Source organism: Pseudomonas sp. SG-MS2, from assembly GCF_009933855.1.
Lineage (GTDB): Bacteria > Pseudomonadota > Gammaproteobacteria > Pseudomonadales > Pseudomonadaceae > Aquipseudomonas > Aquipseudomonas putida_E.
Genome location: NZ_MOMO01000166.1, coordinates 1 through 52131, shown reverse-complemented (window position 1 = coordinate 52131; position 52131 = coordinate 1). Strand labels below are relative to the sequence as shown.

Here is a 52131-nt window from a genome sequence, read left to right as displayed (position 1 = left end):
CGGCTCCCGCAACCAGATTCGAGAAAAGGCCACTGTTAACGCAGTGGCCTTTTTCTTTTGCCCTCGAAAAGCGGGCAACGCGTTAATTACTGGTCAATCAAAAGTAATGCTTGACCACCCTATTCAAAGCTGTAGAATGCGCACCTCTGACGCGGGATGGAGCAGTCTGGTAGCTCGTCGGGCTCATAACCCGAAGGTCGTCGGTTCAAATCCGGCTCCCGCAACCATATTCGTCAGAACAAACCCCGCCTGTGTAACAGCAGCGCGGGGTTTGTTGTTTTTCCCCGCCTGAAAACCTGGATTCATTCAGCCAAGCCCCGGCCTTGTGAGGCCGCTTTCTGGATGAACTATCTTTAACCCTGCCAAAGGACTGAAAGTCACGTTGCCCGGAGTAATATCTGGATACGTTTCCATAGGGACTTTCACTTGGCCGCCCCCTCCCCCTACCTCGCGCTGCTTGCCCGGGGTAACTCATGACCGACCGTAACCCAGAACACCAGGCACCCATAGCCTCAACCCTGCCCACAGCTGCCCAGCGCTTGCCGTGGCTGGAGCGGGTGAGCCGCTATCGCCAGCCCATCACCCTGGCAGTTACCTTGGCACTGTTCGCAATGGCACTGATAGCCTGCCGCCACTTGCTCAGTGAACTGGATATCCATGCTCTGCACGATGCGATGCTCAGCGTGCCCACCCGCTCGTTGGCCGGCGCGCTAATCGCTGCGGTTATCGGGTTCGTGATCCTGCTGGGATATGAATGGTCGGCCTGCCGTTATGCCGCCGTGAAGTTGCCTGGGCGTACGCTTCTGTTAGGCGGTTTCAGCGCATTTGCCATTGGCAACGCCATTGGCTTGTCGATGCTCTCGGGCGGTTCGGTGCGCTATCGCCTGTATGCTCGAGAAGGCCTGGGCGCTGCCGAAGTCGCACGCATGACAGTGTTCGCCAGCCTTTCTTTGGGCTGCGCACTGCCCCCTCTGGCGGCACTGGCCACGTTGAGCAACTTGCCAGCTGCGGCTACCGCCCTGCACCTGTCCACCCCTGTACTGGCCACAGTCGCTATCGGCGTGCTTGCACTGACCGCCGTCCTGGTGACTGGCCTGTATCGCCGACGCCTGGCAGAGCAGCCGCTACCAGACAGCCTGCTGGTGCAACTGGGGCGCCGGACGCTGCGCCTGCCCGGTGCACGGCTGGCTGCACTGCAACTGGCAATCACCGCGCTGGATATAGCCGCCGCCGCGACCGTCCTTTACCTGCTGCTCCCGCAAGCCCCTCCGTTTGGCACGTTCGTCCTGGTCTACCTGCTGGCACTTGCAGCCGGTGTACTTAGCCATGTGCCTGGCGGCGTCGGGGTGTTCGAGGCGATTCTGCTCGCAGCCTTCGCCAATCAGCTCGGCGCCGCGCCACTGGCCGCCGCACTGCTGCTGTACCGTTTGATCTATGTGGTACTGCCATTGCTGCTGGCCTGTGTGCTGCTGCTGGCCAATGAAGCCAGGCGCCTGCTGTTTGCGCAGCAGGCGCTCAAGGCCGCCTCCGGGCTGGCCGCACCGGTCCTGGCGATCCTCGTGTTTCTCTCCGGTGTGGTGCTGTTGTTCTCCGGCGCAACACCGGAAATCGACACCCGCCTGGAACACATGGGCTTTCTGGTACCGCACCGCCTCATCGATGCCTCGCATTTCGGTGCCAGCCTGATTGGCGTGCTGTGCCTGTTGCTGGCCCAGGGCTTGCGCCGACGCCTGTCTGCAGCCTGGCTACTGACTACCGTACTGCTCCTGGTTGGCGCGCTGCTGTCGCTGCTCAAAGGCTTCGACTGGGAAGAGGCCTGCCTGCTGACCTTCACCGCTGCCCTGCTCGCGTTGTTCCGCCGTTCGTTCTACCGCCCAAGCAGGCTGCTGGAGCTGCCGTTTTCCCCGGTGTACCTGGCAGCGAGTGCCTGCGTGGTCGGTGCTTCAGTGTGGTTACTGCTGTTTGCCTACCAGGACGTGCCCTACAGCCATCAGCTGTGGTGGCAATTCACCCTTGACGCCGATGCCCCACGCGGCCTGCGCGCCGCCATGGGCAGCGCAGTACTGTTGCTAGTCGTGGCCCTGACCTGGCTGCTGCGCACTGCCCGGCCAGTCATCCACCTGCCAGACGACGAGGAGATACAGCGCGCCAACCGTATCCTGCAGGTTTCCGACCAACCTGACGGCGGCCTGGCGTTGACCGGTGACAAAGCCCTGCTGTTCCACCCCAATGGCAACGCTTTCTTGATGTACGCGCGCCGGGGCCGCAGCCTGGTGGCCCTGTACGACCCGATCGGCCCGGCCCAGGAACGTGCCGAGATGATCTGGCAATTCCGTGATCTGTGCGACCTGCACCACGCCCGCCCGGTGTTCTACCAGGTGCGTGCGGAGAATCTGCCGTTCTACATGGACATCGGCCTGACCGCACTAAAGCTCGGCGAAGAAGCCCGAGTCGACTTGCGCCGCTTCGACATCGAAGCCAAAGGCAAGGAAATGAAAGACCTGCGCTACACCTGGAACCGCGGCGGCCGCGATGGCCTGAGCCTGGAGATCCATGAACCGAGCCAGGCCCCCATGGTTGAGCTCAAGGAAATTTCGGATGCCTGGCTCGGCGGCAAGAACGTGCGCGAAAAAGGCTTCTCGCTCGGGCGCTTCAGCCCTGAGTACCTGCAGCATTTTCGTATCGCCCTGATTCGCTACCAGGGCCGGCCAGTGGCGTTTGCCAACCTGCTTGAAACTCACAGCAACGAACTGGCCAGCCTCGATCTGATGCGTGCCCACCCCCAGGCGCCGAAGCTGACCATGGAATTCATGATGATCGGCCTGATCCTGCACTACAAAAGCCATGGTCACAGCCGTTTCAGCCTGGGCATGGTACCGCTTTCCGGCTTGCAGCCACGGCGCGGCGCCCCGTTGGCCCAGCGCCTGGGCTCGATGGTGTTCCGTCGCGGCGAACAGCTTTACAACTTCCAGGGGCTACGCCGCTTCAAGGACAAGTTCCAACCGGACTGGGAACCCCGCTATATGGCCGTGCCGGCCGGGCTCGACCCGCTGGTGGCACTGGCCGACACTGCCGCCCTGATTGCGGGCGGCCTGACTGGATTGGTGAAACGTTGATGATCCGACGCTACTGGCTGTACCTACTGATACCCCTGCTCTTGGCCGCATTGGCTGGGGCCACTGCCTTCTGGTTGGGGGCCCGACCGGCCCCAGAAGCACGCCTTGAGCAACTGACCGTCAATGACACCCGCATCACCCGCGTCATCCCGGGCGTGCATGCCAAAGCCTGGGTGGCCATCGGCGTGCCCCAGGACCAGGCGCTGACCGATAAACAGTTGCTTGACTTGAGCCAGGCCGGTGAGGCTCAGCTGGTGCAAGTCATCCTGCCGCCGGGGGCCTGCAGTAACCAGCAGCAATCGATGGATAAGGCCATGACCCTACTGGCCGAAAAACCGACCCTGGTAGCCGGTATCGGCCCTGGTGCAAGCCAGGCCTGGCGTTGGCTGGCCACACAGAATGACGACAAGGCCCGCGCCATCTCCGTGAATTTCAACATGGAGCAGCCTAGCTGCGCTGCAGCCTTGCCCAAGTCCGCCCCTCATGGTCACTGGAGCGTCGCCTGGAACGACAACCCGGATGACGCCAGCGCCGCCTTCGTGCGCGAACAGCGCAATGCCGACACCAGCATCAGCGACTACGACATCCACCTGCCACAACTACTCAAGGCGCAACTGACCCAGGCCTTGGTCGGCCACGATGGCAACGCGCTGGCAATCCCGGTAGTGGAAGTGCCTGCCGGGCAAGCCACCGACACCGTTACCCTGTTCCTCTCAGGCGATGGTGGCTGGCGCGACCTGGACCGCGATGTGGCCGGTGAAATGGCCAAGCTTGGTTACCCGGTGGTCGGCATAGACACCCTGCGTTACTACTGGCAGCACAAGACACCCGAGCAAAGCGCTGCCGACCTGTCGGCACTGATGCAGCACTATCGTCAGAAATGGGGTACCAAGCGTTTTGTGCTGACCGGCTATTCGTTCGGTGCCGACGTGCTGCCGGCGATCTACAACCGCCTGCCTGCCGAGGACCAGCAACGTATCGATGCGGTGATGCTGCTGGCCTTCGCCCGCAGTGGCAGCTTTGAGATCGAGGTCGAGGGCTGGTTGGGCAAGGAAGGTCAGGAGGCGCCTACCGGGCCGGAGATGGCCAAACTGCCGGCGCCCAAAGTGGTATGCATATATGGTGTGGAAGAGGCCGATGAAAGCGGTTGCACCGACAAGACTGCAGTGGGCGAGCGCATTAAGCTGCCCGGTGGGCATCACTTCGACGAGAACTATCCGGCGCTGGCCAAGCGCTTGATCGATGAAATTGAAATACGCCAGGGCAAGTCCAGCGTGGCAGAACAGAACTGAGGCGTAGCGAGGGGCCGCGTTGCGGCCCCTCGCCTTGATCAGATCTCGACCTGTGTACCCAACTCGATCACCCGGTTGAGCGGCAGGTTGAAGAAACGCAGGTTACCGTTGGCGTTCTTGAGCAGAAACGCAAACAGGTTGCCCCGCCAGCGCGACATCCCCTCAAGACGCGACGCGATCACCGTTTCGCGGCTTAGGAAATAAGTCGTACGCATGGGGCTGAAGTCCAGGCCGTCCAGGTGGCATAGCTTCAGTGCCGCCGGCACATCCGGCTCATCCATGAAACCGAAGTGCAACAGCACCCGGTAGAAGCCATCACCATAGGCCTCCACTTCAAAGCGCTCCTGCTCGGGCACCCGTGGCCGGTCTTCACTCACAACCGTCAGCAGTACCACCTGGCTGTGCAGCACCTGGTTATGCAACATGTTGTGCAACAGCGCATGCGGGACGGCATCGGGCCGCGCAGTGAGGAACACGGCAGTACCTTCGACGCGGTGCGGTGGCTGTACGCGAATGCTGCTGATGAATACCGGCAACGGCAGCCCACCCTCATCAATTCGCTCGACCAGAATCTGCTTGCCGCGCTTCCAGGTGCTCATCAGCAGGAACAGCACACCCCCGGCCAGTAACGGGAAGGCGCCGCCCTGGACAATCTTCGGCACGTTGGCGGCGAAGAACAGCCCGTCGACCAGCAGGAAACCAATCAGAATCGGTACCGCCAGCACCGGCGGCCACTTCCACAACAACAGCATCACCGCCGACACCAGGATGGTGGTCATCAGCATCGTGCCGGTCACCGCCACGCCGTAAGCGGCCGCCAGCGCACCGGATGATTCGAAGCCGATCACCAGCAGCACAACGCCTGCCATCAGCGTCCAGTTCACCGCTGCGATGTAGATCTGCCCCTGCTCGTCGCTGGAGGTGTGCTGGATATGCATACGCGGGATATAACCCAGCTGGATAGCCTGGCGGGTCAGGGAGAAAGCACCCGAAATCACCGCCTGCGAAGCAATTACCGTGGCCATGGTCGCCAGCCCCACCAGCGGCAGCAACGCCCACGCCGGCGCCAGCAGGTAGAACGGGTTGCGCGCAGCGTCAGGGTTTTGCAGCAGCATCGCGCCCTGGCCGAAATAGTTGAGCACCAATGCTGGCAGCACCAGGGCGAACCAGGCACGGGCAATCGGCTTGCGACCGAAATGGCCCATGTCGGCGTACAGCGCCTCGGCACCGGTCAGGGCCAGCACCACAGCACCGAGAATGGCCACACCCATGCCCGGGTGCACGATGAAGAAGTTCACCGCCCAGCCCGGGTTGAACGCCTTGAGCACCTCGGGGCTCTGCGAGATGCCATGCACCCCCAGCGCCGCCAGCACCACGAACCAGGTGACCATGATCGGGCCGAACAGCTTGCCGATCTTCTCGGTGCCATGCTTTTGCACCAGGAACAGCGCCACCAGCACCACCAGCGAAATCGGCACCACCCAATGGTCGATACCGTCGAATGCCAGGCCCATGCCCTCTACTGCCGACAGCACCGACACCGCCGGGGTGATCATGCTGTCGCCGTAGAACAGCGAGGCGCCGATCAGGCCACAGATGACCATCAGCGTGCGCAGGCGCGGGTAGGCCGCCGTGGCCCGCCGCGCCAGCGCGGTCAGGGCCATGGTACCGCCCTCACCCTGGTTGTCGGCGCGCAGGATGAACATCACGTACTTGAACGACACCACCCACAGCAGCGACCAGAGGATCAGCGACAGGATCCCCAGCACACCATCATGATTGACCGGCACCCCGTAACCGCCGGTGAAGACTTCCTTGAGGGTATACAACGGGCTGGTACCGATATCGCCGTAGACCACCCCAACAGCTGCCACCAACAGGCTCAGCGACCGCGTCGCCCCCTGCCCGCCCTCGGCGTGACTGCTTGCCTGAACCATCGACCACTCCCGCAAACGGCCATCTAGACCGGTAGAATTCTGCCTCGCGCCAGGGGATTGCACATGCCCCGACGCAACGGCGCGAAGCATAGCGCAGCGTTCGTCGCATTTGTGCTGGTCAAGCGACCTTGCGCTCGCTAGAATTGCGCACTTTTTGATCAGAGGCGCCCAGAAGCGCCCGTCAGGATCGCCGCCGTTTCCGGCCGGGCGACCTGTATTCAATACCGAGGTTAGTCATGTCCACCACTCCCGCCACCCCCAAGGTAGGGTTCGTCAGCCTGGGTTGCCCAAAAGCCCTGGTAGATTCCGAGCGCATTCTGACCCAGTTGCGTATGGAAGGTTATGAAGTCGTGCCCACCTACGAGGATGCCGACGTAGTGGTGGTCAACACCTGCGGCTTCATCGACAGCGCCAAGGCCGAGTCGCTGGAAGTGATCGGCGAAGCGATCAAGGAAAACGGCAAGGTCATCGTCACCGGCTGCATGGGTGTCGAGGAAGGCAGCATCCGTGACGTGCACCCGAGCGTGCTGTCGGTCACTGGCCCGCAGCAGTACGAGCAGGTAGTCAATGCCGTGCACGAAGTGGTACCGCCACGCCAGGACCACAACCCGCTGATCGACCTGGTACCGCCGCAGGGCGTCAAGCTGACCCCGCGCCACTACGCATACCTGAAGATCTCCGAAGGCTGCAACCATAGCTGCAGCTTCTGCATCATCCCGTCGATGCGCGGCAAGCTGGTCAGCCGCCCGGTCGGCGAAGTGCTGAGCGAAGCCGAACGCCTGGTCAAGGCCGGCGTCAAGGAGATCCTGGTGATTTCCCAGGACACCAGCGCCTACGGCGTGGACGTCAAGTACAAGACCGATTTCTGGAACGGCCGCCCGGTCAAGACCCGCATGCTCGAGCTGTGCGAAGCGCTGAGCAGCCTGGGCGCCTGGGTGCGGCTGCACTACGTCTACCCGTACCCGAACGTCGACGACGTGATCCCGCTGATGGCCGCCGGCAAGATCCTGCCGTACCTGGACATCCCGTTCCAGCACGCCAGCCCGAAAGTGCTCAAGTCGATGAAGCGCCCTGCCTTCGAAGACCGCACCCTGGCGCGCATCAAGAACTGGCGCGAGCAGTGCCCGGAACTGGTGATCCGCTCGACCTTCATCGTCGGCTTCCCGGGCGAGACCGAAGAAGACTTCCAGTACCTGCTGGATTGGCTGACCGAAGCCCAGCTCGACCGCGTCGGCTGCTTCCAGTACTCGCCGGTCGAAGGTGCGCCTGCCAACGACCTGGGCCTGGAAGAAGTGCCGGATGACGTCAAGCAAGAGCGCTGGGATCGCTTCATGGCCCACCAGCAGGCCATCAGCAGCGCACGCCTGCAATTGCGCATCGGCAAGGAAATCGAAGTGCTGATCGACGAAGTCGAAGAGCAAGGCTCGGTCGGCCGCAGCTTCTTCGATGCACCTGAGATCGATGGCAGCGTGTTCATCGATGGCGACCATGGCTTCAAGCCGGGCGACAAGGTCCGTTGCCGGGTGGTCGATGCCGACGAGTACGACATGTGGGCCGAGCCTGTTTGAGGCTGCGCACGTAGAAGGAGCCCCGCCCTCGCGACTTCTACCCTAATGATACATAGTACCTAGGAGGACTCCGCAAAGCCCAGTGGCTAAAGGCTTTGCGTATTGTGGCGTTGCTATGCACGAATACATCGCAATGCATCGCAATGCCTGAGCGCCGGTGACAAAGCCGGCGCTTTTCTTATTGGGCGAATCGTGCAGGAACGCCGCCTCAATACCTCAATCTCGATACCTTCATTATGTCCTGCAACAGTCCAGGATTACTCATAGTCCACCCCTAGCTGAATCAATTTTTAGGACTGGAAGCATTAATATAACTTTTTGTTATCGACCTGTTTAGTTGCTTCATTAGTTTTTGCCGTTGATTCCAGTGTTTACGAACCTCTAAACTTTCGGTTAATGGGGTGTAAGCGCCCTGCAAAAACGTCTGGAGCTCATATACTTGTGAGACCAACTGCCCTGCTGGCCTGCATTCGGAACCCGTAATAGTGTCAAACTCGACTTTCGCGTTCTCATCGTCCAATCTCGAAACATGGTCTTTGAACTGACGATAAATTTTTCCCACCCCGGGTTGCATTCCCTGCTTTGTACTCGCGAGCAGGTATGGGTCGACAGCTGGATTGCCGCCTAAAAAAGTAATGCTTTGGTCTATCTCACTTATGACGCTCTGCATTATGGGTTGGAAAAGTAATACCGAGGGTTTGTGAAGCTTAAAGTTAAATATAGGTGATTTAATTTTTCCGGTAGATTTAAAATTATCAACCTGCAAATGGCCTGAACTCTCACCATCTAGATGCAGTTGCATGCTGACGGGATACGGAAAACCACAACGTCCTGAAAAAATATAATCGCTTGAGCAATTTATTAAGAAGATATTATTAATTCTTAAGCCGAAAGCTGATGGAGCGCCGTGAAATGACAGCGTTTCTACACCATGTGCGTTTAAGCCAATATTTTTCTCTTGAGTAGGGTAAATTGCGACAAAACGATCTTTTTTACGTAGGCGGGAATTAATGTAGAAAGAAGGCTTGATACCAGTCGGGTTACCCATCAAAAGATGGTAGTTTAACCACAAGCCTACTCGAACTTTATCAAGCCAATCCAATAGCGTGCTGTAGTTGTCGACTGTTAGGGGGGCACGCTCAAGAAGTGCTTCTACAATTGGACGCACTTCACCTTCTAGACACGAATATTCGGTGTTGCATTCCTCACAGGCTGGAGTCACCAATGATTTCCAACTAAAAGAGATATCTGTTTTCCTTTTGTGGTTATACCCCATGCTAACAACCCTATTAGGGTCACCGGTTAACTTTAATAACCATTGAGGCAAAATATGCTCTTTGTTTTTCGATTGAGGCGGCTTGCCACAAAATACACAAAATTTTATATCTACCATTCTCGAGCCTTTAAAGACTATGATAATATAATACGTATGATCGAATATCTAGTGGCTCAGTCCGCGATAATAACAATATTTTCGGGACGCCCTAGTTGGGCCATGAGCATTGTCTCGACGAATTGGAAATTCTGTAAAAATAACTCATTGACTGCTTGCATGTCTATTCTCAGCTCTTCACCAATTAAGAGCTTGAACTTATCGAACCACCCTCTGTCTTCAAGTGAATTTACCAGTATATTTGTCTTTATATGTATTGCGGCATATTGATTCTGGCTTAATAGCTTTTTTTCGTCACGCAGGTATGTCAAAACATCTCTGGTGTAGGACATTTTAAAAAGGCCGGATATTATCTCGCGCCAAGTGTATGGCCGTGATTTCAATGCTATGGGTAAATATACAGCTATTCGAGTTAACAGTCGTATCACAAATGTCGCAGCGTGATCTGAGTTAATAGGTGCGAATGTACTTAGAACGCTGCATGCCCCTGACTCCAGAAAACCATTTGCTACCGACGCGTGCGAGCCATCTACTGGATGCGTGCTACAAGCAGCTAATACGACTATTGGTGGAACTCTAGTGGATTGGTATAGGTGCCAAACATCTACTTTCTCATCCCCAATATGTAGCCAGGCTGAGTCCTTTTCCCCACCATGCCCTCCATGGCAATCAAAGACTACCATAATCCCCTTGAATGATCTCAATACTTCGATTATTTCCTCTTTTGATGCTACATCTACCAGCTGAACTCTAAGGCCTTGGAGCCGCCCTTCATTTTGCCCCCATTCTACAACTCTTGATAAGTGGTCTCTTATTTTGTCATTTTCATCAAAAGAGCGGATTATGAGGATGTCACACAGTGCGCTAAATCCATAAGCACGCTTGGGGACGGATAACAGAACATTACTTGTAACGTTTCCTGGTGTGGTGGGGATGCGAGATAGCTCATGCCTGAACATAACTGGTAATAGATCAATTGAGATCCATTCAATAGGGAAATCACAAACTGCTAAAATTTTTTCTCGGTTATTGAATATTCCGGAAAGTAGTAATTCACCGATGTCCGTTTTGATTAGTTCGCTGTACTCGAAGAATTTCCCACTTAATTTTTCGTGCCACTGCCTCGAATTAGAATTAATAGTCTGCCCTATTTGTTTCAACTTATCGTGGTGCAGCATGACTGAGTTTGGAAGTCTTAATGCGGGTACAAACTGATTAGATGCGACTATGGAGATAGTGGTAGTGAATATCGCCAATTCGATTTGACGATCTCGTAATAGCGGGCTAAGTATCTTGTCGTCGTAGGGGTTGAAGACATCCTCTTTAGAAATGGCTAGTGAAGAATTCCCATATCCTTTGCCCCGAATCAAGGTCGCTTTGAGGAAATTTCGCTTTGGGTTGGTTAAATGCCTATTTAAGTCGCGCCACTGTTTTCCCTCCGCACGGTAAAGATAAGTGTAGACAGATGGGCAATGAACAATTGCATCATTTTTTCGAAATGGAGACTCTACAACCTCATCTGAGCGAAGAGAATCTATTTCACTCATCAAGTGCAACATTCCGGAGATGTGTTCTGTAGTGCTGCCAGACGGCTTTATCCCTGTGACTTTGATTTGTGCGCCATAATTTACAAGCACCTCAATGAGTGCCTCGGTGCAGTTGTGTCCTTTGGCGTCTAGGTGCGGGCCGGCATTCGCTCGTTTCTTAATTCCTTTTGACTCCAAAAATGACCTGAACTTTTTAAGATCTGAATCAGCAGATGCCGCACGTAGAAAAAGACCGTCAATTAATTTATTAACAATCTCTTCGCTTAACTCACTTATTGATATTACTCCTTCTTTATTGGCGGCAGTAATATGTAGCGGCTTTGATGGAAGTTTTGAAAGAGCATCTTCAACACAATCGACTGTCTCATCGGTACTCCATAAAACAGTCAATGGACTGTAGCTAAAATCTAAGTATTTTTTTAGTAAATCCCCCCTAAGGAAATCCACCTGTAAGCAAGCTCCAATAGATCTTGCTTTGACAAAATTTTCGCCAGAGAGGTATATGTCAGACGCATCATGCGGAAAAAAAACCAAACACCTTAGAATTTTAATGAAATCTGGATACCAAAATTCCGAATAGCCTTGAAAAAATGTCGTCCTTCTTTCATTGGAATTACTGGGAACGACAACTAGGTGGCTGATCGCGCTTGTGCTCATATTGCTTTCCTTGGCTGTATTTCCATTTTGATGTTAGGCGATGGGTGAGTCTGATGTCGATACGTGAAATCAATTACCCTGACAAGATGAAATGCAAATGGATGGTCAGTCCGTGCAACTACTTGTACGGTATCAGTCGCCTAGTATCTTACGAATCGCACGCGCAAATCCTACCTCGAATATTGCCCGGCCACGCTCGTTCACGATTTCGCCATGGCTTCCCTCCTTCAACCCACGCTCCTCCAAGTAGTCGAGCGATATTGCTTTTTGTAAGGCTTCGCGCTCAGATTGGGTCAGTTGTGCGGACAGGGCGAGCACCGCGACTGGCGGCGTTCCAGGAGCAGCCGCAATAGTTGCACCAAGTGGTCGCCGATCCACAGTCACTTGTGTGTTGGCCTTCAAAAGGTTGAGCTGCGCTTTGAGCTTGTCCCGCTCGGCAATGATGGCTTGCATGATGGAGCGAATGGCCGGATCCTCAATGCGTAGGAGATACTCGTGACTGGCCATGGTTTTCGTAGTTTTGGGAGCCGCAGGTCCGGTGTAGGTAGCCCAGGCTCCGATAAGAGACCGATAGTCGGCAGAGGGTGCGTTGTAGAGTGCGCGCCCTTTCATAATGCCTGCGGCTTCAACCAAGCGACCAATGGCCGACAGGGAGAAGTCTTGTGAACCGGATTCACGCTGCTTTCGACACAACTCATGTATTTTTGCCAGGTTTTCCCGACGGTTCGAGCGTCCACCCTTGGCTAGCAAAGCTTCCAACACCAAATCGGGATTAATGTCAGTCATACCGTTCCTCATCTCGCAGTTGGGTATACGGACTAACGGGAAGCGTGTGCACGTTTTCGTTCTGAGGCAACCATGAGAACAGATCCTTACCGAAATACTGGCTCAAGCGTTCTCCCGCATCTATCAGTCGAATCACCTCGCGGCGGCCCAGTGCAGGATTTTCTGGGTTCATTTGCTGGGCAAGGTGTCTCATGAAAACGTTGCCTGTTAACAATTGCTCCTGCTCTGTCATCAGCATAAATACGGGCGGTTGATCGTCACCGTACAGCACAGCATCCAGCAACTGGCTGCGACGAAATACCGCCTTGCCTGGCTGCAAGTCAGGATAGATCTCGACGTTTTCACAAACGCCGGCCAATTGGAGCAACTCCGATTCCGTTTCCTCGAAGGCTATTTGCACGTCTCCCATCGTGCCTGTAGCAATTAGCTGCTTGCCATTGGCATGCGACGCATTGAGGACTGCTTTGCAGCGTTCGATGAGTCGCCAGCAGGCCACCAAGTCTTCTGCCAGGTCGCTGAAGCGTTTCATTGAGGCTTCCCAGACTCGCTCGGCTTGCCGATATGTGTTTAGCCGGGTGAATGGCTGACCAGTCTCCTCCGCATCCACCCTATGCTTCTTCATATCCTGCAAATCTTTTTCGCGTTGAAGGCAATCATTGCGCGCTTCGTCGAAGTGATAGGCGAGATTGTTGAAGTGGGCGACCAGCGCGGGAAGGTAGTGCGGCTCCGTGACGAACCAGCGACAGCGCACGCAATTGCGACTGCCACCAGGCACGGGACCGTTTCTCTGACTTGACCATGAACTCTTAATGATTATCGAACCGCCGTTGTAGCACCCCCCCACTGCATTGTTGCCCTCAACATCACTGGTATTGCCGCCAACCAGACACAACCCGTGGTGCATAGGCATCCAACCTGTTGGGTTCCGCGCAGCTGGATGCAAAGGGATAGCTGCGGCGAGGCTAGCCGGGCTGTTGCAGATGGCGCTTTGCAACAACTCCTCATGCTCGGTGTCCAGCAGGAAGTTCTGGATGCTGGACACCTTGTTTACCTCCAGCCGCTCCGCCGCCCCTAGGAGCACATCGCGAATGTGCGTTGCGCCCGGCTTGGTGTAATAAAGCGTCATTAACAGGCGGCTGTGGCCGACGAGTTTTTGTAGAACAGGGAACGGTACTTGGCCTTCGAGCGCCAAGGCAGTGATGAGGGAGACGCGCAAGCTATGCAGAGGAAACAGGGTAGTCGCGCGGTATGGCTGTCCCTCCGAAATTGGAAGGAAACGAATCGGTGCGCCGTTGCTATGGGTTTCTCCTCGGTCCGCGAGTCGCAGTTCAAGTGCTGTAAGCAGGCGAGACCAAGCCGTGATCATAGTTTTCTCCGTAAGGGGTAGATGGCGATCACCCTCAACGGCCTCCGGCATTCGGAACAAGAAGCAAGCGTCCGGAAAACTCGCAAGTTGCAAGTCACTCTTCGCGTCAATGTGACGACCATCCAGCTCCGACCACCGCGTGCGCTGCGAGATGGGGTTGTATTTCTCCTGCCAATTGCGCAGTTTCTCCAGCCAGTAAAAGACATCCTGATAAACTGGCCCACCGGAGAGCCAGGGCAGGACGTAACCTTTTTCAGGCCCCGACTTGGCGATGTCCGCAGTTTTGTTGGTGTTGATGTAGAGCATGGTCGAATCGGAACCGCCGTCTGCGGGCGAGGTATTGCGGCGGAAGACTCCCTGTCGCAGGGTGTGCCGCTCGCTGCCCTGAGCGAGCCTGCTCGGGTTTAATTTCCAATCACCGCCCTCGTAACGCCAGGTGTCAGCCTCGCCTGAGTCGAGCATACGAACCTGAATCGTGCGCAGCGGTATGATGAGCTTCACGAGCAGAGCAACCCAACGGATTGGACTCCACATTTCCAGTACCGCACCCCCCCGATAGTAAGGATTCACCATCTTTCGCTCACGCCACAGGCAGTCTGGGTCGTTGCGGTCAATCTGTTTTTCGCTAACCTCGAACCAGTCAGGTCCAGAGGCGCCGGCCTGGCCGATTTTCCCTCCCAGCGCACTCTGTGCCCACTGCCAATCGCAGAAATTCGGCCCCGTCGCCAGCATTTGCCGCAGTTCGTCAATGTAGCCGTAGGGCAGTGGCGAATGCACGCTCTCTTCGCGGCGGGGAAGACCACTGTTTGACATCCGGGGCACTGGGTTGCGAAAGGCCGGCGAGACCACTGGCTGGCCGCCATCCGTAAATTCACTGAACTCTCGTAAAAGCACGAAGTTCAAGAAAGAGTGGATACGGTTGTTGCACTTGATGCCATATGCCGAATCGGGACAACCCGTCTGATAGAAGTCAGGTAAGACAGTGTTGCGCGTTAAAAGCTCCGCCGGGTCGAGCGGGAGGCCTTGCTGGATAAGGTATCGTTCTAAGAAAGCTACTAACGCGTAAAGCCGGTCAGATACGCCGTGTGTTTCGCCCTTCAGCCACTCCACTGCCAAGGTACGCCAAGCAGCGAGTTGTGGGTATTCACGTGCGACCCAACCCAGGGTCGTGTCTGTCTCACGCTTTACCCCTTTCGCCTGGGATGGAAGGGACAAGTTCTTGGACGTCGGCTTTGTTTCCTTCTCAGCCATAAAAGTTTCTCATTCATTGAGTTCGAGGCCGGACAGCAGTTGGCCGGTTGCGACGGGTACGCTGGGGTATCTTTCCCGCAGCCGCTGGGCAGCAGCTCTTAGTTCTGCCATTGCCTCTCGGCTATTGGCCTGCGTATAGACTTCTTGGCTCTCTAGGGAAGCGTGGTGCATGAAGCGGCGGATAAGCAGTTTGTCGATGCCGGCATTGAGTAAGCGACGGCCATAAGCGTGGCGGTGACCGTGTGGCGTAGTACCCTGCGTCTTGCTCACCGTCAGCCCGATTCGCTCGCAAGCGGCTGCATGGGCCTTGTTGTACTGCGTTAGTGTGTACATAGCGCCAAGAGGGGCGCGATTCAGGTTGATGAAGGCAAAGGGATGATCACGTTCGATGCGTGCCACTTGCTCCAAGTAGTGATGCCACAGGTGCAGGAACAATTCGCCATACTCTGGCAAGAACCAGTACGCCAGCTTGTAGTACGCAGCATCATGGGTACCCCCCTTCCAGCCGGCATGGTGCCGGTTCATCAGGTCGGTGCGCGGGGCGAGACCGAACTGCTGGGCGAGGTATTGCGCCCGGTTGCCTTTGCACGGTTGATCACGCTCGTCCCGCCAATCGGTAGGTGCATAGCCATGGCTCGGATGGTGAATTAGAACTTTAGCCTGATTGGGATGACTGGGGTCAGGAAACACGTCCTGGATGTAGAGGTGGAAAGGCTCCGACTCTCGGAATCCAGCACCATGCAGAAGTAGCGTGATTAGCATGCCTCGGTAGTCTTGACGCCCTGCTACACGGAACCCTCTGAATAGAAACTCCTCAAAACGCTCTTCTGGAAAGGCCGGAGGCTCCTCTCTCTCGACCTTGGGTAAGCGTTGACTTCGGATCGAGCGCCCCGTCTCTGCGGGGGTGGCGTTAGCTGCCCAGGTATGTCCAAGGAAGGCCTTGCTGCGACGGTATTGGTAGGCTGCCTCGTCTACCTGCCGGTCGAAAGCTCCGCCCGAGTAGTGCGGATTCATCTTAGCGGCTTCTGGGCGTATCTCGCCTAGCCAGTCAAAGAAGTCCGAGAGATGAGTGATGATGTGCGAAGCATCCTGTGGTGAGCGTGGTGCCCAGCACAACCCACTTGGGTCCAAGCCTGTCTCTCGGTTGAAAGTTCCGGTGTACAACCGCTGTGCGAAGGTTTGGAAGAGACGGAAGGAATCGCGCTCTGCCGGGTTGCTCTGCAAATACTCAAGGAACATTCGTACTGCACGGGTCACTTTCATCATCCATGCGAGGCTTCGATCATGGACGCGGTAAAGGCAGTAGTCGAGCAAAGATTCTAGAACCCCAGCAGTCGTCAGCAGAACTGGAAGCTCGGTGTGAACACCCGTGGCATCCGTATAGACGCGTGCCTTAACGGACACAAACACAAGGCCGGCCCAGTGTTTGCATTGAGCGGGTCAAAGCATCCATTCATTACCCTCTCCAACGATTTGATGGGTTTCGCTGACTACGAGAAGCGGCCTGCCGCGATGTGCCAGGCAAAAGCTGGATACAAGGCCTGTGTCGACACCCGCTGTGGATCTCGTGTGGTCAAGCGTGCCGATCCAGACATAGCGGCACGTTTCAAGGCACGCCAAGTAGTAGCTGGTAGGCATAGGGCTGCTCCATCCATTGATGTTACGGGATACCAAGGGTTTTGAAGTTATAGAAGACGCATGCAGGCAAGGCAACAATTTGAAATATCAAAGCACGATCACTCACGCTGTCAAGAACCCACTCCGCGGTGGGATGGACTATGCCCTCGCCCTATGAAATAGGACCGATTCTCGCCTACATCCCATGCTAAATTAAGGTATGGCTTTCACATTTACAGGTCAAAAAATACCCCTCAGAGAGGGGTATGTGAGTAGCAGTAACCTGAAAAAGACCTAACTATGTATTCTCTGGTGGGGGGAATAACCACTGGCGGGGCTTTTTGCATCTATGGTTTCCTCAATGACCACCGAGGAACACCGGCATGCATTCGGCATTGACGCTGCAAACACCCCACCTGTGTGATTACCCGGAACTGGTTCAGGTCTGGGAAAACTCGGTGCGCGCAACCCACGACTTTCTGCCTGACGCTTATATCCTGCTGCTGCGCGACCATGTGCTACGCAAGTACCTGGACGCCGTCATGCTGGTCTGCTGCAAGGACCGTCAGCGCATCTGCGGCTTTGCCGGTGTCGCCAATGGGCGTGTGGACATGCTGTTCGTAGCACCCCAATACCGTGGCCGAGGCGTGGGCAGGCGCTTGCTGCGCTATGCCATCAGCGAACTGAACGCGCAATGCCTGGATGTCAACGAACAGAACCCCCAAGCCTTGGGCTTCTACCTGCACGAGGGCTTCGAAGTGATCGGGCGCTCCGAAACAGATGGCCTGGGGCAGCCCTATCCATTGCTTCATATGAAGCTGATTCGTACAGCGTCCTAGGACTTTGTCGCAGGATGCCGTGCAATACTTCCGAAATGGTGCATTCGGCACAGATTCCCGTCATCAACCGCGAATGGGCAGGTACAATGTAAGACTTTCCCTGCCTTGCGAATTGCCTGCCATGTCCGAACCCGTCCGCCTGTCCAAACGCCTCATCGAGCAGCTCGGCTGCTCACGCCGAGAGGCAGAGCTGTATATCGAAGGAGGCTGGGTCACGGTCGATGGCGTTGTAGTCGAGCAGCCTCAGTTCAAGGTCGAACACCAGGCTGTCGAGCTGTTGCCGGGCGCCAATGCCGAGGCGCTTGACCCGGTTACCCTGCTGCTCAACCAGCCTGCGGGTGTCGATATCGATACGGCCCGCGCCAGCATGAACATGGCCAGCCTCAGCGAAGCACATCGCGAAGGCGTGCGGCCGCTGCACGGGCACTTCACCCGGCTGACCTGTTCGGCGCCCCTGGAGCGCGGTGCCAGTGGCCTGCAGGTGTTCACCCAGGATTGGAAGGTTACCCGCAAGATCGAGGCCGACCTGCGTCGCCTGGAACAGGAATACATCATTGAAGTGCGCGGCGAGACCACGCCACAGGCGCTGGAGCGCCTGGCGCGCGGCGCGACGCGCAATGATCGGGAACTGCCCAAGGCCAAGGCCAGCTGGCAAAACGAGACCCACCTGCGCCTGGCCCTGAAGAACCCACAACCCGGGCAGATCTCCGAGATCTGCGCCTACCTGCGCCTGGAAATACTCAGCATGCGCCGTATTCGCCTGGGCGGTGTATCCATGGGCAAGCTGCCTGTGGGCAACTGGCGTTACCTGGCCGGCACTGAACGTTTCTAAGCGATGCGCCACGCCCAGGCGTGGCATCTGAACAGGATTTTGCAGCAATGAACCACAACGATGTACTGCGCAGCCTGCGCTACATGCTCAAGGTGAACGACGCCAAGATGGCCGAGATCATCGCACTCTCGGGCCTGGAGGTTAATCCGGTGGTGCTCGCCACCTACCTGAAGAAAGAGGACGAGCCCGGTTTTGTGCGCTGCCCCGAGCGGGTCATGGCGCACTTTCTCGACGGCCTGGTCTTCCACCGCCGCGGCAAGGACGATAGCCGTCCGCCACAGCCTGTAGAGCTGCCGGTGACCAACAACACCATCCTCAAGAAGCTGCGCGTAGCCTTTGAGCTCAAGGAAGACGACCTGCATGTGATCCTCAAGTCGGTCAATTTCCCGGTTTCCAAGCCCGAACTCAGCGCGCTGTTCCGCAAGGTGGGCCATGAGAACTATCGGCCTTGCGGCGACCAGTTGCTGCGCAACTTCCTCAAGGGCCTGACCCTGCGCGTGCGCGGCTGACTCGCCATGCAACATACGGTTTCGCCTGTCGGCATCGTGCGCTCCTGTTTCAAGGAGAAGTTCGCAATCCCGCGGCAGCCACAGCTGGCGCCGGCTGCACGCGGAGTACTTGAGTTGCTGCCGCCGTTCGACCAAGGCGAGGCCGTGGCGGGCCTGGAGCAGGTCAGCCATGTGTGGCTGTTGTTCCTGTTCCATCAGGCCCTGGAAGACAAGCCACGCCTTAAAGTGCGCCCACCACGCTTGGGCGGCAACAAAAGCATGGGCGTGTTCGCTACGCGAGCGACCCATCGGCCCAATGGCATCGGCCAGTCGGTGGTACGCCTGGAGGCTGTGGAGCCGGGTCGGCTGCTGCTGTCCGGCATCGATCTGCTCGATGGCACGCCGGTGCTGGATATCAAGCCGTATGTTCCCTATGCCGACAGCATCGCCGGGGCGAGCAACCTGATGGCCAGCGACGCGCCTGCCGCGATTGCCGTGCACTGGGGCGATATCGCCCTGCCCCAGGCCCGCGAACACGCCCTGCGCCTGGGCGAACCACTGGTGGAGCTTATCGAACAGTGCCTGGCACAGGACCCACGACCGGCCTATCAGGTGCCGCCGCCGGAGCGGGTGTATGGGGTGAAGTTCTGGGATGTGCAGGTCAGGTGGCACTACCCGCAGCCGGATGTAATTCGCGTGCTTGAGGTCGTGCCGGAAAACTGAAAGCACTGGCAACCTCAGTCGCACAGGTATAAAAAACGCAGGCCATACCTTGATACCAGTCAGTTAGCGTTGTCAGGGCTGCTACGCGGCCCCAAAACGCTTAACTGACTGGCATCAGGCCAAGCCTGCGCTTTCATTGCCCGGTCGATTACTTCTCGACGAAGGCACGCTCGATCAGGTAGTCACCCGGCTCACGCATGCGCGGGGAGATCTTCAGGCCGAAGCTGTCGAGAACTTCGCTGGTCTCGTCGAGCATGCTCGGGCTACCACAGATCATGGCGCGGTCGTCCTGCGGGTTGATCGGTGGCAGGCCGATGTCGCTGAACAGCTTGCCGCTGCGCATCAGGTCGGTCAGTCGGCCCTGGTTTTCGAACGGCTCGCGGGTAACGGTCGGGTAGTAGATCAGCTTGTCACGCACCGCCTCACCAAAGAACTCGTTCTGTGGCAGGTGTTCGGTGATGAACTCGCGATAGGCCACTTCGTTCACGTAGCGCACACCGTGCACCAGGATCACTTTCTCGAAGCGCTCGTAGGTTTCCGGGTCCTGAATGACGCTCATGAACGGCGCCAGGCCAGTGCCGGTGCTCAGCAGGTACAGGTGCTTGCCCGGGTTCAGGTCGTCGAGGACCAGCGTACCGGTAGGCTTCTTGCTGATGATGATCTCGTCGCCTTCCTTCAGGTGCTGCAGCTGGGAGGTCAGCGGGCCGTCAGGCACCTTGATGCTGAAGAATTCCAGGTGCTCTTCCCAGTTGGGCGAAGCGATGGAGTAGGCGCGCATGAGCGGACGGCCGCTGTCCTGCTGCAGGCCGATCATCACGAACTGACCGTTCTCGAAGCGCAGGCCCGGGTCGCGGGTGCACTTGAAGCTGAACAGGGTGTCGTTCCAGTGATGCACACTGAGGACACGTTCGTGGTTCATGTTGCTCATCGATGGGGCTCCTGAAGAAAACGCAGCGCGCACAGCGCACAGTTGCGCGATAGTTTAGGGGCAGCGACAATATCTGTTAACTGAATTATCAAGATATGTGTTATCGGTTATATAGATATGCGATTCACACTTCGTCAGCTACAGGTATTCGTCGCCGTGGCCCAGCACCAGAGCGTCTCTCGAGCCGCCAGTGTGCTGGCCCTTTCGCAGTCGGCTGCCAGCACGTCCATCACTGAACTGGAGCGGCAATCGAGCTGCCAGTTGTTCGACCGTGCAGGCAAACGCCTGGCCCTCAACGCCTTGGGGCATCAGCTGCTGCCGCAAGCGGTTGCGCTGCTCGACCAGGCCAAGGAGATCGAAGACCTGCTCAACGGCAAGTCCGGTTTTGGCTCACTGGCAGTCGGCGCCACACTGACCATTGGCAACTACCTGGCCACCTTGCTGATCGGTAGCTTCATGCAGGTACACCCGGAAAGCCAGGTCAAGCTGCACGTGCAGAACACAGCCCATATCGTGCACCAGGTTGCACAATACGAAATTGATCTGGGTCTGATCGAAGGCGACTGCAACCATCCGGACCTGGAGGTACAGCCTTGGGTTGAGGACGAACTGGTAGTGTTCTGCGCGCCGCAACACCCGCTGGCCAAGGTGGGCCGCGCAGATATCGAAAGCCTGTCCCAGGAAGCCTGGATTCTTCGCGAACAAGGCTCCGGCACCCGCCTGACATTCGATCAGGCCATGCGGCATCATCGCGCCAACCTGAACATACGCCTGGAGCTGGAGCATACCGAAGCGATCAAGCGTGCCGTGGAATCAGGCCTGGGCATTGGCTGCATATCGCGCCTGGCCCTGCGCGACGCCTTCAGGCGTGGCAGCCTGGTGCCGGTCGAAACCCCGGAGCTGGACCTGATGCGCCAGTTCTACTTCATCTGGCACAAACAGAAATACCAGACCTCGGCCATGCGCGAGTTTCTCGAGTTGTGCCGCAACTTCACCGCAGGGTTTACGCGCAGTGACGAGATCGTCTTGCCACCGATCGCTTAGAGCAGGATAACGCCCCAGACCAACGCCACCATGGTCAGTGCTACGAATTGCGCAGCACTGCCCATATCTTTGGCGTTTTTCGAAAGCGGATGGCGCTCCAGCGAAATGCGGTCGATGGCCGCCTCCACCGCCGAGTTGAACAGTTCGACGATCAGCCCGAGCAGGCACACGGCGATCATGATGGCCCGCTCCGCGCGGCTTACCGGCAGCCAAAAGGCAATCGGGATGAGCAGCACATTGAGCAGTACCAGTTGACGGAAAGCAGCCTCGCCCTTGAAGGCGGCGCGCAGGCCGTCCAGCGAATAGCCGGCGGCGTTGAAGATACGTTTGAGGCCGGTCTGGCCTTTGAATGGCGACATGTGCGTCACTTCACCGATGAAAGGCCAGCAGACTAGTTCAAAATGAGTCAAAAAAGCGTGAAGCGGCAAGCATTTAGCTGCTCGCAACGGATTCAAGTTGTTGCAGCAACAAGGCCGCCTGGGTCCGAGTGCGTACACCCAGCTTGCGGAAAATGGCCGTCACATGGGCCTTGATGGTCGCTTCCGACACATTCAGCTCATAGGCGATCTGTTTGTTCAGCAAGCCCTCACAGACCATGGTCAGCACGCGAAACTGCTGTGGCGTGAGGCTGGCTAGGCCTTCGCTGGCGGCTTTGGCCTCGGCCGAGACATCGACCCTTTCAAATGCCTGAGGCGGCCACCAGACGTCGCCATCGAGCACCTTCCTCACTGCATCCTGAATCACTTCCAGCCCACTGGACTTTGGAATGAAACCACTGGCTCCAAACTCGCGAGACTTGACTACAACGGCAGCCTCTTCCTGGGCCGAGACCATCACCACCGGGATCTGAGGGTACTGGCCACGCAGCAGGACCAGCCCGGAGAAACCATAGGCACCCGGCATGTTCAGGTCCAGCAGGACCAGGTCCCAGTCGGCTTTTTCGCTCAGCCGGCTTTCCAGCTCGGCGATGCTCGCCACCTCGACCAGGCGCACATCCGCGCCCAGGCCGAGGGTGACGGCCTGGCGCAGAGCGCTACGAAACAGCGGGTGGTCATCGGCAATCAGGATTTCGTACATGGCCATCGATCTAAGGATCCTGTTCTGTGCCAGGCGCAGCGGCGGAGGAATAGCGCCCGGCGGGGAATCGGCGCCAAGGTGCCGAGCACGGCCGGGCAGGTCAAACCACTCGCCCTGCCGCCTCGCTTCATCCTGGCCGCCAGCCCCGTCATTATGAACCAAAGTGGGGCTTGTGCCCCTTGGACTATAGGAAGGTATGCAAACGCTGGTGGGTAGCGTCCTGCTCGTCCAGAGGCAGGCGACGCTTGCCACTGAGGTAGTGCAGGCTGAACACATCCAGATACGCATCCAGGGCTTGGGAGGCTTGGTCGTCACCCGCAAGGTCCAGGCACATGGCAGCAACTTCCGCAGTGCAGAAATGATCATCGCGCTTGGAGCGGCGCAGGCGATAGCGCGACATCTGCTCAGCTTGCAGGCTCAGCACCGGGAAACGGTCAAGATAAGGGCTCTTGCGGAACATCTTGCGGGCTTCGGTCCAGGTGGCATCCAGCAGGATGAACAGCGGGCGTTTGCCCGGCTCACGCACGACCTCGCTGACCACCCGCTCCTGGGCGACGAATTCGCCAGGGAAGACGATGTAGGGCTGCCACTGTGGGTCTGCCAGCAAGGTCAACAAGCGTTCGTCCACCGACGTTCGCAACCAGCCGAAGGCAGAGGTATCTTCGATGAGGTCGGCGATCAGCCAGCCGGTGTTGGTCGGCTTCAATGGCTCGGTATCATGCATCAACAGGCATACCCCAGAGTCGGCGTGCACCTTTGGCTTCCAGGCACACAGGCAATGGGTGGCGATAACCCGACAGTCAGGGCAGCGTTCGGCACGTGAACCACGAGCAATGAACGGCTTGATGCTGCGGGCCAGCCGTTCGGCGCGCAGGCGCGCTACCGCATGGCTCATGCTGGCAAGCCTCGGGACAGATTGTGACTGGACACTGCGATAACTCGATGAAAACAAAGCGCCAGTCTACCAGAGCGGGCGTCATTTGCCGTGCAGCTGGACCGGCTGGTCCTTTATAATCAGCGTTTTGGTGGCCGCGAGCCTGCCCGCGATTCTGCGGGTTTCATGGAACACCAGCCGTCTGCGCATGTCGAAGCGCCAGTCACCGAACCAGGAGAGATTCATGCTGCGTCTTATCGTCCCGACCCTGAGCCTGTTGCTCACCCTGCCACTGGCAGCCCAGGCGGCCTCCAAGCAGGAGTTCGAGCTGAACAAGATGCTGGAAAAGGTCGCCAAGGAAAGCAGCGTCGGCACCCCGCGAGCCATCAACGAAGATATCCTCGACCAGGGTTATACCGTTGAAGGCAAGGCACTGGTGAACCACCTGAGCGTACGCGCCGAGCACGCCGCACGCATGCAGCAAAACGCAGAGCAGGTGCGCAGCCAGCTAGGTGACAGCGTCTGCCGGAACAGCGGTTACCGCAACCTGATGTCAAAAGGCGCCGTGATGGTCTATCGCTTCACCGTCTACAAGACCAATCAACCGGTCATGGACCAGGCCTTTGACGCTGCCAGCTGCACTGCCGGAAACAAGAAGAAGTAATCAACTGACCCGCTCATCCTCCGCGCGCCCCGGCTCTTCCTCGGCGCGCATCTCTGCCAGAAGCGCCTGCAGGTAAGGTGACTGGCATTCCAACGCAGCCAACCGCCGCAGGCACTCCGCCTCCAGGCTCACATGATGAACCTGTGCCGCATGTTCCAGCTGCTGATAGAGCTGCCGGTCTACCTCGATGACCAAGCGATGCATACCGCCACCTCCTGCATCGACACGTTTCGCTTCTCCAGTTAACCAAACCCTTGCCATCAATGGCCGCGTGCCGACGAGTGGCCTTGGTGATAGTGCCTGCATGAAGTGGCGCGAGGGTCTAGATTGATAGCGAAGCGCACAAAAACGACAAGATGAATTACGCACCTGCATCAGGGCCTTGAAGGCCTACTGCAATGCTCGGGACGCACACTCGAGCCAGAGCAGCCAGCGACGCACGTAGTGTCGCGGCCGAGCCCAGCCATCAGCTCGGTCAGAGGTTTTGCTGCAGAAGGAGACGTTGAATGCCTTACCAACCCAATGAGTATCTGTTCAATCACTTCAGGGACAGTGGTATCGACCTGAGTAAACTCGATGAACAACTGCAACTGGTCGCACCGGACAGCCCCAACCTGCCACTGTACCGTGACATGATGCTGACCATCTTGCGCATGGCCCACGACGACACCGATCGCTGGAGTGCCAAGATCACCTTGCAGGCCCTTCGCGAGCTGGACCACTCCTTCCGCAGCCTGCAACGCTACAAGGGTCGGCGCAAGGTCACTGTTTTCGGCTCGGCGCGCACACCGCTGGAACACCCGATGTATGCCTTGGCTCGCGAGCTGGGTGCCACACTGGCCCGCTCCGACCTCATGGTCATTACCGGCGCAGGCGGCGGCATCATGGCCGCAGCGCACGAAGGCGCGGGTAGCGATCATAGCCTGGGCTTCAACATCACCCTCCCTTTCGAACAGCACGCCAACCCGACAGTGGATGGCACTGACAAGCTGCTGCCCTTCCACTTTTTCTTCATTCGCAAGCTGTTCTTCGTCAAGGAAGCCGACGCCCTGGTCCTTTGCCCGGGAGGTTTCGGCACGCTCGATGAGGCACTGGAAGTACTGACGCTGATTCAGACTGGCAAGAGCCCACTGGTGCCGGTGGTCCTGCTGGACTCACCAGGTGGCAGCTTCTGGCGTGACTGCCTGGACTTCATCAGCAGGCAACTGGAAGAAAACCGCTACATCCTGCCCAGTGACCTCAAGCTGGTGCGCCTGGTACACAGTGCCGACGAGGCAGTGGAGGAAATCAACCAGTTCTACAGCAACTACCACTCCAGCCGCTGGCTGAAGAACCAGTTTGTGATCCGCATGCACCATCGGCTCAGCGACGCGGCACTGCATGAGATTCAGGAAGCCTTTGCCGATTTACGACTGAGCGGGAAGTACCATCAACATGCCGACAGTGGCGTAGAGCATGAAGTAGGCAACTACAACCATCTGACCCGCCTGACCTTTGCCTTCAATGGGCGTAATCAAGGGCGTCTGCGTGAGCTGGTGGATTTCATCAACCTGTCGGAGAACTGGGCAAAGCCACAGCCGATGCATACCACGCAGCGGGCGCGGGAGGCGTTGAAGGTCAGCTGAGTGCGCCTGCGATGTGGCTGTTAGATCAGTAGTCGTCCAAGTCTCGGCCGCTGAGCAGGCGGCCGATCATGTCCAAGGGAAACCCACGGTAAGCGAGAAACCGGGTTTGCTGGGCACGGCTGCGGGGGTCATGCGGACGTAGCCCGGCATATTTGCGCTGCCAGGCATCCTGTAGCCGCTCTGCCCAGTTCACACCACAGTCACGCAGTGCCTGGTCAATATCGCCTCGGTTCAGGCCACGCTGGCCCAGCTCCTCGCGAATACGCGCTGGGCCATAGCCGGCATTGGAACGGTACCTGATGAAGCTTTCAAGGTAGCGGGCCTCACTGAGCAGCCCTTCTTCGGCGAGCCGATCGAGAGCGGGCTCAATCAGCTCATCCGTAGCGCCGCGCTGGCGCAGTTTGCGCGTCAGCTCGACGCGACCATGCTCGCGGCGCGCAAGCAGGTCCATGGCTGTCCGCCGAACGGCGACGGGGGTGTCGAGTACGACGGACATGATCGGCCAAGCAGCTATCAATAACCGGCGTCGGCGTCAGCCACGTCGTCGGCTTTGGCATCGGCTGCAGCAGCCTTGCCCGCTTCGGCAACAACACCCGCCTTGAGCAGCTTCTCGCGAATCTGCTTCTCGATCTCGGCACCAATGGCCGGGTTTTCTTGCAGGTACTTGGCTGCGTTAGCCTTGCCTTGGCCGATCTTGTTGCCCTGGTAGGCGTACCAGGCACCCGACTTCTCGACCAACCCTTGAGCAACGCCCAGGTCAATGATTTCGCCGTTACGGTAGATACCCTTACCGTAAAGAATCTGGAACTCAGCCTGACGGAACGGCGGCGAGACCTTGTTCTTGACGATTTTGACGCGGGTTTCGCTGCCGACGACTTCGTCACCTTCCTTGACTGCACCAGTACGACGGATGTCCAGGCGCACCGAGGCGTAGAACTTCAGGGCGTTACCACCGGTGGTGGTTTCCGGGCTGCCGAACATCACACCGATCTTCATACGGATCTGGTTGATGAAGATGACCAGGCAGTTGGCGTTCTTGATGTTACCGGTGATCTTTCGCAGCGCCTGGGACATCAGACGGGCCTGGAGGCCAACGTGCATGTCACCCATCTCGCCTTCGATTTCTGCCTTGGGCACCAGGGCGGCCACGGAGTCGACGATGATTACGTCAACGGCGTTGGAACGCACCAGCATGTCGGTAATTTCCAGCGCCTGCTCGCCGGTATCCGGCTGCGAAACCAGCAGGTCGTCGACGTTGACGCCCAGTTTGCCGGCGTACTCAGGGTCGAGAGCGTGCTCGGCGTCGACGAAGGCGCAGGTGGCGCCGCTTTTCTGGGCTTCGGCGATGACCGACAGGGTCAGTGTGGTTTTACCCGAAGACTCCGGGCCATAGATCTCGACGATACGGCCTTTTGGCAGACCGCCGATGCCCAGGGCGATGTCCAGGCCCAGGGAGCCTGTGGAAATGGCTGGAATGCCGGTGCGCTCGTGATCGCCCATGCGCATGACCGCGCCTTTGCCGAATTGGCGTTCGATCTGACCCAGGGCCGCAGCCAAGGCGCGCTTCTTGTTGTCGTCCATTGAAATCCTCACGTGTTCGACTTGGCCCTGATGGCCGGAATACCTGTATAAGTAGCCAGTATTATTCCACAGGGAAGCGTTTGAGCAAACCCCTGTCGTCGATTTACTCGGCACCAAGCTGTAACAAGCCGTCTAACGCGGCGATCACCGTCTGTCGGCGCACTGCTTCACGGTCGCCGTCGAAGTGGCGACGCTCACTGCTCACGTGACTGCCATCGGCCCATGCCAGCCACACGGTACCGACCGGTTTGGCCGGCGAGCCACCATCGGGCCCGGCCACGCCACTGACTGCCACGGCAAAACGCGCACCGCTGGCCGCCTGGGCGCCGCGAACCATGGCTTCGACCACCTCCTGGCTGACTGCACCGACTTGGGCGAACAACGGTTCTGGGACCCCAAGCTGGCGAGTCTTCTGGGCGTTGGAGTAGGTGACATAGCCTGCCTCGAACCAGGCGGAGCTGCCAGGTACGCGGGTGATGGCTTCGGCGATGCCGCCGCCGGTGCAAGATTCGGCGGTGGTGACCTGGGCGCTGAAGCGGCGCAGGTGTTCGCCCAGCCGGGCGGAGAGAACGGTGATCGGGTCCATGGGCAACTCCTGGAAGAGGCTGAGCAACACCCTAGCATTTGAGGGGGCTGATCGGGACAGGCATTGTTCTACCCATGCTCAAACTTTCGCACGCACATCCTCTTGGTCATTCATCGCTCGACGCGGTGCCACGCAAGCCCAGCCGCCTGATCGCCCAGCACTCATAAAGGCGCATGGCTACATCGGCTCCACCTACCGCAGTCAGGCAACCAAATGCGCTGGCCGCCCAGATCGACAGGCCGCTGGCATACAGCAACATCACCGTCGAAACTCCGCAGACGATACAGGCGCCGGAGCGCAGCGCCAGCCGTCGCAGCAGCGACCAACCGGTGGCGCCCGCCTTGTCGGCCCGCCACATTTCGCCGCTGAGGCCGCCCAGCGATGCCAGGACGATTACCAGCCAGAGCGGCATCTCCAGTAACACTTGTTGCTCGTTCGTCACTGTCCTGTCTCCTGTGTGATGCCACCGGCAGCGGCCGGCAGATGGGTTGTGGATACGCGGCGTTCGCAGTTGCGAACCCTCTTGACTGTTGAGGCCTGTTCATCGCTGCCTGTGTAACAAAGGCTCAGTCCGCCTCGAGATACAAGCTATGCGTTAGCGCATATCCAGTCAATGCATTTATTCATTTAACTGTAGGCATGACTTTGCTAACACGCATGAGTGCTTTTGCTCATCAGGCTGTAGGGCTTTTCTCCAGACGAAAAAAAACCGCCGAAGCGGGTTTTCTTGAAAAAGGCCTGGTCAGCGGGCGTACATGCCCCACCAGAACACATGCCCGAGCAAGCTGATCTGCTCCTCCTGCAACTGCTGAAAGCTGTAGTCTTCATCAGGGTGTTCGTCGCGATTGAAGCTGCGCAGGCGAATACCGGTGGGCAGCCGATACACCTGCTTCACGCGCAATTGACCATTGTGGTTGATGGCGTAGAGATCACCATCGATGATGTCACCGATCGAACACTTGCCGGTGTTTACCCCGACCGTCGCCCCGTCGCGCAGTACCGGCAGCATGCTGTTGCCGCGCACGGTCACGCATTTGGCCTGGTCGAACTGCACGCCGTTATGGCGCAGGCTGCGCTTGCCGAAGCGCAGGCGGGCGCGCTCGCTTTCCTCGATGACGAACCTTCCTGATCCTGCTGCCAATTCGACCTCACGAAGAAAGGGTACTGACACCTCGTCGTCCTCGACGGGCGTTTCATCGTCCCACAGGCTGATGTCGCTGAGGTCCGCATGGCCGCGGGCCGGCAATGCGGCTTCGCGTGAGGCGCCAAGCTCGGCGCGGCCGCGCAGCTGTTCGGTGTTGACGCCGAAATAGTCGGCAATTTTCGACACGTGCCTATCCGAGGGATCGACGATCTTCTCGCTGAGGATCCGCGACAGGGTGGATTGAGGCACGCCCGTGCGCCGGTGCAGCTCTGTGGGGGACAGGCCGTGGCGGGCGAGCAACTCTCTGAGTACGGTGGCTACATTGCGTTTTTGCATAGCATGCATAATGCAGCGCCGCCACAGGAAATGCAATTCATGCAGCCGGGGCGCGAGGGCACTTGCCCGCCGCCTGCATCTCGGCCAAAAAGCCTGTACCATTGCCGGTTTAACAATCGCCAACCAGATCCCCGCTGTAAGGCCCTGAATGTCTGATCTTTCCGCACACACCCCAATGATGCAGCAGTACTGGAAGCTGAAAAACCAGCACCCGGACCAGCTGATGTTCTACCGCATGGGCGACTTTTACGAAATCTTCTACGAAGATGCGAAAAAAGCCGCAAAACTGCTGGATATCACCCTGACAGCCCGTGGCCAGTCAGCCGGCCAGTCGATCCCCATGTGCGGAATTCCGTTCCACTCGCTGGAAGGCTACCTGGCCAAGCTGGTCAAGCTCGGCGAGTCGGTGGTGATCTGCGAGCAGATCGGTGACCCCGCCACCAGCAAGGGCCCGGTAGAGCGTCAGGTGGTGCGCATCATCACCCCGGGCACGGTCAGCGACGAAGCGTTGCTCGACGAGCGCCGCGACAACCTGATTGCCGCACTGCTGGGGGATGAGCGCCTGTTTGGCCTGGCGGTGCTGGATATCACCAGCGGCAATTTCAGCGTGCAAGAAATCAAGGGCTGGGAAAACCTGCTGGCCGAGCTTGAACGCATCAACCCTGTCGAGCTGCTGATCCCCGACGACTGGCCACGCGACCTGCCGGCCGAGAAGCGTCCGGGCGCACGCCGACGAGCCCCTTGGGACTTCGACCGCGACTCGGCACGCAAGGCTCTGTGCCAGCAGTTCGCAACCAAAGACCTCAAGGGCTTTGGTTGCGACAAGCTGACCCTGGCCATCGGCGCCGCCGGCTGCCTGCTGACCTACGCCAAGGAAACCCAACGCACCGCCCTGCCCCACCTGCGCAGCTTGCGCCACGAGCGCCTGGACGACACCGTGATCCTCGACGGGGCCAGCCGCCGCAACCTGGAGCTGGACATCAACCTGGCAGGTGGTCGCGACAATACCTTGCAGTCGGTGATCGACCGCTGCCAGACCGCGATGGCCAGCCGCCTGTTGACCCGGTGGCTGAACCGTCCGCTGCGCGACCTCAAGGTCTTGCAGGCGCGCCAGGATTCGATTCGCTGCCTGCTCGATGGCTACCGCTTCGAAAAACTGCAGCCGCAACTCAAGGAAATTGGCGATATCGAGCGGATCCTCGCCCGTATCGGCCTGCGCAATGCCCGCCCGCGCGACCTGGCGCGCCTGCGTGATGCCCTCGGCGCCCTGCCCGAACTGCAGAACGCCATGGCTGAGCTGGAAGCCCCACACCTGGCGCGCCTGGCGGCCATCACCGGCACCTACCCGGAGCTGGCCAGCCTGCTGGAGCGGGCAATCATCGACAACCCGCCAGCAGTGATCCGCGACGGCGGCGTACTCAAGGCCGGCTATGACAACGAGCTGGACGATCTGCTGGCGATCAGCGAGAACGCCGGCCAGTTCCTGATCGACCTGGAAGCCCGCGAGAAGGCCCGCACCGGTCTTGCCAACCTGAAAGTCGGCTACAACCGCGTGCATGGCTACTTCATCGAGCTGCCGACCAAGCAAGCCGAACAGGCCCCGGGCGACTACATTCGTCGCCAGACCCTCAAAGGGGCCGAGCGTTTCATCACGCCGGAGCTCAAGGCTTTCGAGGACAAGGCGCTGTCGGCCAAGAGCCGCGCCCTGGCCCGCGAAAAAATGCTGTACGACGCGTTGCTCGAGACCCTCATCAGCCACCTTGCACCGCTGCAGGACAGCGCCGCTGCGCTGGCCGAGCTGGACGTGCTGAGCAACCTTGCCGAGCGGGCGCTCAACCTGGACCTTAACTGCCCCCGTTTCGTCGACGAACCTTGCCTGCGCATCGATCAGGGGCGTCACCCGGTGGTCGAACAGGTACTGACCACGCCGTTCGTAGCCAACGACCTGGGCCTGGACAACAGCACCCGGATGCTGATCATCACCGGCCCGAACATGGGTGGTAAATCCACCTACATGCGCCAGACCGCACTGATCGTGCTGATGGCGCACATCGGCAGTTTCGTTCCGGCGGCCAGTTGCGAACTGTCGTTGGTCGATCGCATCTTCACCCGTATCGGCTCCAGCGACGATCTGGCTGGCGGTCGTTCGACGTTCATGGTCGAGATGAGCGAAACCGCCAACATTCTGCACAACGCCACTGACCGCAGCCTGGTACTGATGGACGAAGTCGGCCGTGGCACCAGCACCTTCGACGGCTTGTCGCTGGCCTGGGCGGCTGCAGAGCGCCTGGCGCAGCTGCGTGCATACACGCTGTTCGCCACACACTACTTCGAGCTGACCGTACTGCCGGAAAGCGAACCACTGGTGGCCAACGTCCACCTGAACGCTACCGAACACAACGAGCGCATCGTGTTCCTGCACCATGTGCTGCCTGGCCCCGCCAGCCAGAGCTACGGCCTGGCCGTGGCGCAACTGGCAGGCGTGCCGTCGCCGGTCATCCAGCGGGCGCGCGAGCACCTGGGCCGGCTGGAGACCAGCAGCCTGCCCCACGAACAACCCGTGTCGAACAAAGCCAAGGGCGAGCCACAAGCACCGCACCAGAGCGACCTGTTCGCCAGCCTGCCACACCCGGCCATCGAGAAGCTGGGCAAGCTGGAGCTGGACGACATGACCCCGCGTCAAGCTATCGAAATGCTATATCAACTAAAGAACCTGTTATAACGGCGGGCACTACAAGCTGGTAGAATCCGCCGCGGTTTGCTGGTGCTGCAGGTTATTAGCCTGGCCTGCAGCCACATGCCCGTAAACCGCGCGGCCCTGAGAGGAAGGGCCGCCGCCGTTGCCTGAGGAGAGAACTAGAAATGACCTTCGTCGTCACCGACAACTGCATCAAATGCAAATACACCGACTGCGTGGAAGTCTGTCCGGTGGACTGCTTCTACGAAGGCCCGAACTTCCTGGTCATTCACCCGGACGAGTGCATCGACTGCGCACTGTGCGAGCCTGAATGCCCGGCCCAGGCCATCTTCTCGGAAGACGAAGTGCCTGCGGGCATGGAGAACTTCCTTGAGCTCAATGCCGAGCTGGCGGAGATCTGGCCGAACATCACCGAGCGTAAGGATGCCCTGCCTGACGCCGAAGAGTGGGATGGCAAGCCTGGCAAGATCGCCGATCTGGAACGTTAATCGCCCAGATACGAAAAAGGCCCGCAACGGGCCTTTTTCATTTTCTGCGGGCAAAAAAAGGGGCGGTTTGACCCGCCCACATTTTTTCCGTAGTCCCTGCTTGTCCTAAACATCGTCCTGATGAATCGCGTCTTGCGATGTCCTTGGCGTTCTTCCTGAACGCCTGTGCATGTCCGTGTGCACAGTTCGAATACTAGCGAGTTCTGCAGCGCAGGCAACCGCGAACCCTCACAAGACATTACCGGGGACACATTTCCACAAATCTGAAAAGTTCAATTATTTCAGTTAGTTGAGAAAAAAACAGATCTGGAAACGACAATGATTTACTGGCCTTTACGTGTATGGCTTACACAACAAGTAAGCAAAGGCTTACACGCAGTGCATCAGGGGTAGCAAGTTACACATTGATCACCCCCAGATAATTGCCAGCCGCTCTGGCCTGCGCATAAAAAAACGCCCCGAGGTCATCAGGGCGTTTTTGCATACCGGCATGCAGTGCTTACTGGAACAGCGACTCACTGGACAGGCCATTCTTCTCCAGGATCTCACGCAGGCGCTTGAGCCCCTCTACCTGAATCTGCCGCACTCGCTCGCGGGTAAGGCCGATTTCCAGGCCTACATCCTCCAAGGTGCTGCTTTCATGCCCGCGCAGACCAAAACGGCGTACCACCACTTCGCGCTGCTTGTCGGTGAGCTCGCCCAGCCACTGGTCGATGCTCTGTGACAGGTCGTCATCCTGCAGCAGCTCGCACGGGTCGGTAGGACGATCGTCGGTGAGTGTATCGAGCAGGGTCTTGTCCGAATCTGGCCCGAGCGAAACATCCACCGACGATACCCGCTCGTTAAGACCAAGCATGCGCTTGACCTCGGCAACGGGTTTTTCCAGCAGGGTGGCGATCTCTTCAGGGGAAGGTTCGTGGTCGAGCTTTTGGGTCAACTCCCGCGCGGCACGCAGGTAGACGTTGAGCTCCTTGACCACGTGGATCGGCAGACGAATGGTGCGGGTCTGGTTCATGATCGCCCGCTCGATGGTCTGGCGGATCCACCACGTCGCATAGGTCGAGAAACGGAAACCGCGCTCCGGGTCGAACTTCTCGACTGCACGAATCAAACCCAGGTTCCCCTCCTCGATGAGATCGAGCAAGGACAGGCCGCGGTTCACGTAACGACGGGCGATTTTCACAACCAGGCGCAGGTTGCTTTCGATCATGCGCTTGCGCCCGGCTGGGTCACCCTTCTGCGACAGCCTCGCGAAGTGAACTTCCTCTTCCGGTGAAAGCAGAGGCGAGAAACCGATCTCGTTGAGGTACAACTGGGTGGCATCGAGCGCCCGGCTGTAATCGATGTATTTATGCTGCTTGAGCGTAGAGCCTGACTTGGCCCTGGTCCGAACCGACGGTACAGCAGGTTCGTCTGACACCACATCCGTTTCCAAAACGATGCCCGTCTCCATCAGGAGAACGTCATCGTCGATGTCAAACTCCGGCGCTTCTTTATTGAGAGCCATTGTTATAGTCCTTTGCTGAGTTCGAACTCAGACTCGAGCGGCGCCTGCATCCCTGGCATCGCTGGAGCCTCTCCCCTCTACTTCAGAGGAACAGGCCGGGGACAACAATCAACGCCGTGGCAGGAACTGGAGAGGATCGACGGGTTTGCCCTGGCGGCGAATCTCGAAATGCAGCTTCACCCGATCAGTGCCCGTGGACCCCATTTCAGCAATCGACTGCCCTGCCTTGACCTTCTGCCCCTCCCGAACCAACAGCCTGCGGTTGTGACCGTAGGCACTGACGTAGGTATCGCTGTGCTTGATGATGATCAGTTCGCCGTAGCCCCGCAAGCCACTCCCGGCGTAGACCACCGCACCATCAGACGCAGCAAAAACAGGCTGTCCCAAATCACCGGCGATATCAATGCCTTTATTCAAACTACCGTTTGAAGCGAATTTTCCAATCAGCACGCCATTTGCAGGCCAGGTCCAACCGCCCACCGCGCGCTCTGCGGCGGGCACCGTGGTAACGACCGGCGTAGGCGTGGTTCGCGTTGTTGGCGTCGTTTTCCCGCCGCTGGCGGGCGCCGTGATAGGTTTTCCAACGGGGCGACGAATGACCGTCGTCCTGCTCGAAGAAGAGGGGCTGGACACCACCGTGGTACTGCCGGTAGCGCCGCTGCTGAAGCGGATCGCCTGGCCAGGCCGGATGGTGTACGGGGCAGCGATGCCATTGCGTGCGGCGAGCTCCTTGTAGTCCCAGCCGTAGCGAAACGCAATGGAGAACAGCGTATCGCCTGGTTTGACCACATACTGCCCGGAGGTCACGGTCGGCCGCTTGGGCGCCGCATTGCTGCGGTCGACCACGCGTGCGCCGCCCGAGCCGGTGCTGGAGCAACCCGTCAGCAGGGCGCCCATGGCCAGTGCAATCACCAGAAGCTTGAAACCCAACCAATCCTTGCGCTGCCGAATGACTGTGTGCCCCACCCGCGCTCCCCTCATGGTGCCGAAAATCGAAAATACAGAAAGAAATGCAATAATGTTGCAATTATAACCGAGCGCCACTGCATTGGCAGGCTCGGTGCACAGGCTCAGTAAAGAGCCGGGATGCCCCGCCAGATAGACAGGGCGATGCGGCAAGAATTCGTCGCCACCACAAATATTCCCTGCAGCTCAAGCCACCGGGCCATTGAGCAGCGGTACAAAGCGCACAGCGCCCAGTACACGGCGAGAGAAGCCCTGCTCCTCACGCACGATAAGCATCAACTGCTGGACTTCACCAGCAGGGCCTACCGGGATGACCATTCGCCCACCAGGAGCCAGCTGGTCGAGCAGTGCCTGCGGCACTTCCGGCGCCACGGCGGTAACGATGATGCCGTTGTAGGGGGCCAGCGCCTGCCAGCCGTCGCACCCATCCCCCCAGCGGAACACCACGTTGCGCAGGTTCAATTCGACCAGGCGTTCCTTGGCTCGGTCCTGCAGGACCTTGATGCGCTCCACCGAGAACACCCGCTCCACCAGTTGGGCAAGGATGGCCGTCTGGTAACCGGAGCCGGTACCGATCTCCAGCACCTTGTCCAGCGGCCCGGCCTCCAGTAACAGCTCACTCATGTGTGCGACCATGAATGGCTGGGAGATGGTCTGGTTGTGCCCGATTGGCAGCGCGGTGTCTTCGTAGGCGCGGTGGGCCAGGGCCTCATCGACGAACAGATGGCGCGGCGTACGGCGGATGGCATCGAGCACCTTGGGGTTCGATACGCCCTCTTCGCACAGGCGCTGGATCAGGCGCTCGCGGGTACGCTGGGAGGTCATGCCGATACCTCGGCGCTGCAGATCGTCCTGTTCGCGCATCAGAGCACGCCCTCCAGCCAACCGTGGAGCTGCTCGAAGGCATCGTTGAAGGTGCGGTCCAGTTGCAGCGGGGTGATCGACACGTAACCTTGCATCACCGCGTGGAAGTCGGTACCCGGCCCACCGTCCTCGGCATCACCGGCCACGGCGATCCAGTAGCCTTCCTTGCCGCGCGGGTTGACCACCTTGGTCGGTGCCGCCGCCCGCGCCCGGTGACCGAGACGGGTGACCTGTATGCCACGGATGTGCTCCAGCGGCAGGTTGGGAATATTGACGTTGAGGACCGTACGCGGCGGCAGTTCCAGGCGTGACTGCGCCTCGACCAGCCGGCGGGCGATGAACGCTGCAGTCGGCAGGTTGTCGGGCAGACGCGACAGTAACGAGAATGCCAACGACGTACCGCCGAGGAAGCGCCCCTCCAGCGCGGCAGCGACCGTGCCGGAATAGATCACGTCATCCCCCAGGTTGGCACCGAGGTTGATCCCCGAGACAACCATGTCCGGTGTTTCCGGCAACAGGCCATTGAGCCCCAGGTGCACGCAATCGGTGGGCGTGCCATTGAGGCTGATGAAACCGTTGGCCAGGGTTTGCGGGTGCAACGGCCGGTCCAGCGTCAGCGAACTGCCGGCGCCGCTCTTGTCTTGATCCGGGGCGATCACCACGCACTCGGCATAATCCACCAGCGCACCGTGGAGCGCGGCGAGGCCAGGTGCCGTAACACCGTCGTCATTCGAAATCAGAATACGCATGGGCTGTCCGTCTGCCCTGCCGGCACCAGATCGACGAGTTCGCGCACCACCACGGTGGCGAAGCATCCGGCCGGAAGGACGAATTCCAGTTGCAGGATATCAGGCTCGGGATAATGCCACGTCAGGCCGCCAATAGGGAGCCGCAGGATGCGCCGTTCGTGACTCATGCCTGCATTGGCCAACCATTGGCACAGCAATGCATGCTGCTCGCCTATCGTCGTCTCCAGCGTCGCGGCCGCGCCGGCCGCAGGAGACGGGCCTTCGCCCCACATCGGGCCGGTAGGATGCAAGTCCAGAATGGCCAGGCGAGGGTCTGAGCATTCCTGTTCACCCGCCGAAAAAAAACTGCGGCTATCGGTGAATGCCAACAGGTCACCGATTTGGGCCCGCTGCCAGCTGCCGTCGGCAACGCGGGCAGCCAGTACCTGGTTGAACAGGTAGCTGCGGGCAGCCGAGAGCAGCCGCGAACGCACGTTGCGCTGCTCAGGCAGGGCCTTGCGGGCAGCCCAGTGCTGGGCATCCTGGACATTGCCGCCGCCATGCCCGAAACGCTGGCCGCCGAAGTAGTTCGGCACACCCTGCTGTTTGAGCGTCTGCAGGCGGGCATCGAGGGCAGCATGATCAGCCGCCAGCGCCGTTAGGCGCAGGGTGAAGCCATTGGCCGAATGGGCGCCGCGCTGCAGTTTGCGCTGGTGACGCACCTGCTTGAGCACACGCAGGGTGGCATCTTCGGCACGCGACAGGTCGGGGTCTGCCTTGCCAGGCAGGTGCAGGCTGAACCACTGGCGCGTCAGGGCCTGGCGATCCTTGAGGCCGGCGTAGCTGATCGAGCGCACCGGCACACCAGCGGCTCGCGCCAGGCGGCGGGCAGCTTCCTCAGTGTTGAGGTCGCGCTTCTCAACCCACAACCACAGGTGCTCGCCCTGGCCCGAAAGCGGAATGTCCAGCACCTCATCGACCTGGAAGTCTTCGGCCACAGCCTTGAGTATCGCAGTGCCCAGGGGTTGGCCCGATGCGCGAGGGCCCAGCAGTTCCAGTTCGGTCATGCTGGCAGCAGCAGGGCGACCGCGTGCACGGCGATACCCTCCTCGCGGCCGGTGAAACCGAGTTTCTCGGTGGTAGTGGCCTTGACGTTGACCTGGTCGAGTTCGACCTGCAGGTCCTCGGCGATCCGTTGGCGCATGGTTTCGATATGCGGAGCCATTTTCGGCGCCTGGGCAACGATGGTGGCGTCGACATTACCGACTTTCCAGCCTTTGGCCTGGACAATGCCGACCACATGGCGCAGCAGCACGCGGCTGTCGGCGCCCTTGAATTGCGGGTCGGTATCGGGGAAGTGCTTGCCGATGTCCCCGAGCCCCGCCGCGCCAAGCAAGGCATCGCTCAGGGCATGCAGCAGCACGTCACCGTCGGAATGGGCCAGGAGGCCGTATTTGTGGGGGATACGCACCCCACCCAGGGTAATGAAATCACCGTCGCAAAAACGGTGCACATCGTAGCCGTGGCCAATACGCATAGAAAAACGCCCTGATTGAGTCAGGGCGTGATTCTACCTTCATTTGGAGCTGCAAGCTGCAAGCTGCAAGCCACAAGCAAAAAGCAGGCGTTGTGCTGCCCGCACTTTCTTGCGGCTTGAAGCTTGCAGCGTGTAGCTGCAGCCCTACCCCCGGCCAAGTGCCACTGCGTGGTGGCGCAGGTGCTCATCGATGAAGCTGGCGATGAAGTAATAGCTATGGTCATAGCCAGGTTGCAGGCGCAGGCTCAACGCATGCCCCCCTTTGCGGGCCGCCTGCTCCAGCGCTTCAGGCTTGAGCTGCTTGGCAAGGAAGTCGTCACGGTCGCCCTGATCCACCAGCAACGGCGGGCATTCGCCCGCTGGCGTCTCGGCAAGCAGCACACTGGCATCCCACTCGCGCCAGCGCGCCCGGTCTTCACCCAGATAACGGCTGAAGGCCTTTTCACCCCAAGGGCAATCCATCGGATTGCTGATCGGCGAGAACGCCGACACAGAGCGGTAGCGCCCCGGGTTGCGCAGGGCGCAGACCAGCGCGCCGTGCCCACCCATGGAGTGGCCACTGATGCTGCGCTGATCCGAGGCCGGGAAGTGCGCCTCGATCAGCTCTGGCAGCTCCTGGACCACATAGTCGTGCATGCGGTAGTGCTTCGCCCAAGGCTGCTGGGTGGCATTGAGGTAGAAGCCGGCGCCCAGGCCGAAGTCCCAGGCACCGTCAGGGTCGCCCGGCACCTGCTCGCCACGCGGGCTGGTATCGGGCGCGACGATGATCAGGCCAAGCTCGGCGGCCAGGCGCTGGGCGCCGGCCTTCTGCATGAAGTTCTCGTCGGTGCACGTCAGGCCGCTGAGCCAGTACAGCACTGGCAGCTTTTCGCCCTGTTCGGCCTGCGGCGGCAGGTAAACGGCGAACACCATGTCGCAACCCAGCACCTTGGAGTGATGCCGGTAACGCTTGTGCCAGCCGCCGAAGCTTTTCTGGCAGGAGATGTTATCCAGGCTCATGGCTCACCTCAGAAGTGGATCACGCTGCGGATGCTCTTGCCTTCATGCATCAGGTCGAAAGCCTTGTTGATATCTTCAAGGCCCATGGTATGCGTGATGAAGGTGTCCAGCGGAATCTCGCCCTTCTCGGACATTTCCACGTAGCTTGGCAGTTCGGTACGGCCGCGCACGCCACCGAAGGCAGAACCGCGCCAGACGCGACCGGTCACCAGCTGGAACGGGCGAGTGGCGATTTCCTGGCCGGCACCGGCGACACCGATGATCACCGACTCACCCCAACCCTTGTGGCAGCACTCCAGGGCCGCGCGCATCAGTTGCACGTTGCCGATACATTCGAACGAAAAGTCCACGCCGCCATCGGTAAGGTCGACGATCACTTCCTGGATCGGGCGATCGTAATCCTTCGGGTTGATGCAGTCGGTGGCGCCCAGTTGACGGGCGATCTCGAACTTGGCCGGGTTGATGTCGATGGCGATGATGCGCGATGCCTTGGCTTTGACTGCGCCTATGACCGCCGACAGGCCGATACCGCCCAGGCCGAAGATGGCCACTGTGTCACCCGGCTTGACCTTGGCAGTGTTGAGCACTGCACCGATACCGGTGGTCACGCCGCAACCGAGCAGGCAGACCTTTTCCAGCGGCGCTTGCTTCTGGATCTTGGCGACGGAGATTTCCGGCAGCACGGTGTACTCGGAGAAGGTCGAGGTGCCCATGTAGTGGAACAGCTGCTGGCCCTTGTACGAGAAACGGGTGGTGCCGTCCGGCATCAACCCCTTGCCCTGGGTGGCACGTATGGCCTGGCACAGGTTGGTCTTGCCCGAGCGGCAGAATTTGCACTGACCACACTCAGGGGTATACAGCGGGATCACGTGATCGCCGACCGCCACGGAGGTGACGCCCTCACCTACCGCCTCGACGATCGCGCCACCTTCATGGCCCAGAATCGACGGGAAGATACCTTCCGGGTCGGCACCCGACAGGGTATAGGCGTCGGTGTGGCAAACACCGCTGGCCACAACACGCAGCAGGACTTCGCCGGCCTTGGGCATGGCCACATCCACTTCGACGATTTCCAGAGGTTTCTTGGCCTCGAAGGCTACAGCGGCACGGGACTTGATCATCAAAGGTCTCCAGACAAAGGGTCAGTTCAGACATGCAGTGTAATTCAGCTTGTTTTGATGAATAATCGCGACGAAGACAAAACATTATTGCCGTACAGGGACAATCAATGAGCAGCCGCTGGGAGGGTATCGATGAATTCGTAGCCGTGGCCGAATCGGGCCAATTCACGGCCGCTGCCGAGCGCATGGGCGTATCGTCGTCGCACATAAGCCGGCAGATCGCCCGCCTTGAGGAGCGTTTGCAAACCCGCCTGCTGTATCGCAGCACGCGTCGCGTGACCCTGAGTGAGGCCGGGCAGACATTCCTGCAACATTGCCAACGCCTGCAGGATGGCCGTGAAGAAGCACTGCGTGCCATGGGCGACTTGGCCAGCGAACCCAAGGGGCTATTGCGCATGACCTGTGCTGTGGCTTATGGCGAGCGCTTCATCGTGCCGCTGGTGACGCGCTTCATGGCGCTGTATCCACAGTTGCGGGTCGAGGTGGAGTTGAGCAACCGCACGCTGGACCTGCTGCACGAAGGCATGGACCTGGCGATTCGCCTGGGGCGGCTTGCCGATTCGAGGTTGGTGGCGACGCGCCTGGCGCCACGGCGCATGTACCTGTGCGCTTCACCCGCCTACCTTGAGCGCTACGGCCGTCCACACAGCCTGTCGGAACTGGCCCGGCACAACTGCCTGGTGGGCAGCACGGACCTGTGGGCGTTGCAACAGGACGGGCGCGAGATCAGCCAGCGGGTGCAGGGCAACTGGCGGTGCAACAGTGGCCAGGCGGTGCTGGATGCCGCTTTGCTGGGAATGGGGCTGTGCCAGCTGCCGGATTACTACGTACTGGAACACCTCAACAGCGGCGCGCTGGTGTCGCTGCTGGAGGCGCATCAGCCGCCCAATACGGCGGTGTGGGCGCTGTATCCGCAGCAGCGGCACCTGTCGCCCAAGGTTCGGCGGCTGGTGGATTATCTGAAGGAAGGGTTGGCGGGGATGCCTGAGTACCGAATGGTCTGACAGTTTACCGGGTCCGCTTTGCAGCCCAATCGCCGGCAAGCCGGCCCCCCCCACTGGGTTTGCGCTGAACTTGAGAGCAGCGGGGTAACCTGTGGCCGGCTTGCCGGCGATTGGGCCGTGAGGCGGACCCGGCAATCTCAGCGGCGCCCTGACCAACGCTGGCGCAGCCACTCCAGGTCTTCCGGGCGGGTCACCTTGATGTTGTCGCTGCGCCCTTCGATCAGCCGCGGCGCCTGGCCGGACCATTCGATGGCCGAAGCTTCATCGGTGACCACCACATCGGACACCAGGCACTCGGCCAAGGCCCGATGCAACGCCCCCAGGCGGAACATTTGAGGCGTAAAGGCCTGCCAGATGGTACTGCGATCCACGGTGGCGCTGACCCGGCCATTGGCATCGGCGCGCTTTAGCGTGTCACGCGCAGGCACCGCCAGCAGCCCTCCTACCGGGTCATCAGCCAACTGCGACAACAAACGGTCAAGATCCGTGCGTGCCAAGTTTGGCCGCGCCGCATCGTGCACCAACACCCAGTCAGTGTCCGCCGCACCTTGGGCATGCAACAGCAACAAGGCATTGAGCACCGAGTCGGCGCGCTCACGCCCACCTGACGCTCGCTGGATGCGGGAATCGCTGGCGCAGCGCAAGCCAGGCCAGTAAGGATCATCCGCAGCAATGCTGACCACCACGCCCTTGAGCGCCGGATGGCCAAGAAAACAGTCGAGGCTATGCTCGAGAAGGGTCTGCCCACCCAATTGCAAATACTGCTTCGGGCGGTCGGCAGCCATGCGGGCACCAACACCCGCAGCAGGAATTACGGCCCAGAAGGCCGGTAGGGTTTCGATCATTTTTGCGGCAGCTGGAAGAGGGTTTCACCCTCTTTGACCATCCCCAATTCGTGGCGAGCCCGTTCTTCAACGGTCTCCATACCTTTTTTCAATTCCAGGACCTCGGCATAGAGCACGCGGTTACGCTCCAGCAGCCGCTCGTTCTCGGCATGCTGCTCGTCGATCTGCTGCTTGAGCTCAGCCACTTGCGCCAGGCTGCCGTTACCCACCCACAGGCGGTACTGCAGGCCACCAAGCAGCAGGAGCAGGACAAGGAACAACCAATAGGGACTGCGCATCAAGGTATCCAGGTTAAAAAGACCGCCGCGAACAGGCAGACCTCAAATAGCACGAAGCCTGGCCGAGGCCAGGCTTCGTCGACAGAAACCCGCATCATGTGTCAGAAATTTCAGTAAGAAAGTTCCGACAGCTTCGGCTGCTGTCTTTTTACCATCTCTTGCTTAGCCGCGAAACTCGGCACGACCGCGGTAAACCGCTTTGGCGCCCAGTTGTTCTTCGATGCGCAGCAACTGGTTGTACTTGGAGACACGGTCGGAACGGCACAGCGAGCCGGTCTTGATCTGGCCAGCGGCGGTACCCACAGCCAGGTCGGCAATGGTCGAGTCTTCGGTTTCACCGGAGCGATGCGAGATCACAGCGGTGTAGCCTGCGGCCTTGGCCATCTGGATGGCTTCCAGGGTTTCGGTCAGCGAGCCGATCTGGTTGAACTTGATCAGGATCGAGTTACCGATGCCCTTCTCGATGCCTTCCTTGAGGATCTTGGTGTTGGTCACGAACAGGTCGTCACCGACCAGTTGCACCTTCTCGCCGATCTTGTCGGTGAGGATCTTCCAGCCAGCCCAGTCGGACTCATCCAGACCGTCTTCGATCGAGATGATCGGGAAGCGCTCGGTGAGGCCTTTCAGGTAGTCGGCAAAGCCTTCGGCGTCGAACGACTTGCCTTCACCGGACAGGTTGTACTTGCCGTCTTCGTAGAATTCGGAGGCCGCGCAGTCGAGGGCCAGGGTCACGTCGGTGCCCAGTTTGTAGCCGGCTTTTTCCACGGCTTCAGCGATGGCGCCCAGGGCGTCTTCGTTGGAAGCCAGGTTCGGCGCGAAGCCACCTTCGTCACCCACTGCGGTGTTCAGGCCACGGGCCTTGAGCACAGCCTTGAGGTGATGGAAGATCTCGGTGCCCATGCGCAGGCCATCGGAGAAGGTCTTGGCGCCAACCGGCTGCACCATGAACTCCTGGATGTCGACGTTGTTGTCGGCGTGCTCGCCACCGTTGATGATGTTCATCATCGGAACCGGCATCGAATACTGGCCTGGGGTGCCGTTGAGGTTGGCGATGTGCGCGTACAGCGGCAGGTCCTGGTCCTGGGCAGCAGCCTTGGCAGCAGCCAGGGAAACAGCCAGGATGGCGTTGGCGCCCAGCTTGGCCTTGTTCTCGGTACCGTCCAGTTCGATCATGGCGCGGTCCAGAGCCTTCTGGTCGGAAGGGTCCTTGCCCAGCAGCAGGTCACGGATCGGGCCGTTGATGTTGCCAACAGCTTTCAGCACGCCCTTGCCCATGTAACGGCTCTTGTCGCCATCACGCAGCTCCAGCGCTTCGCGCGAGCCGGTGGAAGCACCGGACGGCGCGCAAGCGCTGCCGATGATGCCGTTGTCGAGCAGTACATCGGCTTCCACGGTGGGGTTGCCACGCGAATCGAGAACTTCACGACCTTTGATGTCGACGATTTTTGCCATTGTTGTAAGCACTCCAGAATTGACGAAAACAACGCAGCTTTAGGAAATTCTTGCCTTGCACCAGGCGTAGATGCAGCAGGCAGGCCTGGCAGAAGCAGCCCCTGACCGGCGGGTCAGGGGCAGAACGGACGGTACTTTACCCGAGAAATGAGCTTTGCGCGGTTTATACCGTCGGAAAACTCACAAAGCCTGGGCTCAGGCCTTGTTCTTCTGCGCCAGAGCGGCCTTGACGAAGCCACTGAACAGCGGGTGGCCATCACGCGGGGTCGAGGTGAACTCGGGGTGGAACTGGCAGGCGACGAACCACGGGTGGTCCTTGGACTCGACCACTTCAACCAGCGCACCGTCTTCGGAACGACCGGATACCACCAGGCCGGCATCGACCAGTTGCGGCAGCAGGTTGTTGTTCACTTCGTAGCGGTGGCGATGGCGCTCGGTGATCACGTCCTTGCCATAGCAGTCATGCACCTTGGAGCCGGCAGCCAGTTGGCAATCCTGCGCACCCAGGCGCATGGTGCCACCCAGGTCGGAGGCTTCGGTACGGGTCTCGACAGCGCCAGTGGCATCGGCCCACTCGGTGATCAGGCCAACGACCGGGTGGCCGCTGTTGCGATCGAACTCGGTGGAGTTGGCGTCTTTCCAGCCCATCACATTGCGGGCGAATTCGATCACGGCAACTTGCATGCCCAGGCAGATACCCAGGTATGGCACCTTGTTCTCACGGGCATACTGCACCGCGGTGATCTTGCCTTCCACGCCACGCAGGCCGAAACCGCCCGGCACCAGAATGGCGTCTGCGCCTTCGAGCAGGCTGGTACCCTGGTTCTCGATATCTTCGGAATCGATGTAACGCAGGTTGACCTTGGTGCGGTTGGTGATGCCGGCGTGGCTCATCGCTTCGATCAGCGACTTGTACGCGTCCAGCAGCTCCATGTATTTGCCGACCATGGCGATGGTCACTTCGTGCTCAGGGTTGAGCTTGGCGTCGACTACCTTGTCCCACTCGGACAGGTCGGCGCTGCTGCACTGCAGGCCGAAGCGCTCGACGACGAAATCGTCCAGGCCCTGGGCATGCAGAATGCCCGGGATCTTGTAGATGGTGTCGGCGTCTTCAAGGGCAATCACCGCACGTTCTTCAACGTTGGTGAACTGGGCGATCTTGCGGCGCGACGAGTTGTCGATCGGGTGGTCGGAGCGGCAGACCAGCACGTCAGGCTGCAGGCCGATGGAGCGCAGTTCCTTGACCGAGTGCTGAGTCGGCTTGGTCTTGGTCTCACCAGCGGTGGCGATGTACGGCACCAGCGTCAGGTGCATCAGCATCGCGCGCTTGGCGCCGACTTCGAAGCGCAACTGGCGGATCGCCTCGAGGAACGGCTGCGACTCGATGTCGCCCACGGTACCACCGATTTCCACCAGGGCCACATCGGCATCGCCGGCGCCCTTGATGATGCGACGCTTGATCTCGTCGGTGATGTGCGGGATGACCTGGATGGTCGCGCCCAGGTAATCACCACGACGCTCTTTACGCAGCACGTGCTCGTAGATGCGGCCGGTGGTGAAGTTGTTGTTCTGGGTCATGGTCGTGCGGATGAACCGCTCGTAATGGCCCAGGTCGAGGTCGGTCTCGGCGCCGTCGTGGGTGACGAATACTTCACCGTGCTGGAACGGACTCATGGTGCCAGGATCGACGTTGATGTACGGATCCAGCTTGAGCATGGTGACCTTTAGCCCCCGCGCTTCCAGGATGGCCGCCAGGGAAGCCGAGGCAATGCCTTTCCCCAATGAAGAAACAACACCGCCCGTGACGAATATGTAGCGCGTCATGAAAAACCCTAGAAGTCTGCGTTAAGGCGGCCAGCGCCGCCGGAGAAAGCGAAGGAAGGCCGAAGCCCCCGATCACCTGCGTCAATCACAGTGCATCTCGAAAAACTGCCGCGTCTGTACAGACCAGGGTTATCCCCGGCATGGAGCTCGCTCGTCATTTCCAGAATCAGCCCAGCAAAAAACTGCGTGGTAATCGGCAACTGCCGTGTTTCCGAGGAACGCACAGAAGTTGTATCAAGAAGGGAGGGTAGTCTACCGGAATGTACCCTTCAGCTCAAACCTTGCGCGTTCGTCGGAGGCTGCCAGTGGAGCTGGCAATCGGCCTGCGCCAATCGGGGCAGATTGGCCACTGCCAGCAAGCGCTCGCCACGATACAGCAGTGGCAGGCGCGGTCGCACGAAGTGCGGGACGTGCAGCTCATTGAGCAGGCGCTTGAGGTCGCGCTTGCCCCGCCCTGGTATGTCCAGCACTTCCCCGCCCTGGCGGTAGGCGATGCGCAAATCACCTAGCGGGGCGCCCTGCAGGCTGACGCTGCCGTTCCCGGGCAATGGCAACGGGCTACCGGGCATCTCCCAGCGCAGCGTCCCGCCGACAGGCTGCAGCCAGTCACCACACAACCACCAGATCCGCCCGTGACTGCGCTCCAGCTTGCCGTCGGTCAGCTGCCAGGCAGGCTGGGAATCGACTGCCGCATCACGCAGGGCCGCCCAACCGGCCCAATGCCGGGTGTCGGGCAGACGGGTGCGCAGGCTCAACCAATATTGCAGGGCATTGCGCTGACGGGCTGGCGAAAGCGCCACCAGGCTCGCGAGGTCAAGCGAGTCGATCCCTGACCACATGGCAGGCGCCCCCTCCCGGGCCACGGCCAGGTCAGCCTGGGCCAGCTCATCAAGCAGCCCGAGCGCCTCACCCAGATGCTCGGCACCGCGAGCCAGGGCCTGGCTGGCCTTCGGCCAACGCTGCTGCAATAGCGGGAACACCTCTGCGCGCAGGAAGTTGCGGGCAAAGGCCGTATCTGCGTTGGACGGATCTTCGGCCCAGATCAACCCATGGGTTTGTGCATATTCATGCAACTGCGCGCGAGAAACGTTCAGCAGCGGCCTGACCACGCGGCCGCGCCCCAGCGGGCGCTGCTGCGGCATTGCGGCCAGGCCACGCAGGCCGGCACCGCGCAGAAGCCGGAACAGCAAGGTTTCGGCCTGATCATCACAGTGCTGCCCCGTGAAAAGGACGTCGCCCGCGCCAAGAACGGTCTCGAATGCCGCATACCGAGCATCGCGCGCAGCCTGCTCCAGGCTCGCCCCGGCAGGGACCTGAACGTGGATGACGGTGAGTTCGATGCCCAGCCGCTCACACACCGCGGTGCAATGGCCTGGCCAGGCATCGGCGGCAGGTTGCAGGCCGTGGTGGATGTGGATGGCATGGAGCGGCGGCGTTGCGTGGATGCGGGCGTAGTCGGCCAGCCAGTGCAGGAGGACGGTGGAGTCGAGGCCACCGGAGAAGGCGATGTACCAGGCAGGGGCATTGAGCCAAGGGGTGAGGTTGATCATTGGAGCCTCACGCGGCTTGAAAGCGTTGGGGGCGCTTTGCGCCCCCAGCGGTGCATCAGAGACCGTAGCTCATCAAGCGCTCATAACGACGGGCCAGCAGCGTGTCGTTGTCGAGCTTGCCGAGCATGTCCAGCTGCTGAACCAGGTCAGCGCGAATGCTTTCGGACATCTGCGCCGGGTCACGATGGGCGCCGCCCAGCGGTTCCTGGATGACCTTGTCGACGATGTTCAGGCTTTTCAGGCGCTCGGCGGTGATGCCCATGGCCTCGGCAGCGTCCGCAGCCTTGTCTGCGGTCTTCCACAGGATCGAGGCGCAACCTTCCGGCGAGATCACCGAGTAAGTGGAGTATTGCAGCATGTTCAGCTGGTCACACACACCGATGGCCAGTGCACCGCCGGAACCACCTTCACCGATGACGGTGGCGATGATCGGGGTCTTCAGGCGTGCCATGACACGCAGGTTCCAGGCGATCGCCTCGCTCTGGTTGCGTTCTTCTGCGTCGATGCCTGGGTATGCACCCGGGGTGTCGATGAAGGTCAGGATAGGCATCTTGAAGCGCTCGGCCATTTCCATCAGGCGGCAAGCCTTGCGGTAGCCTTCAGGGCGCGGCATGCCGAAGTTGCGGCGAACCTTTTCGCGCACTTCACGGCCCTTCTGGTGGCCGATGACCATGACCGGCTTGCCATCCAGGCGCGCGGTACCACCGACGATGGCAGCATCATCTGAGAAGTGACGGTCGCCGTGCAGCTCTTCGAACTCGGTGAAGATGTGCTCCAGGTAGTCCAGGGTGTAAGGACGACGCGGGTGACGGGCCAGGCGGGCGATCTGCCAGCTGGTCAGGTTGCCGAAGATGCTTTCGGTCAGAGTGTTGCTCTTGTCTTGCAGACGGGCAATTTCATCGCTGATGTTCAGCGAGTTGTCGTTACCCACCAAACGCAGCCCTTCGATCTTGGCTTGCAGGTCGGCAATCGGCTGTTCGAAATCGAGAAAATTCGGGTTCATAGTCATCCGTCTTGGGTCTACGGCCAGGCGGCCGGCCGGTTGATCCGTTTGGCGCCCTACCTTAAGGGATCAGGCGCATTCAGGTCGAGATTAAATTTCGTCGGTTCAACGATATTGCAGGAAGACGTTCTCACGCCCGAACTGGTCACGCAGCGCCTGAATCAAGCCATCGGCCGGGTCGATCGACCATTGGTCGCCGAACTGCAGCATCGCCTTGGCGTCGCTGCCGGTGTATTCGAGGGTGATCGGGCAACCACCGCGATGGCGGGTGATCAGCTCGCCCAGCCAGTTCAGGCGGTCGCCCTTGAGGGCATCGTGGGTGATCTTCAGGCGCAGGCTCTCGGCCAGCTTGGTACGGGCATCTTCCATGGTCATCACCTGCTTGACACGCAGGCGCAGGCCACCGGAAAAGTCGTCATTGCTGACCTCACCCTCAACCACGACCATGGCATCGTTCTGCAACAACGCCTGGGCGCCCATGAAGGCATCGGCGAACAGCGACGCTTCGATACGCCCGGAGCGGTCATCGAGGGTGACAAAGCCCATCTTGTCGCCCTTCTTGTTCTTCATCACGCGCATGGCAATGATCATGCCGGCGATAGTCTGCGTCTCGCGGGAGGGTTTCAGATCGATGATGCGCTGGCGGGCGAAACGGCGGATCTCCCCTTCATATTCATCGATCGGGTGGCCGGTGAGGTATACGCCAAGGGTATCCTTCTCGCCCTTCAGGCGCTCCTTGAGCGTCAGTTCACGCACCTTGCGGTGGTTGGCGTAAACATCGGAGTCCTCCTCGACGAACAGCCCGCCGAACAGATCGACGTGACCGCTATCGGCGGTGCGTGCCGTCTGCTCAGCAGCCTTGATCGCTTCTTCGAGGGCCGACAGCAAGGTCGCGCGATTGATGTCGATACTGGCGTGGTAGGCCTTGATCTCATCATGAAAGTGCGGGCCCAGGCGGTCCAGTGCGCCACTGCGGATCAGCGCATCGAGTGTGCGTTTGTTCACCCGCTTGAGGTCGACCCGCTCACAGAAGTCGAACAGGTCCTTGAATGGGCCACCCTCGGCGCGTGCCTCGACAATGGCCTCCACCGGGCCTTCACCCACGCCTTTGATGGCGCCCAGGCCATAGATGATGCGGCCGTCGTCATTGACCGTGAACTTGAACTCCGAGGCATTCACGTCAGGCGCATCGAGGCGCAGCTTCATGCTGCGCACTTCTTCGATCAGCACCACCACCTTGTCGGTGTTGTGCATGTCCGCCGACAGGACCGCGGCCATGAACGGCGCCGGATAATGAGTCTTGAGCCAGGCGGTCTGGTAAGACACCAGACCGTAGGCCGCCGAGTGGGACTTGTTGAAGCCGTAACCGGCAAACTTTTCCACCAGGTCGAAGATGTTGCCGGCGAGGTCTGCATCGATGTTGTTGGCGACGCAACCTTCGATGAAGCCACCGCGCTGCTTGGCCATTTCCTCAGGCTTTTTCTTACCCATGGCGCGGCGCAGCATGTCGGCGCCGCCGAGGGTGTACCCCGCCATGACCTGGGCAATCTGCATCACCTGTTCCTGATACAGGATGATGCCGTAGGTCGGCGCAAGAACAGGCTTGAGGCCTTCGTACTGGTAGTCCGAGTGCGGGTAGGCGAGTTCGGCGCGGCCGTGCTTGCGGTTGATGAAGTCGTCCACCATGCCCGATTGCAGGGGGCCTGGGCGGAACAATGCCACCAGTGCGATAAGGTCTTCCAGGCAGTCGGGCTTGAGCTTTTTGATCAGCTCCTTCATGCCGCGCGATTCGAGCTGGAATACCGCCGTGGTTTCGGCCTTCTGCAGCAACTCGTAGGTCTTGCGATCGTCCAGCGGGATGAAGTCGATGTTGACGTCGGGCAGGTTGTTCTTGGCCTGCTCGCGGTTGATCGTCTCCATCGCCCACTTGATGATGGTCAGGGTACGCAGGCCAAGGAAGTCGAACTTGACCAGACCGGCGGCCTCGACATCGTCCTTGTCGAACTGGGTCACCAGGCCGCCGCCCTCTTCATCACAGGCGATCGGCGAGAAATCGGTGAGCTTGGTCGGGGCGATTACCACACCACCGGCGTGCTTGCCGGTACCCCGGGTGACACCTTCGAGCTTGAGCGCCATCTCCCAGATTTCGCGGGCGTCTTCGTCGCCCTTGAGGAAGTCGCGCAGGATCTCTTCCTGCTCATACGCCTTCTCCAGGGTCATGCCCACTTCGAACGGGATCATCTTCGACAAACGGTCGGCCAGGCCATAGGACTTGCCCTGCACCCGCGCCACGTCGCGTACCACTGCCTTGGCGGCCATGGTACCGAAGGTGATGATCTGGCTGACCGCATTGCGCCCGTAGGCGTCGGCCACGTAGTCGATCACCCGGTCGCGGCCATCCATGCAGAAGTCGACGTCGAAGTCGGGCATGGAAACACGTTCGGGGTTGAGGAAACGTTCGAACAGCAGGTCGTAGGCCAGAGGATCGAGGTCGGTGATCTTCAGTACGTAGGCCACTAGCGAGCCGGCACCCGAACCACGGCCCGGGCCTACCGGCACGCCGTTGTTCTTGGCCCACTTGATGAAGTCCATCACGATCAGGAAGTAACCCGGGAAACCCATCTGGATGATGATGTCCAGTTCGAACTTCAGGCGGTCCAGGTAGAGCTGGCGCTTCTCTTCGTAATTGGGCGTGGTCTCCTTGGGCCAGAGCACCGCCAGGCGCTCCTCCAGGCCTTCGTGCGAAACATGGCGCAAGTAGTCGTCGATGCCCATGCCATTGGGCGTCGGGAAGTCGGGCAGGAAGTACTTGCCCAGCTGGACCTGGATGTTGCAGCGTTTGGCGATTTCGACGGTGTTGGCAATCGCGTCGGGCAGGTCGCTGAACAGCTCGGCCATTTCATCCGCGCTTTTGAGGTACTGCTGGTCGCTGTACATGCGCGGGCGACGCGGGTCGTCCAGGGTCCAGCCTTCACCGATGCACACGCGGCTTTCGTGGGCGTCGAAGTCCGACTGCTTGATAAAACGCACATCATTGGTGGCCACCAGCGGCGCGCCGACCTTGTCGGCCAGCGCCACGGCAGCGTGCACGTATTCTTCATCACCGGCACGATTGGTACGCTGCACCTCGACGTAAAAACGTTCAGGGAACATGCCCATCCAGTCGTGCAGCAGCGCCTCGGCCTCAGTGGTACGGCCGGCCATCAGGGCCATACCGATATCGCCCTCTTTGCCGGCGGACAGGGCAATCAGACCTTCGCTGGCCGGGGCGATCCACTCACGCTGCAGAATGACCAGGCCATTGCGCTGGCCGTCAGTCCAGCCTCGGGAGATCAGCTCGGTAAGGTTGCGGTAACCCTTGGGGTTCATCGCCAGGAAGCAGATGCGCGACAGCGGCGCTTCAGGGTCGGCACCGGCCAGCCACAGGTCAGCACCGCAGATCGGCTTGATGCCCGCGCCCATGGCGGCCTTGTAGAACTTCACCAACGCGCACATGTTGCTCTGGTCGGTAATCGCCACCGCGGGCATGTTCATCCCGGCCAGCGCCTTGGCCAGCGGTTTGATCCGCACCAGGCCGTCGACCAGCGAAAATTCGGAGTGGACGCGCAGGTGAACGAAGGGAACCGACATGGAAGATCCTGTAGCAGTGCTGAACGACAAGGGCGGGATTGTAGCGTAAAAGCGAGGGGGTTTTGGGGACGCAAGGCGACCCCAACAGGCTAGATCAGAGAATCGGTAATGCCTTCGCGGGCTTCCCAAGCGGCCCGTACCGGCGCAAAGGAGCGCCGATGAATGGGCGTGGGCCCTAGCCGGGCCAAGGCTTGCAGGTGTACCGGCGTCGGATACCCCTTGTGCCCGCCAATCCCATAGCCCGGATAGATCAGCTCGAATGCGCTCATCTCGCGATCGCGGGTCACTTTGGCCAGGATCGACGCTGCAGCGATGGCCGGCACCTGGCTATCACCCTTGATAACCGGCGCAGCCGGCACCGACAGT

The 52131-nt window shown here is 59.7% G+C and carries 46 protein-coding genes and 1 tRNA gene; 14 read left to right on the top strand and 33 right to left on the bottom strand.

Translation table 11 applies throughout. The features are described from left to right. Nucleotides 1–150: 150 nt before the first annotated feature. The 3 genes from BLX42_RS14295 to BLX42_RS14285 all read left to right on the top strand — a co-directional run bounded on the left by BLX42_RS14295 (nucleotide 151) and on the right by BLX42_RS14285 (nucleotide 4408). Nucleotides 151–227: transfer RNA gene (locus tag BLX42_RS14295), tRNA-Met, on the top strand. Between the two features lie 246 nt (nucleotides 228–473). Then, nucleotides 474–3116, top strand: a complete 2643-nt coding sequence (gene mprF, locus BLX42_RS14290) for a bifunctional lysylphosphatidylglycerol flippase/synthetase MprF (protein WP_161872019.1) — start codon at nucleotides 474–476, stop codon at nucleotides 3114–3116. Further along, nucleotides 3116–4408 (top strand): virulence factor family protein, encoded by a 1293-nt coding sequence (locus tag BLX42_RS14285; protein WP_161872018.1) that lies wholly within the window; start codon nucleotides 3116–3118, stop codon nucleotides 4406–4408. The genes mprF and BLX42_RS14285 overlap by 1 nt, the downstream gene beginning before the upstream one ends. A 38-nt stretch (nucleotides 4409–4446) precedes the next feature. Here BLX42_RS14285 and BLX42_RS14280 read toward each other — a convergent pair whose 3' ends face one another. Continuing rightward, a complete protein-coding gene (locus tag BLX42_RS14280) occupies nucleotides 4447–6345 on the bottom strand; it encodes a potassium transporter Kup (protein ID WP_115274055.1) in 1899 nt (632 codons plus the stop codon). Between the two features lie 236 nt (nucleotides 6346–6581). Here BLX42_RS14280 and rimO point away from each other — a divergent pair, with 236 nt between their 5' ends. Next, nucleotides 6582–7913 carry a 30S ribosomal protein S12 methylthiotransferase RimO gene (gene rimO / locus BLX42_RS14275; RefSeq protein WP_046787966.1) on the top strand — a complete coding sequence of 444 codons (1332 nt, stop codon included), beginning with the start codon at nucleotides 6582–6584 and terminating at the stop codon, nucleotides 7911–7913. Between the two features lie 283 nt (nucleotides 7914–8196). Here rimO and BLX42_RS14270 read toward each other — a convergent pair whose 3' ends face one another. The 5 genes from BLX42_RS14270 to gmtY form a co-directional block, all read right to left on the bottom strand. Next, nucleotides 8197–9306: an HNH endonuclease gene (locus BLX42_RS14270; RefSeq protein WP_161872017.1), complete on the bottom strand. Its 1110-nt coding sequence runs from the start codon at nucleotides 9304–9306 to the stop codon at nucleotides 8197–8199. Nucleotides 9307–9362: 56 nt separating this feature from the next. Next, on the bottom strand, nucleotides 9363–11510 hold the full coding sequence (locus tag BLX42_RS14265) for a CHAT domain-containing protein (RefSeq protein ID WP_161872016.1): 2148 nt from the start codon (nucleotides 11508–11510) through the stop codon (nucleotides 9363–9365). A 132-nt stretch (nucleotides 11511–11642) separates the two neighbouring features. Beyond that, complete coding sequence (gene gmtX, locus BLX42_RS14260) at nucleotides 11643–12296, bottom strand: gamma-mobile-trio protein GmtX (protein WP_256671996.1); 654 nt, start codon at nucleotides 12294–12296, stop codon at nucleotides 11643–11645. Continuing rightward, entirely contained in the window at nucleotides 12289–14913 is a 2625-nt protein-coding gene (locus BLX42_RS14255; protein WP_161872014.1) for an integrase family protein, read from the bottom strand. Before BLX42_RS14255 ends, gmtX begins: the two co-directional genes overlap by 8 nt. Nucleotides 14914–14922: 9 nt before the next feature. Then, nucleotides 14923–16317, bottom strand: a complete 1395-nt coding sequence (gmtY, locus tag BLX42_RS14250; protein ID WP_256671995.1) for a gamma-mobile-trio recombinase GmtY — start codon at nucleotides 16315–16317, stop codon at nucleotides 14923–14925. Nucleotides 16318–16913: 596 nt separating this feature from the next. On the opposite strand from gmtY, the gene BLX42_RS14245 reads away from it, so the two are divergent. The 4 genes from BLX42_RS14245 (at nucleotide 16914) to tsaA (ending at nucleotide 19412) form a co-directional block, all read left to right on the top strand. Beyond that, nucleotides 16914–17369 (top strand): GNAT family N-acetyltransferase, encoded by a 456-nt coding sequence (locus tag BLX42_RS14245; protein ID WP_115274054.1) that lies wholly within the window; start codon nucleotides 16914–16916, stop codon nucleotides 17367–17369. A gap of 121 nt (nucleotides 17370–17490) precedes the next feature. Further along, nucleotides 17491–18201 carry an rRNA pseudouridine synthase gene (locus tag BLX42_RS14240; protein ID WP_046787964.1) on the top strand — a complete coding sequence of 237 codons (711 nt, stop codon included), beginning with the start codon at nucleotides 17491–17493 and terminating at the stop codon, nucleotides 18199–18201. Between the two features lie 47 nt (nucleotides 18202–18248). Next, the gene (locus BLX42_RS14235) at nucleotides 18249–18710 is read left to right on the top strand and encodes a DUF1456 family protein (protein ID WP_115274053.1); all 462 of its coding nucleotides are present in this window, start codon (nucleotides 18249–18251) and stop codon (nucleotides 18708–18710) included. A 6-nt stretch (nucleotides 18711–18716) separates the two neighbouring features. Then, entirely contained in the window at nucleotides 18717–19412 is a 696-nt protein-coding gene (gene tsaA, locus BLX42_RS14230) for a tRNA (N6-threonylcarbamoyladenosine(37)-N6)-methyltransferase TrmO (RefSeq protein ID WP_161872012.1), read from the top strand. Nucleotides 19413–19560: 148 nt separating this feature from the next. Here the strand turns inward: tsaA and fpr are convergent, their stop codons facing one another. Continuing rightward, nucleotides 19561–20340 (bottom strand): ferredoxin-NADP reductase, encoded by a 780-nt coding sequence (fpr, locus tag BLX42_RS14225; RefSeq protein ID WP_012315841.1) that lies wholly within the window; start codon nucleotides 20338–20340, stop codon nucleotides 19561–19563. A 117-nt stretch (nucleotides 20341–20457) separates the two neighbouring features. Between fpr and finR the strand changes: the two genes are divergently transcribed. Next, entirely contained in the window at nucleotides 20458–21384 is a 927-nt protein-coding gene (gene finR, locus BLX42_RS14220) for a LysR family transcriptional regulator FinR (RefSeq protein WP_046787961.1), read from the top strand. On the opposite strand, the gene BLX42_RS14215 is transcribed toward finR, so the two are convergent. The 4 genes from BLX42_RS14215 to BLX42_RS14200 all read right to left on the bottom strand — a co-directional run bounded on the left by BLX42_RS14215 (nucleotide 21381) and on the right by BLX42_RS14200 (nucleotide 23581). After that, the gene (locus tag BLX42_RS14215) at nucleotides 21381–21743 is read right to left on the bottom strand and encodes a diacylglycerol kinase (protein ID WP_046787960.1); all 363 of its coding nucleotides are present in this window, start codon (nucleotides 21741–21743) and stop codon (nucleotides 21381–21383) included. The genes finR and BLX42_RS14215 overlap by 4 nt on opposite strands. Before the next feature lie 73 nt (nucleotides 21744–21816). Next, complete coding sequence (gene erdR, locus BLX42_RS14210; RefSeq protein ID WP_012315844.1) at nucleotides 21817–22467, bottom strand: response regulator transcription factor ErdR; 651 nt, start codon at nucleotides 22465–22467, stop codon at nucleotides 21817–21819. Nucleotides 22468–22645: 178 nt separating this feature from the next. Next, the gene (locus tag BLX42_RS14205; RefSeq protein ID WP_115274052.1) at nucleotides 22646–23356 is read right to left on the bottom strand and encodes a tRNA-uridine aminocarboxypropyltransferase; all 711 of its coding nucleotides are present in this window, start codon (nucleotides 23354–23356) and stop codon (nucleotides 22646–22648) included. Nucleotides 23357–23437: 81 nt separating this feature from the next. Beyond that, the gene (locus tag BLX42_RS14200) at nucleotides 23438–23581 is read right to left on the bottom strand and encodes a hypothetical protein (protein ID WP_158621143.1); all 144 of its coding nucleotides are present in this window, start codon (nucleotides 23579–23581) and stop codon (nucleotides 23438–23440) included. Here BLX42_RS14200 and BLX42_RS14195 point away from each other — a divergent pair. Further along, nucleotides 23580–23999 carry a quorum-sensing-regulated virulence factor family protein gene (locus BLX42_RS14195; RefSeq protein WP_012315846.1) on the top strand — a complete coding sequence of 140 codons (420 nt, stop codon included), beginning with the start codon at nucleotides 23580–23582 and terminating at the stop codon, nucleotides 23997–23999. The genes BLX42_RS14200 and BLX42_RS14195 overlap by 2 nt on opposite strands. Here the strand turns inward: BLX42_RS14195 and BLX42_RS14190 are convergent, their stop codons facing one another. Continuing rightward, entirely contained in the window at nucleotides 24000–24203 is a 204-nt protein-coding gene (locus BLX42_RS14190; protein ID WP_161872011.1) for a hypothetical protein, read from the bottom strand. It abuts the gene before it with no gap. Nucleotides 24204–24505: 302 nt separating this feature from the next. On the opposite strand from BLX42_RS14190, the gene BLX42_RS14185 reads away from it, so the two are divergent. Further along, nucleotides 24506–25624: an LOG family protein gene (locus BLX42_RS14185; RefSeq protein WP_115274051.1), complete on the top strand. Its 1119-nt coding sequence runs from the start codon at nucleotides 24506–24508 to the stop codon at nucleotides 25622–25624. Between the two features lie 25 nt (nucleotides 25625–25649). On the opposite strand, the gene recX is transcribed toward BLX42_RS14185, so the two are convergent. The 5 genes from recX to BLX42_RS14160 form a co-directional block, all read right to left on the bottom strand. Then, the gene (gene recX, locus BLX42_RS14180) at nucleotides 25650–26120 is read right to left on the bottom strand and encodes a recombination regulator RecX (RefSeq protein ID WP_046788328.1); all 471 of its coding nucleotides are present in this window, start codon (nucleotides 26118–26120) and stop codon (nucleotides 25650–25652) included. A 17-nt stretch (nucleotides 26121–26137) separates the two neighbouring features. Continuing rightward, nucleotides 26138–27205 (bottom strand): recombinase RecA, encoded by a 1068-nt coding sequence (recA, locus tag BLX42_RS14175; RefSeq protein WP_046788327.1) that lies wholly within the window; start codon nucleotides 27203–27205, stop codon nucleotides 26138–26140. Between the two features lie 103 nt (nucleotides 27206–27308). Continuing rightward, nucleotides 27309–27791, bottom strand: coding sequence for a CinA family protein (locus BLX42_RS14170; RefSeq protein WP_012315851.1), 483 nt, complete (start codon nucleotides 27789–27791; stop codon nucleotides 27309–27311). Nucleotides 27792–27897: 106 nt separating this feature from the next. Then, on the bottom strand, nucleotides 27898–28233 hold the full coding sequence (locus BLX42_RS14165; RefSeq protein WP_115274050.1) for a phage holin family protein: 336 nt from the start codon (nucleotides 28231–28233) through the stop codon (nucleotides 27898–27900). A 300-nt stretch (nucleotides 28234–28533) separates the two neighbouring features. After that, on the bottom strand, nucleotides 28534–29280 hold the full coding sequence (locus BLX42_RS14160) for a S24 family peptidase (protein WP_046788325.1): 747 nt from the start codon (nucleotides 29278–29280) through the stop codon (nucleotides 28534–28536). A 139-nt stretch (nucleotides 29281–29419) separates the two neighbouring features. On the opposite strand from BLX42_RS14160, the gene mutS reads away from it, so the two are divergent. Further along, entirely contained in the window at nucleotides 29420–31993 is a 2574-nt protein-coding gene (gene mutS, locus BLX42_RS14155) for a DNA mismatch repair protein MutS (RefSeq protein WP_046788324.1), read from the top strand. 140 nt (nucleotides 31994–32133) lie between these two features. Beyond that, a complete protein-coding gene (fdxA, locus tag BLX42_RS14150; protein ID WP_012315871.1) occupies nucleotides 32134–32457 on the top strand; it encodes a ferredoxin FdxA in 324 nt (107 codons plus the stop codon). Between the two features lie 499 nt (nucleotides 32458–32956). On the opposite strand, the gene rpoS is transcribed toward fdxA, so the two are convergent. The 8 genes from rpoS to BLX42_RS14110 all read right to left on the bottom strand — a co-directional run bounded on the left by rpoS (nucleotide 32957) and on the right by BLX42_RS14110 (nucleotide 40179). After that, nucleotides 32957–33964, bottom strand: a complete 1008-nt coding sequence (gene rpoS, locus BLX42_RS14145) for an RNA polymerase sigma factor RpoS (protein ID WP_012315872.1) — start codon at nucleotides 33962–33964, stop codon at nucleotides 32957–32959. Nucleotides 33965–34072: 108 nt separating this feature from the next. Beyond that, nucleotides 34073–34930, bottom strand: coding sequence for a peptidoglycan DD-metalloendopeptidase family protein (locus BLX42_RS14140; protein WP_046788323.1), 858 nt, complete (start codon nucleotides 34928–34930; stop codon nucleotides 34073–34075). A gap of 186 nt (nucleotides 34931–35116) precedes the next feature. Beyond that, on the bottom strand, nucleotides 35117–35755 hold the full coding sequence (locus BLX42_RS14135) for a protein-L-isoaspartate(D-aspartate) O-methyltransferase (protein ID WP_161872020.1): 639 nt from the start codon (nucleotides 35753–35755) through the stop codon (nucleotides 35117–35119). A 38-nt stretch (nucleotides 35756–35793) separates the two neighbouring features. Continuing rightward, nucleotides 35794–36543 carry a 5'/3'-nucleotidase SurE gene (gene surE, locus BLX42_RS14130; RefSeq protein ID WP_039601868.1) on the bottom strand — a complete coding sequence of 250 codons (750 nt, stop codon included), beginning with the start codon at nucleotides 36541–36543 and terminating at the stop codon, nucleotides 35794–35796. After that, nucleotides 36531–37589: a tRNA pseudouridine(13) synthase TruD gene (truD, locus tag BLX42_RS14125; RefSeq protein ID WP_046788322.1), complete on the bottom strand. Its 1059-nt coding sequence runs from the start codon at nucleotides 37587–37589 to the stop codon at nucleotides 36531–36533. The genes surE and truD overlap by 13 nt, the downstream gene beginning before the upstream one ends. Continuing rightward, complete coding sequence (ispF, locus tag BLX42_RS14120; protein ID WP_046788321.1) at nucleotides 37586–38059, bottom strand: 2-C-methyl-D-erythritol 2,4-cyclodiphosphate synthase; 474 nt, start codon at nucleotides 38057–38059, stop codon at nucleotides 37586–37588. Before ispF ends, truD begins: the two co-directional genes overlap by 4 nt. 144 nt (nucleotides 38060–38203) lie before the next feature. After that, nucleotides 38204–39058 (bottom strand): S-formylglutathione hydrolase, encoded by an 855-nt coding sequence (gene fghA, locus BLX42_RS14115; RefSeq protein ID WP_115274045.1) that lies wholly within the window; start codon nucleotides 39056–39058, stop codon nucleotides 38204–38206. A gap of 8 nt (nucleotides 39059–39066) precedes the next feature. Next, complete coding sequence (locus BLX42_RS14110; protein WP_046788319.1) at nucleotides 39067–40179, bottom strand: S-(hydroxymethyl)glutathione dehydrogenase/class III alcohol dehydrogenase; 1113 nt, start codon at nucleotides 40177–40179, stop codon at nucleotides 39067–39069. Between the two features lie 107 nt (nucleotides 40180–40286). Between BLX42_RS14110 and BLX42_RS14105 the strand changes: the two genes are divergently transcribed. Next, complete coding sequence (locus BLX42_RS14105) at nucleotides 40287–41183, top strand: LysR substrate-binding domain-containing protein (protein ID WP_115274044.1); 897 nt, start codon at nucleotides 40287–40289, stop codon at nucleotides 41181–41183. Nucleotides 41184–41320: 137 nt separating this feature from the next. Here BLX42_RS14105 and ispD read toward each other — a convergent pair whose 3' ends face one another. The 8 genes from ispD to BLX42_RS14065 all read right to left on the bottom strand — a co-directional run. Next, complete coding sequence (gene ispD, locus BLX42_RS14100; RefSeq protein WP_119687646.1) at nucleotides 41321–42028, bottom strand: 2-C-methyl-D-erythritol 4-phosphate cytidylyltransferase; 708 nt, start codon at nucleotides 42026–42028, stop codon at nucleotides 41321–41323. Next, complete coding sequence (ftsB, locus tag BLX42_RS14095) at nucleotides 42025–42306, bottom strand: cell division protein FtsB (RefSeq protein ID WP_012315882.1); 282 nt, start codon at nucleotides 42304–42306, stop codon at nucleotides 42025–42027. Before ftsB ends, ispD begins: the two co-directional genes overlap by 4 nt. A gap of 162 nt (nucleotides 42307–42468) precedes the next feature. Then, nucleotides 42469–43758, bottom strand: coding sequence for a phosphopyruvate hydratase (gene eno / locus BLX42_RS14090; protein WP_012315883.1), 1290 nt, complete (start codon nucleotides 43756–43758; stop codon nucleotides 42469–42471). Between the two features lie 195 nt (nucleotides 43759–43953). Beyond that, nucleotides 43954–45582 carry a CTP synthase gene (locus tag BLX42_RS14085; RefSeq protein WP_046788316.1) on the bottom strand — a complete coding sequence of 543 codons (1629 nt, stop codon included), beginning with the start codon at nucleotides 45580–45582 and terminating at the stop codon, nucleotides 43954–43956. Between the two features lie 269 nt (nucleotides 45583–45851). After that, nucleotides 45852–47132, bottom strand: coding sequence for a tRNA lysidine(34) synthetase TilS (gene tilS / locus BLX42_RS14080; protein WP_046788315.1), 1281 nt, complete (start codon nucleotides 47130–47132; stop codon nucleotides 45852–45854). Between the two features lie 55 nt (nucleotides 47133–47187). Further along, nucleotides 47188–48135 carry an acetyl-CoA carboxylase carboxyl transferase subunit alpha gene (gene accA / locus BLX42_RS14075; RefSeq protein WP_042111686.1) on the bottom strand — a complete coding sequence of 316 codons (948 nt, stop codon included), beginning with the start codon at nucleotides 48133–48135 and terminating at the stop codon, nucleotides 47188–47190. A gap of 105 nt (nucleotides 48136–48240) precedes the next feature. Continuing rightward, nucleotides 48241–51765 carry a DNA polymerase III subunit alpha gene (gene dnaE, locus BLX42_RS14070; RefSeq protein ID WP_046788314.1) on the bottom strand — a complete coding sequence of 1175 codons (3525 nt, stop codon included), beginning with the start codon at nucleotides 51763–51765 and terminating at the stop codon, nucleotides 48241–48243. An 89-nt stretch (nucleotides 51766–51854) separates the two neighbouring features. Continuing rightward, nucleotides 51855–52131, bottom strand: a 277-nt coding sequence (locus BLX42_RS14065; RefSeq protein WP_371926675.1) for a ribonuclease HII, incomplete at its 5' end; no start/stop codon positions are given.

What these genes read in the sequence shown, in the direction of transcription:
- BLX42_RS14135 (WP_161872020.1), bottom strand. Translation starts at nt 35,755, where the DNA reads ATGACCTCCCAGCGTACCCGCGAGCGCCTGATCCAGCGCCTGTGCGAA.
- accA (WP_042111686.1), bottom strand. Translation starts at nt 48,135, where the DNA reads ATGAACCCGAATTTTCTCGATTTCGAACAGCCGATTGCCGACCTGCAA.
- rimO (WP_046787966.1), top strand. Translation starts at nt 6,582, where the DNA reads ATGTCCACCACTCCCGCCACCCCCAAGGTAGGGTTCGTCAGCCTGGGT.
- BLX42_RS14105 (WP_115274044.1), top strand. Translation starts at nt 40,287, where the DNA reads ATGAGCAGCCGCTGGGAGGGTATCGATGAATTCGTAGCCGTGGCCGAA.
- BLX42_RS14170 (WP_012315851.1), bottom strand. Translation starts at nt 27,791, where the DNA reads ATGGACCCGATCACCGTTCTCTCCGCCCGGCTGGGCGAACACCTGCGC.
- BLX42_RS14160 (WP_046788325.1), bottom strand. Translation starts at nt 29,280, where the DNA reads ATGCATGCTATGCAAAAACGCAATGTAGCCACCGTACTCAGAGAGTTG.
- BLX42_RS14240 (WP_046787964.1), top strand. Translation starts at nt 17,491, where the DNA reads ATGTCCGAACCCGTCCGCCTGTCCAAACGCCTCATCGAGCAGCTCGGC.
- BLX42_RS14205 (WP_115274052.1), bottom strand. Translation starts at nt 23,356, where the DNA reads ATGAGCCATGCGGTAGCGCGCCTGCGCGCCGAACGGCTGGCCCGCAGC.
- mprF (WP_161872019.1), top strand. Translation starts at nt 474, where the DNA reads ATGACCGACCGTAACCCAGAACACCAGGCACCCATAGCCTCAACCCTG.
- erdR (WP_012315844.1), bottom strand. Translation starts at nt 22,467, where the DNA reads ATGGCCATGTACGAAATCCTGATTGCCGATGACCACCCGCTGTTTCGT.
- mutS (WP_046788324.1), top strand. Translation starts at nt 29,420, where the DNA reads ATGTCTGATCTTTCCGCACACACCCCAATGATGCAGCAGTACTGGAAG.
- ftsB (WP_012315882.1), bottom strand. Translation starts at nt 42,306, where the DNA reads ATGCGCAGTCCCTATTGGTTGTTCCTTGTCCTGCTCCTGCTGCTTGGT.
- truD (WP_046788322.1), bottom strand. Translation starts at nt 37,589, where the DNA reads ATGACCGAACTGGAACTGCTGGGCCCTCGCGCATCGGGCCAACCCCTG.
- eno (WP_012315883.1), bottom strand. Translation starts at nt 43,758, where the DNA reads ATGGCAAAAATCGTCGACATCAAAGGTCGTGAAGTTCTCGATTCGCGT.
- BLX42_RS14245 (WP_115274054.1), top strand. Translation starts at nt 16,914, where the DNA reads ATGCATTCGGCATTGACGCTGCAAACACCCCACCTGTGTGATTACCCG.
- fghA (WP_115274045.1), bottom strand. Translation starts at nt 39,058, where the DNA reads ATGAGCCTGGATAACATCTCCTGCCAGAAAAGCTTCGGCGGCTGGCAC.
- tsaA (WP_161872012.1), top strand. Translation starts at nt 18,717, where the DNA reads ATGCAACATACGGTTTCGCCTGTCGGCATCGTGCGCTCCTGTTTCAAG.
- BLX42_RS14280 (WP_115274055.1), bottom strand. Translation starts at nt 6,345, where the DNA reads ATGGTTCAGGCAAGCAGTCACGCCGAGGGCGGGCAGGGGGCGACGCGG.
- BLX42_RS14270 (WP_161872017.1), bottom strand. Translation starts at nt 9,306, where the DNA reads ATGGTAGATATAAAATTTTGTGTATTTTGTGGCAAGCCGCCTCAATCG.
- dnaE (WP_046788314.1), bottom strand. Translation starts at nt 51,765, where the DNA reads ATGTCGGTTCCCTTCGTTCACCTGCGCGTCCACTCCGAATTTTCGCTG.
- BLX42_RS14110 (WP_046788319.1), bottom strand. Translation starts at nt 40,179, where the DNA reads ATGATCAAGTCCCGTGCCGCTGTAGCCTTCGAGGCCAAGAAACCTCTG.
- BLX42_RS14285 (WP_161872018.1), top strand. Translation starts at nt 3,116, where the DNA reads ATGATCCGACGCTACTGGCTGTACCTACTGATACCCCTGCTCTTGGCC.
- BLX42_RS14185 (WP_115274051.1), top strand. Translation starts at nt 24,506, where the DNA reads ATGCCTTACCAACCCAATGAGTATCTGTTCAATCACTTCAGGGACAGT.
- ispF (WP_046788321.1), bottom strand. Translation starts at nt 38,059, where the DNA reads ATGCGTATTGGCCACGGCTACGATGTGCACCGTTTTTGCGACGGTGAT.
- BLX42_RS14200 (WP_158621143.1), bottom strand. Translation starts at nt 23,581, where the DNA reads ATGAATCTCTCCTGGTTCGGTGACTGGCGCTTCGACATGCGCAGACGG.
- rpoS (WP_012315872.1), bottom strand. Translation starts at nt 33,964, where the DNA reads ATGGCTCTCAATAAAGAAGCGCCGGAGTTTGACATCGACGATGACGTT.
- fdxA (WP_012315871.1), top strand. Translation starts at nt 32,134, where the DNA reads ATGACCTTCGTCGTCACCGACAACTGCATCAAATGCAAATACACCGAC.
- gmtX (WP_256671996.1), bottom strand. Translation starts at nt 12,296, where the DNA reads ATGACTGACATTAATCCCGATTTGGTGTTGGAAGCTTTGCTAGCCAAG.
- BLX42_RS14265 (WP_161872016.1), bottom strand. Translation starts at nt 11,510, where the DNA reads ATGAGCACAAGCGCGATCAGCCACCTAGTTGTCGTTCCCAGTAATTCC.
- recX (WP_046788328.1), bottom strand. Translation starts at nt 26,120, where the DNA reads ATGTCCGTCGTACTCGACACCCCCGTCGCCGTTCGGCGGACAGCCATG.
- BLX42_RS14190 (WP_161872011.1), bottom strand. Translation starts at nt 24,203, where the DNA reads ATGCATCGCTTGGTCATCGAGGTAGACCGGCAGCTCTATCAGCAGCTG.
- fpr (WP_012315841.1), bottom strand. Translation starts at nt 20,340, where the DNA reads ATGAGCAACATGAACCACGAACGTGTCCTCAGTGTGCATCACTGGAAC.
- surE (WP_039601868.1), bottom strand. Translation starts at nt 36,543, where the DNA reads ATGCGTATTCTGATTTCGAATGACGACGGTGTTACGGCACCTGGCCTC.
- BLX42_RS14085 (WP_046788316.1), bottom strand. Translation starts at nt 45,582, where the DNA reads ATGACGCGCTACATATTCGTCACGGGCGGTGTTGTTTCTTCATTGGGG.
- ispD (WP_119687646.1), bottom strand. Translation starts at nt 42,028, where the DNA reads ATGATCGAAACCCTACCGGCCTTCTGGGCCGTAATTCCTGCTGCGGGT.
- tilS (WP_046788315.1), bottom strand. Translation starts at nt 47,132, where the DNA reads ATGATCAACCTCACCCCTTGGCTCAATGCCCCTGCCTGGTACATCGCC.
- BLX42_RS14235 (WP_115274053.1), top strand. Translation starts at nt 18,249, where the DNA reads ATGAACCACAACGATGTACTGCGCAGCCTGCGCTACATGCTCAAGGTG.
- finR (WP_046787961.1), top strand. Translation starts at nt 20,458, where the DNA reads ATGCGATTCACACTTCGTCAGCTACAGGTATTCGTCGCCGTGGCCCAG.
- recA (WP_046788327.1), bottom strand. Translation starts at nt 27,205, where the DNA reads ATGGACGACAACAAGAAGCGCGCCTTGGCTGCGGCCCTGGGTCAGATC.
- BLX42_RS14215 (WP_046787960.1), bottom strand. Translation starts at nt 21,743, where the DNA reads ATGTCGCCATTCAAAGGCCAGACCGGCCTCAAACGTATCTTCAACGCC.
- BLX42_RS14195 (WP_012315846.1), top strand. Translation starts at nt 23,580, where the DNA reads ATGCTGCGTCTTATCGTCCCGACCCTGAGCCTGTTGCTCACCCTGCCA.
- BLX42_RS14255 (WP_161872014.1), bottom strand. Translation starts at nt 14,913, where the DNA reads ATGGCTGAGAAGGAAACAAAGCCGACGTCCAAGAACTTGTCCCTTCCA.